Here is a 53,769-nt window from a genome sequence, read left to right as displayed (position 1 = left end):
CCAACAAACTGTGCTCTGGCTGATGGCTCTCGCTGATTCGTCCTGCATGCACCTCGCCGAGACTATGGAAGCCACTTTGCGAGAACCCCTTTCGAAACCCGAAACGCCAGACGGAGCCAGGACGTCCGATGCTCGCTGGCAGACTATTGAAGGTAAATTTTGGCGCAGCGGTCCTCTGAGGGCCCGGATTCTGGGACTTTCGCGTGGGCTAAAGGGTAGAAGCGGCGGACTCCAAGGGCTGGCCGCCTCATTAGACCGCGACGTACGTCTTAGCGATCACGAAACCGCAGCACTGAACGACTTCGAACGTCGAGCGCTGCGCGAGGCCGTCCTTAATGTATCTCTTCGTTTTTTCCGGTTGCTTAACCCAACTGAACTCTATGTCGAAGTGCACAAGCGCTCCGATTTGTCATCGCTGCTGGCCAAGAACTTCCCAGATCAGGTTTCGGTCGTGGCTAAAGCTACAGCCCAAACAGCGCTCCGCCTTGAGGAGCGAATCGTGACCGATAGCGACGTGGTAACGGCGCTGTGCCTCAATGCGCTCGCTTGTGATGGGTTCGAACGTGATATCAAGGACATTCCCTACGTGCGGACATTCTCAGACCGCATAGCCGTGTTCATTGATGAGTACCAAGATTTTACCGAACAGCAGGTTTTCCTGATGGGCTATCGTGCCAAGCGGAAGTATCGCCAGATCACGGTCGCGGGCGACCTTGGCCAGCAGCTGCATATTGGCGGACTCCAACAGGTATCGCACGCATTGCCCTATGTAGCGGAGCCAATCCGGCAAATAATGCTCGACACGAACTTTAGGCAATCACGACCACTCGCGCGGCTCTCAAACTGCTTTCGTGCGTTCACGACCGGCGAAGTCGAACCGTTGGGAGAGCAACCGGTTGGCGCACCAATGCATACTTTCCAGGATCAAGCCGAATTGGCCAACTTTGCAGCGGCAAGGATCAACGCATTGCCAGGGACCGCCAGCGTTGTGGTGATCAGCCCCAATGCGGAAACGACGCAAACTTGGTTTGAGCTGATGGCACCAAGCCTGGAAAGCTCCTTCCGTAATCCGATAGTTTCAGATCGTGCAAGGCTAACAGAGCGATTGAAAACGCATTTCACGACCCCGCTTCAGGCAAAGGGACTTGAGTTTGACGTCACAGTGGTGCCGGACATCTCTGAGTTTGATGACGAGGATCTTCTACAATTGAATGGGCTCTATGTCGCGGTTAGTCGCCCCCGTCACGCGATCACGCTAGGCTGCCGCGACTCGAAGCTCGCGCATAAGGTTGTGAAGCAGCTTTGCCAGCGCGGCGATCTAGTTCCCGCGTCGCTAAGCGCCGATCAGGCGGCTGCGTAGAGGACCGGGAGCAAACAGCAGCTCCCGGACAACAGAGCCGCGCAATGGGCGGCAACTGACGGAGGGCGAACGTGCTAGACTTTCCCAGAGATCGGCACGTTCTCATCGCCTCCACGTCACTTCGCGGCAGCAGGTCGCTGGCCCTAGAATTGGCCTTTTGCTCGATCGTGAAAAGAGCGGTGGGGCCCCAAATCCGGGGGGGTACTTTCGAATAAAAAATCGTGGTTACGGGGTGGTTCCTTGCGGGCAGAGCTCTTTCGAACGAGAGTGCCTTGGGGGCGAAGAAAGCCTATAATTTCAGATGCAAGTGCTGGTGCCGCAAGAGGGACTCGAACCCCCGACCCCGTCATTACGAATGACGTGCTCTACCAACTGAGCTATTGCGGCGAACCCTGCCGGGGCCCGGCGATGCCGGCCCCGATACGCGCGCTCCTGATATCGGGCATGGCCCGAATTGGCAAGGTGGAGCCGGCTTCGAAATGCGCCTCACGCGCCCCAGCGGGACCAGAATCCGCGCCAGCCGCCGGCCTGGGCCTTTGCATGGGCCTTGGGCGTGCCGATTTGTTCCGTAAATTCATCGCTCGGACCCTCGTCGTCGATGCCGGGATCATCCGGGGCACGGATGATCGGAATGACGGCGGGGATCGGCGCCAGCGCAGGCTTGCCGAGGTCGGCGCGGGTCCGGAACACCGGCGTCGCCGCCGGCGGCGATGATTMGGCGGTCTCGGGGGCCGGTTTCATCGGGCCGACGGGCGTGACCTCCGGCTCGTCCTTGACTTCCGGGGGGGCATTGTCCTGCGCGGCTGGGACCGACGCTACCACGACCGGTTCCGCCGGAGTTTCGCTGGCTGCCGTTACCCGCTTCGGCGGCGGGGCCGCGAGCATGGCTTCCTCAAAGGCCGAGGACTCGATCGTGGTGCTTCTGTCGGAGGGCAGGCTTGCGACCGGCGTCTGCCACTGGAAGGCGTCGAGCCGGCCCGTGACCGGCGAAACCGGACGCCAGCGATCGCTGACATAACCGTCCGCGGTCCAGGCCGGGTCGTGGCGGGCGCGGACCGCACGCAAGGTCCAGGCGCGGGCACGGCCGCCGTCGCCATGCTCGGTGCGCTCGATCTCGGCCATCAGCAGTGCGACGCGCTGGGTCGGATCGTTGACGTAGGGCGCGAGCGCGGCGCGCGCACGGGCGAACTCGGAGGCATCGATCGCGGCGCGCGCGAGCGCGAGCTGGCCCTCGATATGACCCGGTTTGCCGGCAGGCGTTTTGGCCGCGAGCGTCTCGACCCGCTGCAAGCGCTGCCGTGCGGAATCGCCGAGCTTCACATGCGCGTAGGCGTCCGCGAGATCGGGATGCGGATTGGCGAGCCAGGCGACCTCGACCAGCTTCATGGCGCGGCGCACCTGATGCGCCTCGCTCTCGAATTTCGCGGCGAGCACCGCGGCCGGCACCAGCGTGGGCGCGAGCTTGATCGCCTCCATCACGCTCTCGCGCGCGACGTCGCGGTCCATGGTCTCCAATTCCAGCGCGCGCGCCGTGAGCAGCACGCCGCGCTGCCTCCGATAGGCGGCCTTGTCGATCAGGCCGGCGGACAGGTTCGAATCGAGGATCGCAAGCGCGCCGCTCCAATCGCCGCGCGCGCAGCGGAAGCCGAGCACCGCATGCGACGCCCAGGTCGACGACGGCGACAGCTTGATCGCTTCCTCCGCGATCATCACTGCGCCGACCGCATCGTCGGCACGCTGCGCCTCGATGAACAGGCCGCGCAGGCCGAGCAGCCGCGTATCCGCGCGCTCGGCCATGGCGCGGAAGGCGCGCTGGGCCTCGTCGCGATTGCCTTCGAGCTGCGCCGACTGTGCGTGCAACAGAAGCGCGAGCGGATCGTCGGGCGCATGGCGCCGCGCCGCTTCGGCGTGCCGACGGGCAAGCGCGGTGTCGCCATGGCCGATCGCGAGCAGGCCGTGGGTGATGGCATGGCGGCCGCGGGCGTGGCGCTTGTCGTGGCGACGGCGGCGCAGCCGCCCCGGCGTGCGCCAGATCACGGTCAGGATGCTCCAGACCAACACGACCGCCGCGGCAAAGATGCCGAGCCCGAGCACGAACCTGGGAAACGTCGTTGTGGCGCGGACACCGCCCCAGGTCAGAACCAGATCGCCGGGCTGGTCGGCGACCCAGGCCCCGCCAGCCGCCGCCAGCGCGATCAGGACAAGAAAGAGGACGATGCGAAGCATGGCGATCCCTATACGCGCAGATTGTTGCGCGAATCTTATTGAGCAGGCTTGGCGAGATCCGCCATGGCGTCGTCGGCGAATTTGCGCGACGCCGCCAGCGCGGCATCGCGCGCATTGGCCTTGTCGAGCCAGGCTTGCGCGGGGGCGAGATCCGCCTCGGGCAGGTTCTTCAATTCGCGCCGCGCCTCGACGAAATCGTTGCGGAGCGCCGCCGCGGTCACCCGCGCGACGATGGCGCCGCGATCGTTGCCGACCCCGTCGGTACGCTCGATGCGGACCAGCTTCGATGCCCCGGCCTGAAGCCGCTCGACGATACCGCCGCCGCTGGCGGGCGGCTCCGCCGGCGGCGCCAATTTCGGCACGATGTTGTTGAGGAGCTCGCGGCTGAGCGCGACCGGCGTCGGGATGCCCGACGATGCGAAGACTTCGAGCGGCTTCAGCGCCTCGGGCTTGGCCGCAAGCGAGCGCGCCGCGGCGAGCTGCGACTCGTAGGGATCGCCGTGACGAACGGCGACGTCGAGCAGGGCGGCCGCGACCACGTTGCGCAGCGGCTTGTCATCCATCGGCTTCGCACCGGCGATCTTCTCGCCCTGCTGCGCGAGCGCGGCGCGATCGGTCTTGCTGGCACGCTCGAGCTGGGAGATGCGCTCGTTGAGGGCCGCGAGGTCGGATGAGGCCGCCGCGGCGGCCGGCGCGGATTTCGCATCGTTCAGGGCGCTTGCGGTCTTGTCGGACTGCGCGCGCAGACCGGCGATGTCGCTGCGCAAGGCACCGACGGATTTTTCCAGCGCATCGATCCGCGACACCATCGCCGGATCGGCTGCGGGCTTGCCGGCCTTGGCCTCAACGGCGGCAACGCGTCCGCTCAGCGCATCGACCGTCGCGCTCGTCACTTGCGGCGCAGCCGGCGGCGCCTGCACCGCGGGCCAACCCAGCATCCAGCCGACCGCGATCACCAGCGCCGCGGCCACCGCGCCGGAGATTGGCGCAATGACCCAGGACGACACTGATGACGACACTGGCGACGACACCGGTGCGGACGCAACGCCAGCCTGCGCCTCGGCGCGCTCGGGCTCGGCTTCAGCCTTCTCGGATTTTGCATGTTCAGGCTCGGCGTGCTCGGGCGCCGGCTGCGCCTCCGGCTCGCCCGCCACGTCCTGCGGCTGGGTGGAGACTTCGGTCGCCTCGAGCTCGATGGTGGGCGGGGTGCGCTTGGCACGGCCGGACTCGGGGGCCAATCCTGCGTCTTCAGGCTTGTCATCGGCCATCGTGACGGTTCCTCAAACTTACATGCCCTTCACGGATCTTTGGGCGGACCCGATTTCGCCGGATTCGGCCCGTCCTCTTACGCCAAACGGGTCCGCAAAGCACGCTCCAAGGCATCAAATAAGGCATTTTCATCCGGCGTGGCGGCCACCAGAACCTGCGACGCACCGGCCTCGCGCAACACGCCGGCGATCGTCTCGGACAGGCAGCATTGCGGGATCGCCAGCGCGGAGATTTCAACGCCTTCGCCCCGCGCCGCCTCCAGGAAGGCCCGCGCGCTGCGCCGGGAGTAGTGCAGCACCGCCCCGATCCCATGGGCGGCAAACCCCTCGCAGACCTCGCGCGGCAGATGCTTGACCGGAGCCATGCGATAGGTGGTCTGCGTGACCACATTGAAGCCTTCGGCCCCGAGCTCCCCGCCGAGATCGCGCGACAGGTCCGCGCCCGCCAGATAGAGCAGCGTACTTTTTTTCTTCACGACCTTGTCACGAGCGCTCTGCACCACCTTGTCACGCAAAGCCGCGGCATCGCCGCCGGCGACGATCACCTCGGCAAAGCCCGCGTCGCGCGCGGCAGTCGCGGTATGCTCGCCGACCGCAAACAGCGGCAGCTGCAACAGCTCGCGATTCTGCAATTGCGGCGCGACGGCGCGGATCGCGTTGGCCGAGGTGACGATGATGCCGCTGTAATCGGCTTCGCTTTCATCATGGAAAACGACCGGTTCGAACTTGAGCACCGGCGCCAACAGCACCTCATGACCCCGCGCACGCAGACCTGCCGCCGTCGCCTCGTTGTCGGGATGCGGTCGTGTGACAAGAATGGACATGCTTTGTGTTCCCAGGGCCGCGTGGCGGCGACGCTTTCACGAGGACGGCCCGCGCGCGGCAATTGCGCAAGGTGACCCCGGAATGCTACCGGACGTACCAGAACTCTGCTTTATGGATGAGCGCAAGGGCACAGATTGGACAACGATTCGCCAATGCTGGTACTGGGCATCGAAACCACCTGCGACGAGACCGCCGCGGCCGTGATCGAGCGCGCGCCCGACGGCAGCGGCAAGATCCTGTCCAATATCGTGCGATCGCAGGTCGAGGAGCATGCCCGTTTCGGCGGCGTCGTGCCGGAGATCGCCGCGCGCGCCCATGTCGACCTGCTCGACGGCATCATCGACCGCGCCATGCGCGAGGCCGGCATCGGCTTCGCGCAGCTCAACGGCGTTGCGGCAGCCGCAGGTCCCGGGCTGATCGGCGGCGTCATTGTCGGGCTCACCACCGCGAAGGCGATCGCGATGGTGCACGACACGCCGCTGGTTGCGGTGAACCATCTCGAAGCCCATGCGCTGACGCCGCGCCTGACCGACGCAATCGAATTTCCCTATTGCCTGTTCCTCGCCTCGGGCGGTCACACCCAGATCGTCGCGGTCACCGGCGTGGGTGAGTATGTGCGGCTTGGCACCACCGTCGACGACGCGATCGGCGAGGCCTTTGACAAGGTCGCAAAGATGCTCGGCCTGCCCTATCCGGGTGGGCCGCAGGTCGAGCGCGCGGCGGCCAGCGGCGATGCCGCGCGCTTTGCCTTTCCGCGGCCGATGCAGGGACGCCCGGACGCCAATTTCTCGCTGTCGGGACTGAAGACGGCAGTGCGCAACGAGGCGAGCCGGATCACCGAGATCACGCCGCAGGACATCAACGACCTCTGCGCGAGCTTCCAGGCCGCCGTGCTGGACTCGACGGCCGACCGGCTGAGCGTCGGCCTCAGGCTGTTCCGCGAGCAGTTCGGCGCGCCGCGTGCGCTGGTCGCAGCGGGCGGCGTCGCGGCCAATCAGGCGATCCGCGGCGCGCTCGATGACGTCGCAAGACGGGCCGGGACGCAGCTGATCATGCCGCCGCCGGCGCTCTGCACCGACAATGGCGCGATGATCGCCTGGGCCGGCGCCGAACGCCTCGCGCTCGGCATGACCGACACGATGGAAGCCCGGCCCCGCGCGCGCTGGCTGCTCGATGCCAACGCCACGGCGCCGGCCGGCTACGGCAACACGCGGGCGGGATTCTAGCGATGGCCGCGTTCCAATCCGTCGCGGTGATCGGGGCAGGTGCCTGGGGTACGGCGCTGGCGACGGTGGCGGCGCGGGCCGGGAGGAACGTGACACTCTGGGCGCGCAATGCGGAGCATGCCACCCGCATCGGCTCGACCCGCGACAATCCGCGGCTGCCCGGCGTGCGGCTGGCGCCGGAGATCGTCGTCACGAACGAACTGGCCCTCGCCGCGCGCGCAGACATGCTGCTGATCGCAACGCCGGCGCAGCATCTGCGCGGTGCGGTCAACATGCTGGCCTCGCATCTGACAAAACCGACGCCGGTCGTGGCCTGCGCCAAGGGCATCGAGCACGGCACGCACAAATTCATGACAGAGGTGATTGCAGAGGCCGCGCCCCACGCCCAGCCCGCGATCCTGTCGGGCCCGAGCTTTGCCGACGATGTCGCGCGCGGACTGCCGACGGCGGTCACGCTGGCTGCGAAGGACGAGGCGCTGGCAAGCCATTTGGTGCAGGCGTTGGGCTCGCCGACATTCCGGCCCTATCACTCCACCGACATCCGCGGCGTCGAGATCGGCGGCGCGGCCAAGAACGTGCTGGCGATCGCAGTCGGCATCGCGATCGGACGCAAGCTCGGCGCCTCCGCCCAGGCTGCGCTCACCACCCGCGGCTTTGCCGAGCTGACACGCCTGGGCCGTGGGCTCGGCGCACGCAGCGAGACGCTCGCGGGCCTTTCCGGCCTTGGCGATCTGATCCTGACCTGTTCGAGCCCGCAGTCGCGCAATTTTGCGCTTGGCCTCGCACTCGGCCGCGGCGAGCAGCCGCCCGCCGGCAAGCTCGCCGAGGGCGAGTTCACCGCACCGGTGCTGATCGAACTCGCAGCTTCGCAAAACATCGAGATGCCGGTATCCGAAGCGGTCGCGGCGATCCTGAGCGGCAGGAGCACGATCGACGCCGCGATCTCGGGACTGTTGACGCGCCCCTTCAAGGCAGAGGAATGACATCTTCCGTCATGCCCGCGCTTGTCGCGGGCATCCACGTCTTGATATTGAACACGGAAGCAGAGACGTGGATGGCCGGGTCTTCTGGTGCGAAGACGCGCTTCGCGCTCTGGCCCGGCATAACGAACGGATAGGGCGCGCGATGAACTACTGGCTGGTGAAATCCGAACCGTCGGTGTGGTCCTGGGACCAGCAGGTGGCCAAGGGCGCCAAGGGCGAGGCCTGGACCGGCGTGCGCAACTTCACCGCGCGCCAGAACCTCGTCGCCATGAAGAAGGGCGACAAGGCGTTCTTCTATCATTCCAACGAGGGCAAGGAGATCGTCGGCATCGCGGAAGTCGTCAGGGAGGCCTATCCCGACCCGACCGACAAGACCGAAAAATTCGTCTGCGTCGATATCAAGGCCGACAAGCCGTTGAAGACGCCGGTGACGATGGCCGCGGTCAAGGCCGAGAAGAAGCTGGCCTCCATGGCGCTGGTGAAATATTCGCGCCTGTCGGTGCAGCCGGTGACGGCGGAAGAGTGGAAGCTCGTCTGCAAGATGGGCGGGATGTAGTTGCTGCCGTAGCCCGGATGAGCGAAGCGATATCCGGGATTAGCGCGTACGGAAAGACTGTCCCGGATTACGCGGAGCCTGTCATCGGGCGGCGCTTTGCGCCGACCCGTTGGCTCCATCCGGGCTACCGTATCCAGCTCAACTCTCCGGCAGCGCAAAGACCTCGCATGGCGCGGCAATGCCGCGGAGCGGATGAGATCCGAGCGCGATCATGGGCATGTCCGTCTCGGCGGCGAGCGGGCCCGACACCAGCACGGTCTGGCCAAGCGGCTTGCACAATCCTTCGAGCCGGCTGGCGAGATTGACGGCGGGACCGATCGCGGTGAAATCGAGCCGGTTGGCGGCGCCGATATTGCCCCACAGCATCTCGCCGAGATGGAGCGCGACGCCGAATGCGAGCGGCGGCAGGCCCTGGCCGTGGCGCTCGTCATTGAGATGCGCCATTCCTGCCCTGGCCGCGCCTGCCGCGCGCAGGGCGGCGTCACACGCCCGACGCGGCGACGCATCGCCCACCGGAAAGATCGCGAGCACGCCGTCGCCGATGAATTTCAGCACCTCGCCGCCGAAGGCATGAACCGCGCCGGCGATGCGATCGAACCAGGCATCGAGCGCCGCGATGACATCGGTGGGCGAATTGGTTTCGGACAAGGTCGTGAAATTGCGCAAGTCCGCATAGAGCAGCGCGGCCTGAATGGTCTCGCCGAGATCGCGCCGCAACGGCGCCGCCAGCACCCGCTCGGCGCTGCGCTTGCCCAGATAGGCATCCAGCGTCGCGCGTAACGTGGCACGCGCCGCGAGCACGGCGAGCGGCGTCGCGGCAAAGCGCGCGGCCTGGCGCAGTTGCTCGATCTCGTCTGCGGTGAACGGACGCGGCCCGATCCAGCCAAGCAACGGTCCATCGGACCGCCCGACGCTGTCTTCGTGGACCTCGCCGCGTGCGCTGTTCCGCAGCCAGCGGCGGCCGGCATCGTTGGGCGGGTCGGGCGCCAGTCCGCCCGGCGCAAAGCCCAGCGCTTCGATCACCTGGCCGCCCTCGGCGCGCCACAGCCAGGTCCGCTTCGCGATCAGGGGATGCGGCACCTCTAGCGTCAGGCTCCCTGCCGCAAGCGGCACGCCGTCGGCGACCAGATGGGCGCCGAGTTCCGCGAGCAGGCGGTCGGCCCCCGGGACATCGGAGGCGGTGTCGACAAGCCAGGCGAGGGTCGGGGAGAGCTGCATGGTCCAATGATGGCGAAGGCAGGCCGGCTTTGTCACGGGCAATCCTTGACGGGCCAGCGCGGCGCCGCCATGTCCCAATGTCAGCCCAGGGATGATCGCCGATGACCGAACCGTTCGTAGTGCGACGCGAAACCCAGATCGCGGCCCCGCGTGCCACCGTCTTCGCCTATCTCACCGACCCCGAGAAGATCCTGAGCTGGATGGGATCCGACGCGACCACGGAACCGCATCCCGGTGGGCTCTATCTGCTGAAGGGTATCGGCCCGCGCGGCGGCGTCGGCCGCGGCACCTTCCGCGAGGTCGTGCCGGTGCATCGCCTGGCCTACACGTTCGGCTGGGAGGGCGGCCAGGAAGTGCCGCCCGGCTCGAGCCTGATCGAGATCGATCTGATCGAACGCGACGGCGGCACGCTGCTGCGCATGACCCATAGCGGGCTGCCGACCGAAGCACAGGCGGCCGCGCATGCGAAGGGGTGGGCGCACTATCTGGAACGGCTCACGATGTCGGCTGCGGGCAGGGATCCCGGTCCCGACAAGGGTTTGCCCGACGAGGCGTAGGGTGGGCAAAGCGAAGCGTGCCCACGCTGCCTGTCATCGATTTCGTGAAGACTGGTGGGCACGGCGCAGCGCGCCTTTGCCCACCCTAGGACTACGGCATCGTGACCGTTACACCGCCGCCGTCGCCACCACCTGCGCCAGGAGCTGCTCGCGCCTGGCCTGCGAGCGCTGGCCCTTCATGGTCGCGGCGAAGCGTTCGAGGATGCCGTCCTCGAAGGCGGTGACGATGGTGTCGTGGACGTAGCTCTTGCGGCAGATCGCCGGCGTGTTGGAGAGCTGGTCGGCAGCGGCGCGGATCGCATCCAGCACCTGTTTCTTGCGGCCGCGCTGGCTGGTTGCCGGCGTGATCCGCGACAATGATTCCACGACCACCGCGGACGCCATCAGCGTGCGAAAATCCTTCAGCGAGATCTTGATGCCGGCGATCTCGCGCAGGAACGCATTCACCTGCGTGGTGCTGACCGCGCGCACGATGCCGGAGGCATCGCGATACTGGAACATGCGCTTGCCGGGAACGCCGCGCAGAATGCCGATCGCACGCACCAGCTTGGCCGCGTCGCACTCCTTCCGCACCGCCTTACCGCCCTTCGCCTTGAAGGTCAGCACGAAGCTATCGTCTTCCAGCGTGACGTTGGATTTCAGCATCGTGGTCGCGCCGCGGGTGCCGTTGAGGCGGGCATAGGATTCGTTGCCGGGGCGGATCGCGGTCCGTGCGATCAGCTCGATCACGGCCGAGAGCGCGAACTCCCGCGTCGGCTCGTCGCCCGACAGGAACATCGAGACCTTGCGCCGGATTTTTGGCAGCGCGCCGACGAGCTTTTCCAACCGGTGCGCCTTGCGCTGCTCGCGGACCTTTTCCCAATCGGCATGATAGCGGTATTGCAGCCGGCCCGCGGCATCGCGGCCGACCGCCTGGAGATGCGAGCTCGGATCGGCCGAATAGCGCACCTCGCGATAGGCCGGCGGCACCGCCATGGAATGCAGCCGGCGGATGGTGCGGGCGTCGCGGATATGTGCCCCGTTGGGACGGACGAAGGAATAGCCCTTGCCGCGCTTGATGCGCCGAATCTTCAGCTCGTTCTGGTCGCCGAGCCGCAGGCCCAGTTCCTTCGCGAGCGCCTCGACCGAGGTGGCGGGGGTCGTATCGAAGGCCTTTTTCGGGCTGGGACGCCTAAAAGTGGCCGGTTTCGGCCATTGTCCGAGGGCTTTGGCCAGTGCAACAGCAGAAGGATCGGCTGAAGCGGGCCGCATTGTCCCGAGATTCTGCTGATCCATCATAGTGTTATGCCTTAGCCCTGCCTGTTATCGGTCAATGCGATTGTTCTGATTTTTGTTCCAAGGGGCCTCGTTGGGCCCCGGGTTGGCCATTTAGGGTGTTCCGAACCGTATTGCGAGTCCCGAATCAGTGAGGAGAGGTTTCTAAATACCTCCTACGGACGCATGGGGCCTGCGCCGGCCTGTTTCGGCGGCTTGGGTAAAGAGCCGAAAGGCAGGTTCCGGCCTGTTTCAGATCTGCGACAGTCGCCCCTCACCCCTTGATCCTTCGCATGGCCGGCGGCCCACCGAAGGTCCAGCTTGTGCTCCTTGTCGGGTCCGGTTAGCCCGACGCATAATCAGTTCAACGATCAGGTCAGCTCGCCAGTCGCTTGGGTTCGGCTTGCCGTATGTGGAGGGAAACATGTCCGAGAAGATCTACGACGTCCCCGTGGAGTGGGCTAAGCGCGCCTGGATCGACCAGGCCAAATACAAGGAGATGTACGCCCGCTCGATCTCGGACCCGAACGGCTTCTGGGCTGAGCAGGCCAAGCGCATCGACTGGATGAAGGCGCCCACCAAGATCGAGAACGTCTCGTTTGCGCCCGGCAACATCTCGATCAAATGGTTCGAGGACGGCGTCCTCAACGTCGCCTGGAACTGCATCGACCGGCATCTGCACAAGCGCGCCAACCAGACCGCGATCATCTGGGAGGGCGACGATCCCTCGCAATCCCGGCACATCACCTACAAGGAGCTGCACGACGAGGTCTGCCGGATGGCCAACATCCTGCGCACCCGCAACGTCAAGAAGGGCGACCGCGTCACCATCTACCTGCCGATGATTCCGGAAGCGGCCTATGCGATGCTGGCCTGCGCGCGGATCGGCGCCATCCACTCCGTGGTGTTCGCCGGCTTCTCGCCGGACAGCCTGGCCCAGCGCATCAACGACTGCCAATCCAAGGTCATCATCACCGCGGATGAAGGCCTGCGCGGCGGCAAGAAGGTGCCGCTGAAGGCCAATGTCGACGCGGCGCTCACCAAGGCTGACGGCGTCGACTGGGTCATCGTGGTCAAGCGCACCGGCGGCACGGTCGAGATGAATCCGTCGCGCGACCTCTGGTACCACGACGCGGCCAAGATGGTGACGACCGAGTGCCCGGCCGAGCACATGCACGCGGAAGATCCGCTGTTCATCCTCTATACGTCGGGCTCGACCGGCCAGCCCAAGGGCGTGCTGCACACCTCGGGCGGCTATCTCGTGTTCGCCGCGATGACGCACCAATACGTCTTCGACTATCACGACGGCGACATCTACTGGTGCACCGCCGACGTCGGCTGGGTCACCGGCCACAGCTACATTCTCTACGGGCCGCTGGCCAACGGCGCGACCACGCTGATGTTCGAGGGCGTGCCGAACTACCCGGATAATTCCAGGTTCTGGAACGTCATCGACAAGCACAAGGTCAACATCTTCTACACCGCGCCGACCGCGATCCGCGCCTTGATGCAGTCGGGCGACGCGCCCGTGAAGAAGACCTCGCGTGCGAGCTTGCGCCTGCTCGGCTCGGTCGGCGAGCCCATCAATCCCGAAGCCTGGGAGTGGTACCATCGCGTCGTCGGCGACGACCGCTGCCCGATCGTCGACACCTGGTGGCAGACCGAGACCGGCGGCATCCTGATCACGCCGCTGCCGGGCGCGACCAAATTGAAGCCGGGCTCGGCGACACAGCCGTTCTTCGGCGTGGCGCCCGAAATCGTCGATGCCGACGGCAAGGTGCTGGACGGCGAGACCACGGGCAATCTCTGCCTGACGCGGTCATGGCCGGGCCAGATGCGCACGGTCTATGGCGATCACGCCCGTTTCGAGCAGACCTATTTCTCGACCTACAAGGGCAAGTATTTTACCGGCGACGGCTGCCGGCGCGATGCCGACGGCTATTACTGGATCACCGGCCGCGTCGACGACGTCATCAACGTCTCCGGCCACCGCATGGGCACGGCCGAGGTCGAGAGCGCGCTGGTCGCGCATGAGAAGGTCTCGGAAGCCGCCGTCGTCGGTTTCCCCCACGACATCAAGGGCCAGGGCATTTACGCCTATGTGACCCTGATGGCCGGCGTCGAGCCGACCGAGGATCTGCGCAAGGAGCTGGTCACCTGGGTGCGCAAGGAGATCGGCCCGATCGCCTCGCCCGACCAGATCCAGTTCGCGCCGGGCCTGCCGAAAACCCGCTCCGGCAAGATCATGCGCCGCATCCTGCGCAAGATCGCCGAGGACGAGCCGGGCAGCCTGGGCGACACCTCGACCTTGGCCGATCCCGCCGTGGTCGACGACCTCGTCAAGAACCGGCAGAACAAGAAGCAGACCTCGGCGTAAGCTCACAACACATCGTCATTCCGGTTCGGTCCGCAGGACCGAACTCCGGCGCGCCGTTGCGCGCCTGAGAATCTCGAGATTCCGGGTCGCGCTGTCGCGCGCCCGGAATGACGGCCGTTCACATCGTCACGCACTTGTCAGGGCGCGTTCGGCCGCGCCCGCATCTTTCCCCCCGAGTGTTGTTTTCTTGTCATTTACTTTATTTCGAACATTTCCTTTGTTCCCCCTGCTGGCTGGCCCTCGGCGGCCGCGCGTGGAAACCATCCGGTTAACAGGTGCGGTTAAGAATGTCTGGGCGAGGCAGCGATTGCCGAGTTCTGCGTAGATTTGGACGACCCGTTCGGGGCAAGGGGAAGCATTGATGGCGATGAGGATTGCTGTGGCGCTGGCCGCCACCATCGGGGCAGGCATCTTGATGTCGACGGCTGCGCAGGCGCGGCCGGAAATGGTGGGAACACGCCTGGCCGATTATTCGCCGGGCACCATCGTGGTCAAAACCAACGAGCGGCGGCTCTATCTCATCCTCGATAACGGCCACGCCGTGCGTTATCCGGTCGGCGTCGGCAAGTCCGGCAAGCAATGGGCCGGCACCACCCGCATCGACGGCAAGTACCTTAATCCGGCCTGGTCGCCTCCGGCCGAAGTGAGGCGCGACAAGCCGCAGCTTCCCGACGTCATTCCGGGCGGATCGCCGCGCAATCCGATGGGCGTCGCCGCGATGACGCTGGCCGGCGGTGAATATGCGATCCACGGTACCAACGTGCCGGGCTCGGTCGGCGGCTTCGTGTCCTACGGCTGCATCCGCATGCTCAACGACGACATCACCGATCTCTACAGCCGCGTCTCCGTCGGCACGACGGTGGTCGTGGCGCGCTGATCGCGCCGATCGGAGCCGGACGGCGAAGGCCGCGTCTTGCGACGCGGCTCTTTTGTTACCAGAAGCGCCAGCTCCGCGCGCACCAACCGTCGCGATGGCCGCCATTGTAACTGCGCGCATAGCCGCCTGCGAGCAGCGCTGCCGAGACGCTGGCGGTCCCCCTGGTGGCGACGTCGGCGAGAATGCGTCCGTATTTGTCCGGGCCGAGATTGGAAATCGTGACACCGCCCTGTCCGAGCAGATTACGAAGCGCGTCGGCTGCGGCTTGAGCCTTGTCCAGTTCTTCCTGGCAGGATGCCTTCATCTCGGGTGCATCGATGCCGCGCAGGCGAACGCGCGCGACGAGGTCGYGGCCATCGCGTTGATGCACGCGCGCGAGGAAGGTATCGCCGTCGATGGTGCGGATGACGTCGACCGTTTTGCGGATGTCCGGATTGGCCTGCTGCAAGATGATTTCGGCATCTTGCGGCCGACCATCGGCTATCTGCGGAATGGGCCAGTTCGTCCCGTGGCGGAAAGCAAGCACGACCGCCACCGCGACGCCGACCACGAACATCCACGGCAACAATCCGGAGAAGCGCCGGCCGAACGGCGCGCCGCTGTAGGAAGGCCGATATGGATGGCTCGGATCGAAGCGCGACATCCGCGCACGCTAGGGCTGAGTCGGGCGCGGCGGCAAGAGAGCCTTACAAGGCGACCTTACAGGCCAGCGTCTCAAAAGTCCGAGGCGATGCCTTTGCGCTCCCAATCGCCGTAACGGGTGGGCTCGGGTCCTTTGGGTCCCTGCAACTCCTTCGGCGCCGCCTCGGCCTGGGCAGCCGCGGCCTGCCGTCGCGCCTCGGCTTCGGCCAGCGCACGCTGGGCGGCTGGGGAAAGCGGCTTGCGATCGGGAACGGAGGGCTGGTCACTCATCGTCTGGGTTCCTAGCGCAAGATCGGAACGCGCGCGACGTCCAATAAAACATTGCTGAAATGATCGTCACGGGATGTAAACGCCAGAGGTCATTCTTACATTTGGCATATTCGCGTGCCACAGCTGGGGTTGTTAAGGCATGCGCCCCTTCGGCGGAACTGCCGCTCGCTCAGAACCTTAAGCCGCATGCCATCTCAACGTTTCGCACCTCCGTCCGAAGTGCCCGGTCTCGCGGCACGGCGGATCGCCGCCGATATCGTCGACGGTGTGCTGCACAAGCGCCGTACGCTCGACGATCAGCTCGACGGCGCCGGCGCTCATCCCGGACTCAAGACGCTGGCCGACCGCGACCGCGCGCTGATGCGGCGCTTGGTGGCGACCATCCTGCGCCGGCTCGGCACGCTCGGCCACGTGCTCTCTCGCCTGCTCGACAAGGGCATTCCATCCGACGCACCGCGTGCGCAGAGCGCGCTTCTGATCGGCGCCGCACAGATCCTCTGGATGGACGTGCCCGATCACGCCGCAGTCGATCTCTCCGTTCGCCTCGTGCAATCCGACCGGCGCGCCGCGCGCTATGCCGGCCTCGTCAACGCCGTGCTGCGCCGCTGCGCGCGCGAGGGCAAGGCGCTGGTGGAGGAGGTTGCCGCGCAGTCGCTGGACCTGCCGCCCTGGTTGCTCGCGCGCTGGAGCGCGCATTACGGCGAGACCGTCGCACGGGACATGGCGCTCGCGCTCGGCCACGACCCTTCGCTCGATCTGACCGTGAAGTCGGACGCCGAGCAATGGGCGAGCCGGCTGCATGGCGAGGTGCTGCCGACCGGATCGGTGCGCACGGTTCTGCACGGCGCGGTGACCATGCTGCCCGGCTTCGCCGAGGGACAATGGTGGGTGCAGGACGCGGCCGCCGCGCTGCCGGCCCGGCTGTTCGGCGACATCGCCGGCAAATCCATCGCCGATCTCTGCGCGGCCCCCGGCGGCAAGACCGCCCAACTGGTGCAGGCCGGCGCGCATGTCACGGCGATCGACCGCTCGCCCGCCCGGGTGGCGCGGCTGCGCGAAAATCTGGCACGGCTGTCGCTCCAGGCCGAGACGGTCGTCGCCGACGCCGTGGAATGGCCCGGCCCGGCGGACGGCTTCGACGGTATCCTGATCGATGCGCCCTGCACCTCGACCGGCACGATTCGCCGTCACCCCGACGTGGCATGGCTGCGGCAGGAGTCCGACGTCGCGGCCTTGACCACGCTCCAGCAGCGCCTTCTGCGAAAATCCGTCTCGCTGCTCAAGCCCGGCGGAACACTGGTCTACTGCACCTGTTCGCTGGAGCCCGAAGAGGGCGAGCAGGCCATCGCCGCGCTGCTGGCCGCGGAGCCTGCGCTGCGGCGCGTGCCGATCGAAGCGTCCGAGGTCTCCGGGCTCTCCGAGATCATCACCGCCGATGGCGACCTGCGCACCCTGCCCAGCCATCTGCCGAACGCCGATCCAAAGCTTGGCGGGCTCGACGGATTTTACGCCGCCAGGCTCGTTAAATCCTGATTTTGCACCGGTTTTTGCGGTCACGACGCTGATTCGCCCCCTTTCAAGGTGGTGTCAGGCGTCCGATTTTGGGATTAAAAGGATTCGTCGGAATCCTCTCCCCCTTACAAGGCAAGGCGTGTCGGTCGCTCAACGCAGACGAATCTCGACGCTGGTCATGAACCGCTTCGCGCGGAACATGCTCGCGCGCGCGAGCGGCGGCTCCGTGGCCCTGTCGCGGGTCTGGCCGGGCCGCACCGACCGGCTGATCATCGCGCCGCATGACCTGCGCACGGCAGACGCGACCCGCGCCGCCGAGATCTATGCCGGCCGTTTCGTCTTCGCCGGCAAGATCGTCAATTGTCATGGCCGCTCGATCTTCGATCTCGAGCCGCCGTCGGAGGATTGGGAAGTCGCGCTGCTCGGCTTCGGCTGGCTGCGCCATTTGCGCGCCGCCGACACCGCGCTGACGCGGGCGAATGCGCGCGCGCTGGTCGAGGACTGGATCGCCAACCCCGCCAACAAGCGCCGCCCCGTCGCGCGGCGCGCCGATGTGCTGGCGCGGCGCGTCATCTCGCTGCTGTCGCAGGCACCGCTGGTGCTCAACGACACCGACAACAAATTCTACCGCCGCTATCTGCGCGCGCTGGCGCGCGAGATCCGCTTCCTCCGCTACACCATGCTCAACATCCCGGACGGGGTGCCGAAGCTCCAGGTGCTGATCGCGCTGTGCTACACGGCACTCTGCCTCGCCAACCAGGCCAGCCACATCCGCAGCGCCTCGAAAAAACTCTCGGATGAATTGCAGCGGCAGATCCTGCCCGACGGCGGCCACATCTCGCGCAACCCGGGCGCGCTGATCGAGCTGTTGATCGACCTGTTGCCGCTGCGGCAGACCTTTGCCGCGCGCAACATCGCGCCGCCACCCGCACTGCTCAACGCGATCGATCGCATGATGCCGATGCTGCGCTTCTTCCGGCACGGCGACGGCAATTTCGCGCTGTTCAACGGCATGAGCGCGACGCCCTCGGACCTGCTCGCCACGCTGCTCGCCTATGACGACACCCACGGCGCGCCGATGGCGAACATGCCGCATACCGGCTTCCAGCGTCTCGACGCCGGCCAGACCACGCTGATCATCGACACCGGCCCCCCGCCGCCGGCGGGCGTGAGCCATGACGCCCATGCCGGCTGCCTGTCGTTCGAACTGTCCTCCGGCATCAGCCGCATCGTCACCAATTGCGGTATGCCGACGACGGGGCGCGACAATTGGCGGCCGTTCGCGCGCGGCACGGCGGCGCATTCGACGCTGACCTATCACGACACGTCGTCGTGCCAGTTCGTGGAGATGTCGGCGATGAAGCGGCTGCTGCATGGCGCACCCGTCATCAGCGGGCCGGTCGAGGTCGAGAGCTACCGCGAGATCGTGCAGAACGGCACGCTGCTCACGACCTCGCATGACGGCTACATGGCCAAGTTCGGTGCGATCCACCGCCGCGTGCTGATGATCGCCAATGACGGCGCGCGGATCGACGGCGAGGACACGCTGTCGCCGCCGCAGGGTGGACGTTTCAAGGGCGGCGACGCCGATTTCGCGGTGCGCTTCCATCTACATCCGGCGGTGAAGGCGAGCCGGCTGTCGGATGCCCGCGGCGTCATGCTGGTGCTGCCCAACCGCGACGTCTGGACCTTCGAGGCGCTCGACGACAAGGTCGACCTCGAGGACAGCGTGTTCCTGGCCGGCAATGACGGGCCCCGCCGCACCGCGCAGATCGTGATCCGCCAGGACGCCCGCCAGGCGCCCTCGATCCGCTGGAGCTTTGTCCGCTCCACCGCCTCGCCTTCCGTCACCAACGCCCGCCGCAACGCCCGGCGCGAGCCGGAACTTCCGCTGTAGTCACGCGTGATTCAGCCCGATCTAGCCGTTGAGAAAAGCGCCGAAAGCTGCTATCGAGCGCTCGCTCGCGCGACTGGCGACCTTGGATGGAGCACCATCGGGAAGCGCGGGACATATCCGCCGCGCGCCTGGGCATAGACACTCCTTAAGACAGAGGATCTTGCTCATGACTGACCATCCCCGCCGCGTCACCCGCGCCCTGCTTTCCGTTTCCGACAAGACCGGCCTGATCGAATTCGCCCAGGCGCTGGCCGCGCAAGGCGTCGAGCTGGTCTCGACCGGCGGCACCGCCAAGGCCATCGCCGCGGCCGGCCTCAAGGTGAAAGACGTCTCCGAGCTGACCGGTTTTCCCGAGATGATGGATGGCCGCGTCAAGACGCTGCATCCGAAGGTGCATGGCGGCCTGCTCGCGATCCGCGACAACAAGGACCATGCGGACGCGATGAAGGCGCACGGCATCGCGCCGATCGACCTGCTGGTCGTCAACCTCTATCCGTTCGAGGCAACCGTCGAGAAGGGCGCAGGTTTCGAAGATTGCATCGAGAATATCGACATCGGCGGCCCCGCGATGATCCGCGCCGCCGCGAAGAATCATGATGACGTCGCCGTCGTGGTCGAGGCGCAGGATTATCAGGCCGTGCTCGACGCGCTCGCCGCCAACAAGGGCGCGACCACGCTCGGCTTGCGCCGGCGGCTTGCGGCAAAGGCCTATGCGCGCACCGCGGCCTATGACGCCGCGATCTCGAACTGGTTCAACCGCCAGCTCGAGATCGACGCGCCGGACTTCCGCGCCTTCGGCGGCAAGCTGATCCAGTCGCTGCGCTACGGCGAGAACCCGCACCAGACCGCGGCGTTCTACGCGACGCCCGACAAGCGCCCGGGCGTCTCGACCGCGCGGCAGTTGCAGGGCAAGGAGCTGTCCTACAACAACATCAACGACACCGACGCGGCCTATGAATGCATCGGCGAGTTCGACACCAAGCGCACCGCGGCCTGCGTCATCGTCAAGCACGCCAATCCCTGCGGCGTCGCTGAAGGCTCGAACCTTGTCGACGCCTATCGCAAGGCGCTGGCCTGCGATTCCACCTCGGCGTTCGGCGGCATCATCGCAATGAACCGCGCGCTCGACGCCGACACCGCGCGCGAGATCACAAAGATCTTCACCGAGGTGATCATCGCGCCCGATGCGAGCGAAGAGGCGATCGCGATCATCGGCGCCCGCAAGAACCTTCGTCTGTTGCTCGCGGGCAGCCTGCCCGATCCGCGGGCGCCGGGCCTGACCGCCAAGACGGTCGCGGGCGGCCTGCTCGTGCAAAGCCGCGACAACGCCGTGGTCGACGACATGATTTTCAAGGTCGTGACCAAGCGTGCGCCCAGCGATGCGGAAATGCGCGACCTGAAATTTGCCTTCCGGGTCGCAAAACACGTCAAGTCCAACACCATCATCTACGCCAAGGATCTCGCCACCGTCGGCATCGGCGCCGGCCAGATGAGCCGGGTGGATTCAGCCCGGATCGCGGCGCGCAAGGCGCAGGATGCGGCCAATGAACTGAAGCTCGCCGAGCCGCTGACCAAGGGCTCGGTGGTGGCGTCGGATGCGTTCTTCCCGTTCGCCGACGGCATGCTCGCCTGCATCGAAGCCGGCGCCACCGCCGTGGTGCAGCCCGGCGGCTCCATGCGCGACGACGAGGTGATCAAGGCCGCCGACGAGCACGGCATCGCCATGGTGTTCACGGGGACGCGGCACTTCCGGCATTAAGCTTTTGGTGCACTAAACTCTCAGCGGGTCGTCCCGGCGCAGGCCGGGACGACAGCGGTGTGCTTGGCGATAGCGGTCCCGGATTGCGCTTCGCTTCATCCGGGCTACGAAGCTAATCGCGCACCCGCATCAACAGCCCCAGCCCCGCGACGAAGAACACCACCAGCACGGCCATGCCGGCCTTCTGGCTCGCGGTCACGGCCGTGATCACGCCGATCAGCAGTGGGCCGATGAAGGAGGTCACCTTTCCGGTCAGCGCGAACAGACCAAAATACTGCGCGATGCGGTCCTTCGGCGCGAGACGGATCAGCAGCGTGCGCGAGGCGGCCTGGAGCGGGCCGCCGGCGGCACCGATCAGGCAACCCAGCACGAGATAGGCCCGCTCGGCCGCGCCGGCGAATAAGGGACCGCCCGGTACGGGAGGGGTGACCTTGATGAAGAAAATCGAGTCCTTGTCGACCAGAAGGATGGCTGCCACCGACAGCAGCAGGATCAGCAGGCTGCCAGCGATCACGCGCTTCGGCCCGAGGGAATCGTCGAGCTTGCCGCCGAGCCACGCACCGAACGTGCCGGCGATCGCCAGCATGATGCCGAATGTGCCGATCTGGAGCGTGTGCCAGCCGAACGTGCCGGCGGCATAGATGCCGCCGAAGGCGAACAGCGACACCAGCCCGTCGGTGTAGATCATGTTGGCGAGCAGAAACGCCGCGAGCGATTTCTGCTTCGGCAATTCACCGAGCGATCGCTTCAGATCCGACAAGCCTTCGCGCAACGCCTCGCGCACCGGGCGTTTGGCCGGATAGTCCGGCGTGAACAGGAACATCGGCGTCACGAAGATGATGAACCACAAGCCCGTCAGCGGTCCGGTGATACGATCGCCCTGATGGGTCGCGGGATCGAGCCCGAACAGCGGCGTGAAGCCGAGCAGCGTACGCCCGGTCTCGGGATTTGCAGCGAGAAAGCCGAGCACGATGATCAGGCTGACGATGCCGCCGATATAGCCGGTGGCCCAGCCGGTGCCCGAGAGCCGCCCGATCCGCTCCGGCGGCACCAGAGTCGGCATCATTGCATTGTTGAAGACGGTCGCGAACTCCGCACCGACGCTCGCCAGCGCAAAGGCGGTGAGCAGCGGCGGAATGATGCTGGGGTCGCCGGGCTTGCCGATCCACATCGCACTGGAGCCGAGCACCAGGATAGCGCCGAATGTCGCGATCCACGGCTTGCGCCGGCCCGACGCGTCGGCAATGGCGCCAAGCACCGGCGACAGCAGCGCGATGACGAGGCCGGCTGCGGCCGCGGCAAATCCCCATAACGACTGCCCCGTGGCGGGATCTGGCGCGATGCTGGTCGCGAAATAGGGCGCGAACACGAAGGTCGTGATCAGCGTGAAATAGGGCTGGGCGGCCCAGTCAAAGAAGATCCAGCTGATGACGGCGGCGCGCGGCGGATAGGTCCGCTCCGTGCCGGCCAGGCGCGCGTCCGAGGCGATCGTCGTCATCATTGATGTCCCATCACAAACAGTTTTGTCTCTCTTAGCGCAAACCGTATAGCATTATAGCGACGCGTGTGAATTGGCCGGAGGCCACGACGGAAGTTTGATGATGTCGTCATTCTCGACACGGCGGACGTTTTTCGCGTTCATAGCCACTTTGGCGTTCGGTCTCGGGCCCGCCACCGCACAGGATGCGCGCCGGGCGTATGTTCCACCGGCGCTCGACACGGTCCAAGCCGTTGCCGCCGAGCACGGCATGGTGGTGGCTCAGGAGAAGATATCCGCGCAGGTCGGCGCCGATATCCTGCGGCGCGGCGGCAATGCCGTCGATGCCGCGGTCGCGACCGGCTTTGCCATGGCCGTGACCTATCCGCGCGCCGGCAATATCGGCGGCGGCGGTTTCATGGTGATCCATTCTGCCGACCGCAACGAGGACATCACGATCGACTACCGCGAGACGGCGCCGGCAGCGACGACGGCGCAAATCTTCCTGGGCCCTGACGGCAAGCCCGACGCCGCGAAGTCGCGCGATTCCGCGCTCGGCGTTGGCGTGCCCGGCACGGTCGCGGGCCTCACGCTGGCCTTGGAAAAATATGGCTCGGGCCAGTTCACGCTGGCGCAGCTGCTCGAGCCCGCGATCACGCTCGCGCGCGACGGCTTCATCGTCAGCGACGACATGGCCGACACCTTGCCGGGCTGGCATCGGCGCCTCGCGCGCTGGCCGTCCACGGCCAAGATCTTCTCGCGGCCCGATGGCACGCCGCTCGGCGAGGGCGACCGGCTCGTGCAGAGCGATCTTGCCGAAACGCTGGCGGCCGTCGCGGCGCAAGGCCCGCGCGGTTTCTACGACGGCGCGGTTGCGGACAAGCTCGCCAAGGCCGTGACCGATGCCGGCGGCATCATGACGTCAGCCGATCTGAAAGCCTACCAGGCGGTGATACGTGCGCCGGTGCGCGGCACCTATCGCGGCTACGACATCGTCTCGATGCCGTTGCCTTCGTCCGGCGGGGTCGTGTTGGTGGAAACCCTCAACATCCTCGAAGGCTTTCAACTCGCCGACCTGAAGCAGGGATCGCCGGCCTCGCTGCATCTCCTCATCGAAGCCATGAAACGCGCCTATGCCGACCGCGCGCGCTATCTCGGCGACCCCGCCTTCGTCAACGCGCCGATCGACACCCTTACCGCCAAGGACTACGCCGCCAAGCTGCGCGCCGGCATCTCCACCGACCGTGCCACACCGTCGAGCAAACTCGTCTCCGCCGCCACCTCGCCGCGCGAGGGCAGCAACACCACGCACTTCTCCGTGGTCGACGGCAGAGGCAATGCCGTCAGCAACACCTATACGCTGAACTTCAGCTATGGCGTCGGCCTCGTCGCCGACGGCACCGGCGTGCTGCTCAACAACGAGCTCGACGATTTCACCGCGGCGGTCGGCGCTTCCAACGCCTATGGGCTCGTCGGCTTCGAGCCCAATCTGCCGGGACCGGGCAAGCGACCGCTGTCCTCGATGTCGCCGACCATCGTGCTGAAGGACGGCAAGCCGGTTCTGGTCACAGGCTCGCCCGGCGGCAGCCGCATCATCTCGAGCGTGCTCCAGGTGATCGTCAACGTGCTCGACTACAGGATGGACGTTGCCGCCGCCGTCGCCGCGCCGCGGCTGCATCACCAATGGCTGCCGGACGAGGTGCGCGTCGAGCGCGGCTTCCCCGATGCCGTCCTGTTCGAGCTCAAGGCAATGGACCATCTGATCGTCGAGCCGATGGGACAAACCTCCGCCAATTCGATTCTCGTGACCGCCAACGGTCCGCTCGGGGCGCCCGATCCGCGCACCCGGGGCGCCGAAGCAGCGGGACAGTAACTCGTCTGCCGCATGGCGCGAAGGCTCGCGCCGGCTTGCGCCGGCCGCCGCGCGTGCTACCACCGCCCAGCCAAAAACTGCCGGGGAAACGCACATGACCACGACCGATCCGACCGGGCGCATCGAACGCGCCGAGATCGAAGACACCAGCCTTCTCGCCTTCTATCGCGACATGAACGCGCCGGAGCGACGGACGTTCTGGGCCTGCGCTGCGGGCTGGGCGCTCGATGGCATGGACTTCATGATCTATCCGCTGGTGATCGGCACCATCATCGCATTGTGGAAAGTCGACGCCGCCTCGGCGGGCCTAGCCGGTACCGTGACGCTGCTTGCCTCCGCCATCGGCGGCTGGCTCGGCGGCTATCTCTCCGACCATATCGGCCGGGTCAGGACGCTCCAGATCACCATCATCTGGTTCTCGTTCTTCTCGCTGGTCTGCGCGGTCGTGCAGAATTTCGAACAGCTCCTGATCGCGCGCGCGGTGCTCGGCCTCGGCTTCGGCGGCGAATGGGCGGCCGGCGCGGTGCTGATGGGCGAGGCGATCCGGCCGCAATATCGCGGGCGCGCGGTCGGCTCGGTGCAATCGGGCTGGGCGGTCGGCTGGGGTCTCGCGGTGCTGTCGCAGGCGATCCTGTTCTCGTTGATGCCGGCGGAGACGGCGTGGCGATGGATGTTCGTGATCGGCGCGCTGCCGGCGCTCCTGGTATTCTACATCCGCCGCTCCGTCACCGAGCCGGAGATCGCGGCTGCGGCCCGCGCCAAGCAGGCTGCGAGCGGCGATCGCCCGGCGCTCTGGGAGATCTTCTCGGGCCCGATCCTGAAGACCACGATCCTGGCGTCGCTGATGGCGACCGGCTGCCAGGGCGGCTACTACGCGATCACGTTCTGGGTGCCGCAGTTTCTGACCAAGGAGCGGCATCTCTCGATCGTCGGCTCGACCGGTTATCTCTCGACGCTGATCATCGGCTCCTTCATCGGCTATCTCGTCGGCGCCTGGCTTGCCGACCGCATCGGACGGCGCAATCTGTTCCTGACCTTCTCGCTCGGCGCCGTCGCGGTGGTGCTGCTTTACACGCAGCTGCCGCTGACCAATGAGATCCTCTGGGTGCTTGGCTTCCCGCTCGGCTTCTTCGCCTCGGGCTATTTTTCGGGGATCGGCGCGTTCCTGACCGAGCTCTATCCGACGCGGCTGCGCGGGTCGGGCCAGGGTTTTTGCTACAATTTCGGCCGCGGCATCGGCGCGCTGTTTCCGTTCCTGGTCGGCGCGCTGTCGGCGACGACGACGCTCGCCAATGCGATCGCGATGTTCGCGGTGGTCGCCTACACGGTGTTCTTCATCGCCGCATTCGCGCTGCCGGAGACGCGCGGCCGCGTGCTGCACGCGGACTAAGTCTTTGGCTGTCATCCCGGGGCGATGCGAAGCATCGAACCCGGGATCTCACTCTACAATCTCGAGATTCCGGGTTCACGCTTCGCGTGCCCCGGAATGACGGTGAGGAAGCCTACCGCCCCACCTGATACGGCCCGCCTTTTTCGAGAGCGCGGCTGTACGCCGGACGCGCGTGGATGCGTTCGAGGAACGCCATCGCCTTGGGGTGACCCTGCTCGAGCCCGCCGCGCGCCTGGGCGGCCTCGAGCGGAAAGCTCATCTGGATGTCGGCGGCGGTGAAGTCGCTGCCGGCGAACCATTCGCTCTTTCCCAGCTCGCCTTCCCAATAATCCATGTGCTGCTTGAGCTGCGGATTGACCAGCGCCGTCAGCGCCTGGTTCGAGACCTTGCGCACCAGCGGCCGCAGCAACGCCGGCGCGCGCTTCGGCATCAGCGTGAACAGCAGTTTCAGCAGCAGCGGCTGCATCGCCGAGCCTTCGGCATAGTGCAGCCAGTAGGTGAAGCGCAGCCGCTCGGGCGTGTTCGGCGGCGGGATCAGCCGGCCATTGCCGTAGGTCGCGATGAGATATTCGATGATCGCGCCGGACTCGGCGATGGTGTTGCCGTTGTCGGTGATGACGGGCGACTTGCCGAGCGGATGGATGGCGCGCAGCTCCTTCGGCGCGCGCATGTCGGGCTGGCGCTGATAGCGCACGATCTCGTAGGGCACGCCCAGCTCCTCGAGCAGCCACAGCACGCGCTGCGAGCGTGAATTGTTGAGGTGGTGAACGATCAGCATCGCGTGGTCCCCGGCTTGGCGTGGTCGATTGGCCGCGCGTTCGTGCCAGCCCGGGACCGCAATGTCGAGCCATCCGGACGGATATTTTCACCCGGGTATATTGACGTCACTAATTTACCCGGGTATTAATTGGCCAAAGTCATCAAAAAATATGGCAATGATCCCGATGCAAAGGACTTTCACCGCCTTCCAAGGCCCGCGCCGCCTGGCGTCCGGGTCGGCCGGAGAGGTCGCGCTGGTCGTGAAGCGGATCGCACCACCGCCGGACGAGCCCATCATCATCTTCGAGGACTCTACGGGCCGATCGATCGACTTCGATCTGCGCGGCGGGGATCGCGAGGTGCTGGCACGGGTGGCGAAGCTTGTGCCGCCCCCGGTCGAGGAGACCGCACCACCGAACGAGCCGCGCGGCCGCGGCCGGCCGAAGCTCGGCGTGGTCGCCCGCGAGGTGACGCTGCTGCCGCGGCACTGGGAGTGGCTCAACGCCCAGCCCGGCGGTGCGTCGGTCGCGCTGCGAAAGCTCGTCGACGAGGCCCGGCGCGCGAGCGGCGACAAGGACCGCGAGCGGCAGGCGCGCGATGCGGCCTACCACTTCATGTCGACCATGGCGGGCAACCTGCCGCAATTCGAGGAAGCTTCGCGGACGCTGTTCGCCGATGACCGGCGGCGCTTCACCGGACTGATCGCCGACTGGCCCACCGACATCCGCGACCACATCGTCAAGCTCGCCTACAGCGACCGCGCCTAGGCGCACCGCTTTCCATCAACCATCAACGGCCGAGCCGCGCACCTTGCGCGACAACGGCTTCGCACGCCCTGATGAAAGGCCAATCCATGTCCGCCGCAAAGCCGCTCTGGACCACCTTCCTCCATTTCCTCGCACCGCTGATGCTGAGCAACGCGCTGCAATCGTTGTTCGGCACCGTCAGCAACGTCTATCTCGGCCAGATGATCGGCGTCGACGCACTCGCGGCGGTCTCGGCGTTCTTCCCGGTGATGTTCTTCCTGTTCGCCTTCGTCATGGGCCTGAGCACCGGCGCCACCGTGCTGATCGGGCAGGCGTTTGGCGCCGGTGAACATGGCCGGATCAAAATCGTTGTCGGCGCGACGCTCGCGGTCGGCCTGCTGCTCTCGATCTCGATTGCACTGGTTGGCGGCCTGTTCAGCCGGCCATTGATGATGGCGCTCGCGACGCCCGCAGACATTCTCGATCAGGCCTCCGCTTATGCGCGCATCATGCTGCTGACGATGCCGCTCGGCTTCGTCTTCCTGCTGATGACGGCGATGATCCGCGGTGTCGGCGATGGGCTGACGCCTCTGCTGGCGCTGGCGTTGTCGACCGCGATCGGCCTGATCCTGACGCCGATGCTGATCCGCGGCGCGTTCGGATTGCCGGCGGCCGGCATCGCGAGCCCGGCATGGGCGGCCGCGATCGCCAACGCGCTGACGCTGATTGCGCTCGCCGTCTATCTGCGGCGAAAGCAGCATGCGGTTGCTCCTGATGCCGCGCTGCTGCGTCATCTGCGGCTCAACGGATCCGTGCTCGGCAAGATTCTCGGCATCGGACTGCCGAGCGCGATCGGCATGGTGGTGATGGCGATCGCGGAGCTCGTGCTGCTCGGGCTCGTCAACGGCTTTGGCTCCGACGCCACCGCCGCCTATGGCGCCGTCAACCAGGTGATGGGCTACACGCAGTTCACGGCGATGTCGATTTCGATTGCGGTCTCGATCCTCGGCGCTCAGGCGGTCGGCGGCGGCGACAGGGCGCGGCTCGACGGCATCGTACGGACCGGTCTGCTGTTCAACGTCATCCTGACCGGTGGCCTCGTGGCATTGATCTATCTGGCACCCCGCGCCGTGCTCGGCATCTTCATCACCGATGGCGCGGTGCTCGATCTCGCCAAGGACTTGCTCCACATCGCCTTGTGGAGCTCGGTTCCGTTCGGCCTGGCCACCGTGTTTTCGGGCGCCATGCGTGCCGCCGGTTTCGCCTTGACGCCGATGCTGCTGGCGATCTTCGCCATCGTCGCGATCGAGCTGCCGGCCGCGATCATCCTGAGCCGCACGATTGGCCTGAAGGGCGTATGGGCCGCCTATCCGATCGTGTTCTGCGCCATGTTCATTTTGCAGATGGGCTATTACCTCCTGGTGTGGCGCAAGCGCGCGATCCGGCGCCTGATCTGACCGGATCATCAAGGTATTATGACCATCATTAAACGGTAGACCTGCGGCGCGCCCTGCGCCACAATGTCAAAAAGCGACGCCAGGGAGGACGAATTTGACCCGCGCAGCCCCGCAATTCCTGTTCGATTTCGGCAGCCCGAACGCCTATCTCAGCCATCTGGCGATCCCGGCGATCGAGCAGCGGATCGGCGTGAAATTCGAATATGTGCCGATCCTGCTCGGCGGCATCTTCAAGTCGACCAACAACAAGTCGCCGGCCGAAACGCTCGCCGGCGTCAAGAACAAGCGCGAATTCCAGGCGGTCGAGACCGAGCGCTTTCTCAAGCGCTTCCAGGTTCCGCCCTATGTCATGAACCCCTTCTTCCCCGTCAACACGCTGAACCTGATGCGCACGGCGATCGCCGCCCAGGCCGAGGGCGTGTTCGAAAAATATGTCGAGGCCGCCTTCCACCATATGTGGCGCGAGCCGAAGAAGATGGACGATCCGGAAGTGGCAGCGAAGGCGCTGGCGTCCTCCGGCCTCGATGCCCAGAAACTGTTCGCCCGCGCCCAGGAGCCGGAGGTAAAAGGCAAACTGATCAAGAACACCGAGGAGGCGGTGGCCCGCGGCGCGTTCGGCTCGCCGACCTTCTTCGTCGGCAACGAGATGTTCTTCGGCAAGGAGCAGTTGCGCGAGGTCGAGGAGATGGTGTCGGGAATGTGATTCCCGCATCGCGGGGAAAGCTCGCAATCTCCCCGAGGTCGTCCTGGCGAAGGCCAGGACCCATAACCACCGAAGGTTATTGAAGCGGTGGGCTGGATCTCCAATTTGCCCGACAATGAACAATTGGGGTAATGGGTCCTGGCTTTCGCCAGGACGACAGCAAAGAAGAAACAACAAGGACAATCCCATGCGTATCCTCGTGGTCGGCGCCGGCGCCATCGGCGGCTATTTTGGTGGCAGGCTGTTGCAGGCCGGCCGCGACGTCACCTTCCTGGTCCGGGCGCGGCGCGCCAGCGAGCTCGCCAGCGCCGGCCTCGTCATCAAGAGCCCGAACGGCGACGTCACGCTGAAGGATCCGCCGCGGGTCGAGGCGGACAAGCTGTCCGAAAAATTCGACGTCGTGCTCTTGAGCTGCAAGGCGTTCGACCTCGACGACGCCATCAAATCCTTCGCGGCGGCGGTGGGGCCGAATACGGCGATCATTCCGATGCTCAACGGCATGAAGCATCTCGACACGTTGGATGCCAAATTCGGCAAGGAGCGCGTGCTCGGCGGCCTCTGCGCCATCGCAGCGACCTTGAACGAAAAGCGCGAGGTGGTGCAGCTGCAGCCGATGCAGTCGATCAATTACGGCGAGCGCGACGGCATACTGTCGGACCGGGTCAAGTCGATCGACGAGGCCTTCAAGAGCGGCATCAATGGTGCCACCGCCAGCCAGAACATCATGCAGGACATGTGGGAGAAGTGGGTGTTCCTGTCTTCGCTCGCGGCCTCCACCAGCCTGATGCGCAGCTCCGTCGGCAACATCCTCGCTGCGCCCGGCGGCAGGGATTTCCTGCTCGGCATGCTTGATGAAACCAGCGCGGTCGCCACGGCGTCGGGCTACACGCCAGGCGGCCCGTTCTTCGAGCGGGTCAAGGGCAATTTGACCACCGAGGGGTCGCCGATGACGGCGTCGATGTTCCGCGACATCAAGGCGGGCCTTCCGGTCGAGGCCGATCACGTCATCGGCGATCTCATCGCGCGCGGCGACGCCGCCAAGGTGCCGGTGCCGAAGCTGCGCATCGCCTATACGCATCTGAAGGCGTATGAGAAGCAGCGGGCGGGGTAGCCAGCTCCACACTCCGCTGTCGTCCCGGACAAGCGTAAGCGCAGATCCGGGACCCATAGCCACAAGCCTACATTGTGCGCGAAGTCGTCACTCCGAGTCCCCGTAACCACACCCTCCTGTGGTTATGGGTCCCGGCCTTCGCCGGGACGACGGCGGAGTTTGGTGATGCCTCCTGCCTCCGCTACTGCAAATGCGCCAGATAGTGCGCGAGCGCGGTGATCTCTTCCTCGCTCAGGGAGTAGGCGACGTCGGCCATCGCGGCGCCGGCACCGCCGACGCGCTGGCTCGTCTTGTAGTCGTTCAGCGCTTTCACGAGATATTCCTCGCGCTGGCCGGCGAGCCGCGCCACCGCCTTGGTGCCGGCGTAAGTGTCGGTGTGGCATGAGGCGCAGCGGCGGCCGGCGGCGGCTTGCGCGCCCTTCCTGGACAGGTCGGGGTCATTGTCCTCCGCAGCCTTCGGCGGCGTCAGCGAGGCGAAATAGGCGCCGAGATTGCGGATGTCCTCGTTGTTGATCTCTTCGACGATCGGCTGCATCTGCTCGTTCTTGCGGGAGCCAGCGCGGAAGAACACGAGCTGCCATTGCAGGAATTGATCGGGCTGGCCGGCGAGCGAGGGAATGTTCTCCATCTGCGAGACGCCGTTGTCGCCGTGGCAGCCGGCGCAGATTTCTGCTTTGGCCTTGCCGGCGGCGACATCGGCGGCCTCTGCCGGAAGGAAGCCGAGCGTGAGGAGCGCAACCGCGCTGATTGCGTGCGAGATGGACTGCCGGCACATGATGGGGATTCCGCTCTAACGATTTCGTCATTCCACATTGCGCAATTGCGCATCGGAGAATCCATAACCCCGTTTCGTGGCTATGGGTTCCGGAGTTGCGCGCAAGCGGCGCCCAATCCGGAACGACAGCGTGCGAACTTGAAATGGGAGAGGCTGCGGCGCCTCTGGGCCACCGCAGCCTCCATATCGTCGTGCGCTACTTCTTGCTGTAGCTGATGCGGTAGATCGCGCCGGCCCAGTCGTCGGCGACGAGGATCGAGCCATCCTTGGCGAGGATGATGTCGTTGGGACGGCCGAGATAGCCCTGGTCGCCCTCGATCCAGCCGGAGGCGAACACCTCCTGCTTGGCGTTCTTGCCGTCGGGCCCGACGATCACGCGCTTGATGCGGGCGCCCTGGTATTTGTGCCGATTCCAGGAGCCATGCTCGGCGATCAGGATGTTGTTCTTGTACTCGGCGGGGAATTGATCGCCGGTATAGAACTTCATGCCGAGCGGAGCGACATGCGCGCCGAGATTCAGCACGGGCGGCGTGAACTCGGAGCATTTGTGGCCCATCGCGAACTTCGGATCAGGCAGGTCGCCCTGGTGGCAATAGGGATAGCCGAAGTGCTCGCCGATCTTCGAGATCATGTTCAGCTTGTCGCTGGGAAGATCGTCGCTGACCCAGTCGCGCGCGTTCTCGGTGAACCAGAACTTTCCGGTGCGCGGATCGACGTCGCCGCCGACCGAATTGCGGACGCCGAGCGCATAGATTTCGGCGTTGCCGGTCTTGGGATCGACGCGGCGGATCTGCGAGACGCTGGTCGGGGGAACGCCGACGTTGAAGGGCGGTCCGAACGGCAAATAGAACCAGCCTTCCTTGTCGACCGCGATGTACTTCCAGCCATGCGCGGCATAGGACGGCATGTCGTCATAGACGACCTTGCCGTCGCCGAGCTTGTCCAGATTGGCTTCCGCGTTGTCGTAGCGGATCAGCTTGTCGACCGCGATGACGTAGAGCGCGCCGTCCTTGAAGGCGAGACCGGTGGGCATGTTCAGCCCCTTGAGGATGGTCTTGACCTCTTTCTTCCCGTTGTTGTCCTTGATGGCATAGACGTTGCCGAGGCCGAACGAGCCGACGAACAGCGTGCCCTTGTCACCCCAGGCCATCTGCCGCGCCGCGAGCACGCCGGGCGCATAGACTTCGATCTTGAAGCCGGCCGGCAGCTTGATCTTCTTCATCATCGCCGCGAGCTCGGCCTCCGACGCGCCAGTGGGCGGTCCCGACGGCGGCGCCAGTCCCTTCTGCGCCTCGGTCTCGTCGCCGAGGAACCAGTCATCCGGCGGATGGGTCCAGAATTCCTTGGTGCCGGATTCGTATTTCTTCAGCGGCTTGTTCTTGTCCGGCTGCTGTGCGTTGCCGGCGCTTGTCCCCGCAAGAAGGGCAACCGCTGCAAGCGCCAGGACAGATTGAAAGACGGATCGATGGAATTTCATCGCGTCACTCCCCTAAGGCAGCCATCAGGGCTGCACGTTATTTTGTTTTGCTAGTCGAGAGGCGAGGTTCGGCGTCTGTCGAGAGGACAGACGCAAAAAGGTTAGCACATCTGCGAGCGGTGAGAAGCGCGTCGCATGCAGTGCGGTTGCGCTCAGTAAAAATTGAGACGGAATTTCTCGCGAGGCGAATGCAACGGCGGCAACGATCTCGCTGCAACGCGGAATCAAAATGGCGCGCGGCTAATTTCCAGGCAGCACGAATGTCGTGCTGTCGCAAAAATCGCGAAAACAACCCCATGCACAGTAGAACGCCTCAGGCCAGCTTGCTCCCGGCAAAACCGCGCAGACACCTGACACGTCGAGCGAAACGGCAAAAGCGGCGATTACGAGGCGACGGGGTAAGGCCCGTCGTCGAATACCGCGTCATGATAGCCCTTCGAGCCTACATCGCGCGCCAGCGCGCTGCGAAAGTCCCGTTCGGCGCGGAGACTGTCCAGGACATGGGCAAAATCGAATTCGGGCCGCCATCCCAACTCGCGCCGCGCACGATCGTTGACATAGACGCGGTCGAGCTGCGGGAACAGGCGCCAGCCGCGCGCGGCGTAGAGCTCCGCGCAATCCGGATAGAGCTCGCGCACGACACTGGCCGCGTCGCGCGCAAGCGCGGCGAGATGGCCCGGCTCGAAGGGACTCGTGGCGGAGACGATGTAGCGACCGAAGCCGACCTTCGGCGCGCGCTCGACGGCAAGAAGATGGGCGCTCACCGCGTCCGCTATATCCAGACGGCGATAGAGCAGCTCGTTGGCCTGCGCGTTCTCCAGCGCGTAGGCAGCCCGCATCGTGGGATCGTCGTCGTCCTCCGGAAAGAAGCGCGAGGTTCGCAAGATCATGACCGGCAGACCATGTTCGCGAAAGAACAGCTCGCACAGATTCTCCGCCATCAGCTTGGTCGTGCCGTAGATGTTCTTCGGCACCGACGGCAGATCCTCGGTGACCCACACGGCGGCCTGTCCCGCCTCCGGCCGCAGCTGCGAGCCGAATGCGCTGGTGGTGCTGGTGAAGACGAAGCTCTTCACCCCGGCAGCCGCGGCCGCCTCAAGCAGGTTGAGCGTGCCGGTGACGTTGGTGTCGACAAAATCCTGCTTGCCGTGGGTCGCCACATGCGGCTTGTGCAGCGTCGCAGTGTGGATGATGGCGCTGACGCCTTCCATCTGGCGCCGCACGAAGCTTGGGTCGACGATCGAGCCAGCGGCAGCGGTGAAGGGCGATGGCTTCAGATCGACACCGCGCACGGGCGAACCGCGCCCGCGAAGCGTGCGGAGAATAGCCTCCCCGAGGTGGCCGGCGCTGCCGGTGACCAGGATTGTCATTGCTCCTCCGGGATTGATCTTCCGCGATGCGCGAGACGAAACTGAACTGCTCCAGCCTGCCTCGCGTCACCTCCCATCCGGCAACCGTTTGGGCCCGGAAGGGCTTGCCGTCAATCACAGGCCGAGGCGGCGCGCATCGTCGGCGAGAAACGCCTGGCCACTGCGATGCTTTACGCTCGGCAGATCGGCGATTCGCGAGCGCCACGCCATGAGTGCGGAGGAGTTGTCGGGAGGTGTAAGGCCGGCGGCGTCGGCGAACAGCAGACCGGCAAATACGGTAATGTCCGCCATCGAGAACGAGTCTCCGGCGACGTAGGGCTGCCGCTCCAACACGCTGTTGAAATAGCTCATCCCGGCGCGCGCGCGATCGCCTTGCCGCCGTCCCCACTCGGCGCGGCCGTGCCAATCGAGGCTCTTGAAGGCCTGAAGCTTGGGGCCGAGGCCGGGTGTCGCATGATGGAAGTACTCGCCGACCGGATCGATCAGTTCGGCCTCCGCGCGCCGCTGCATCATATGGATCAGCCCTCTCTGTTTCGGCGTCGTGCCCGTCAGCCTCGGGCGGCCGTCCAGATGATCGAGATATTCGGTGATGGCCGTGGATTCCGAGATGAAGGTGCCGTCGTCGAGTTCAAGCACGGGCAGGACGCCGGATGGGTTCTTCTGCAGGAACGCAGGGCTCTTGTGCTCGGCCCCGATGAGGTCGACCGAGACAAACTCGACCTTGGAGTCGATCTGCTTTTCCGCAAGCACGATGCGGATGCGGGTGGGATTTGGAAAGCCTGGACGATCATAGATTCTCATTTGGCACCTTTTTAACTGTCTATCGATAGATAGGCACGCGTGGTACCCGTACCCCCTTCTCATCCCAGCCGTCAACGGCTATCTATCGATCGATAGGTAACGAAATCGATGGCAAAGACCAAAACCGACATGCGAGAGGCCGTCCTGGCGGCTGCCCGGGCGACCGTGCAGGCACGCGGGTACACCGCGCTGAGCTTTCGCGAGCTGGCCAAGGAGGTGGGGATCAAGAGTGCCAGCGTGCACTATCACTTCCCGACCAAGGGCGATCTCGGAGTGGCGTTGGCCCGGCGCTACACCGAGGAGGGGGCCGCCTATCTGGAGGAGATTCTCGCGACAGCACCCGATCCGCATGCGTGCTTCGACCGCTACGTCGAGATCTTTCGTGCCGCGCTGGCCAACGGCAATCGCATGTGCCTGAGCGGCGTCATGAGCGCCGAGCTCGACGATCTTCCGGAAGAGGTGAGGCGCGAGATTGATCGTTTTCCGCGCATGAATATCGGGTGGATCGCGCGTGTGCTCGCAACCATCAAGCCATCCTCCAGCGAAGAGGAGAGGAACGAGCGCGCGATGGCGATCTATGCCGCGATCGCGGGCGCGCAGCTGATTGCGCGCGGTCGCAACGACATCTCGATCTACGATCGTACCATCGAGGCCTACCGCATCTCGGGATTGATTCCCTGATCCGCAGCGCTTGCTCAAGGCAAGCCGAAGCGAATTGCGCTTACGGGATTTTGGATGCTTGGGGAAAAATTGGAGCGGGCGAAGGGGCTCGAACCCTCGACCCCGACCTTGGCAAGGTCGTGCTCTACCACTGAGCTACACCCGCATCCTGTGTCGGCCGCGTGACGCGCCCGGCAACGGCTGTCGTATGCCAAAAGCGGACGGCGAATGCAACAGCTACCGGCGGGATAGATTCGCTTCCAGCGCCCCATATGGACCCCGATCCCGGCCAAATCGGCCGAAAATGCCCTTGAACCGCCGAATCGGTTGCCATGGATTGAAATTCGGCCGTCCCGGCCCAATTTTAGGGGCCGACAGCGAAGCATATGAATTGGCGACGTGCTAAAGACCCGCCATTCCAGACATCAGACGAGGGGATCCCGTGACGATCATCGACCAGGGTAACGGAGCGGCTGGCCCGGCTGCGGCCGATCTGATCAAGGACACCACCACCCAGACCTTCGTGAAGGACGTCATCGAGGAATCGAAGCGCCAGCCGGTTCTGATCGACTTCTGGGCGGAGTGGTGCGGCCCCTGCAAGCAGCTCACGCCCGTGCTGGAAAAGGCGGTCAAGGCCGCCAAGGGCAAGGTCAAGCTGGTCAAGATGAACATCGACCAGCACCCAGCGATCCCGGGCCAGATGGGCATCCAGTCGATTCCGGCCGTGATCGCCTTCGTCAACGGCCAGCCCGCCGACGGCTTCATGGGCGCGGTGCCGGAGAGCCAGCTCAACGCCTTCATCGAAAAGCTGACCAAGGGCGTGACCGCGCCGGGCGAGGTCAACATCGCCGAGATCCTGCAGGAGGCCGAGGCCGTGCTCGCCGAGGGCGACGCTGCGGCGGCGGCGCAGATCTATGCCGAGGTGCTCCAGCACGATTCGACCAACATCGCAGCGCTGGCCGGGCTCGCGAAGTGCTACGCCGTCTCGGGTGCGATGGAGCAGGCCAAGCAGACGCTGGCCATGGTGCCGGAATCCAAGCGCAACGACCCCGCGGTCAAGGCCGTGCAGACCGCGATCGACCTCGCCGAGCAGGCGCAATCGCTCGGGCCCGTCGCCGAGCTGGAACAGAAAGTCGCCGCAAACCCGCTCGATCATCAGGCGCGATTTGACCTTGCGACCGCGCTCAACGCGCAGGGCAACCGGGTGGCGGCGACCGAGCAGCTGCTCGCGATCGTCAAGCGCGACCGCAAATGGAACGACGACGGCGCCCGCAAGCAGCTCGTGCAGTTCTTCGAGGCCTGGGGCAGCACGGACGAAGCGACGATCGAGGGACGCAAGCGCTTGTCGACGATCCTGTTTTCGTAGGCGTGATGATTGCTGGAGCGTGGTTATTGCCGGAGCATGATCTTGTCGGAAAACCGCTGCACTCTTTGCGCTAACGCGGCCCTTCGGGTCCGGATCATGCTCTAGCGACGTCAGCGGGGACCAGATGCCGATCAACATCGAATATCGCGGGCCCGCCGACCTTCCGGAGATCATTCCGGTGTTTCCGCTGCCGGGCGCGCTACTGTTGCCGCGCGGCCAGATGCCGCTCAACATCTTCGAGCCGCGCTACCTCGCGATGGTCGACGATTGCTTGCGCGACGGCCATCGCCTGATCGGCATGATCCAGCCGGACATCGCGCATTCGCCGAAGAACTCCGACAAGCCGGCGCTGTTTCGCGTCGGCTGTGTCGGCCGCATCACACAGCTCGCCGAATCCGGTGACGGCCGCTACATCCTCGAGCTCACCGGGGTCGCGCGGTTCAAGGTGGTCGAGGAGCTCGAGGTGCTCACCGCCTACCGGCAGTGCAAGGTCGACTTCTTCACCTTCGCCGACGATTTTACCGCGCGCGTGGGCGAGGACGAAGTCAACCGCGAGGCGCTGCTGGTGGCGCTGGCGGATTTCCTGAAGGCCAACAACCTCAAGGTCGACTGGGAAGGCGTCGAGAGCGCCCCCAATGAGGCGCTGGTCAACGCACTGGCGATGATGTCGCCTTACGGCCCGGCCGAGAAGCAGGCCATGCTGGAGGCGCCGGACCTGAAGACCCGCGCCGAGATTTTGATCGCGGTCACCGAGATGGATCTCGCCAAGAAGCGCACCAGCGGCGATCCGCCGTTGCAGTGACGGCCTGAATGCTCACGCGGCGCAGACGACCGCTCCGGGACCCCGCCGCAGCATTTTGGCGATGCCGGATGCAGGCATCGGCCGGCTGAAATAATAGCCTTGGGTTTCGATGCAGCCCTCTTCACGGAGGATGTCCAGCTGCGCCTTCGTTTCGACGCCTTCGGCGGTCGTCGTCTTGCCGAGGCTGACTGCGAAACGAACAACTGCTCGCGCGAGATGGTGCGCCTCCGCGCTCGCGCTGGACAGGTCGTTGACGAAACTGCGGTCGATCTTGATCTTGTCGAATGAAAATCGTTGCAGAAAGCTCAGCGACGAATAGCCGGTGCCGAAATCGTCCAGGGCGATTCGCACGCCGAGCTCGTGCAGTTGACCGAGCACTGCGAACACCGCTTCGCTGTCGTGCATGATCACCGTCTCGGTCACCTCGAGCTCGAGCCTGTGCGGCGCAACGCCCGAGCTCGCCAGCGCGCTGATGATGACCGGGACAAGCTCCTTGCTCCTGAATTGAGCGGGCGACAGGTTGACCGCGATCCTGATATCGGCGGGCCATTTGGCGGCTTCCGCACAGGCGGCCCTCAAGACCCATTCTCCCAGCGGCACGATCAGGCCGGTCTCCTCCGCAAGCGGGATGAATTCGCCGGGCATGACCAGGCCTCGCTGCGGGTGATGCCAGCGCAGCAAGGCCTCGAAGCCGCTGGTCCTGCCGGTCGCGGCATCGACGAATGGCTGGTAGTGGAGCTCGAATTGAAGGCCGGCAAGCGCATCCCGCATGTCGCGCTCCAGATTGCGTCGCGCATGCATGAGCTTGTCGAGTTCCGGCTCGAAGAAACGGAATGCACCGCGTCCGCCACTCTTGGCCGAGTAGAGGGCGAGATCAGCGCTCTTCATGATCACGTCGGAATCGTTGCCATCGCGCGGCGCGATGGCAATGCCGATGCTGGTGCCCACCGTGACCTGGTGATCGCCGAGATCGAAGGGTTCGCAGAGCGCCTTTCTGATTTTCTCGGCGAGGGTCGCGGCCTCCACGGCCGGGTTGGTCACGTAGTCGATCACCGCGAACTCGTCGCCGCCCAGCCGGGCGATCAACGCGGTTTCCGTGGTGCATTCGCGCAGCCGCGCGGCGACGGCGCGCAGCAGGGAGTCACCGGCCGGATGTCCAAGCGTGTCGTTGACTTCCTTGAAGCGATCGAGATCGAGCATGAGCACGGCCAGATCAACACCGCCATTGCGCGTAACCGCAATGGCGTGTTCCATCCGCTCCCTGAGCAGCACGCGATTTGGCAGATCGGTCAACGCATCGTGCTGCGCCATATGAGTGATCTTGGCCTCGGACCGGCGTTGCTCGGTGACATCGAGATGCGTGGCCACCCACCCGCCGCCGGCCATTGGCTGTCGCGTCACGCAGATCAGCCGTCCATCGGCGAACTCGTCGATCCTGCTCGAGACTGCATCGAACGGCAACGCGGCCAATTTCGAGATGAATTGCCCGGCAGCGCCCTCGCTGGAGTCGCCCTTGAGGAGGCCATTCACAATACGATGCCTGATGATGTCCGCGTGCGGCGTCCCCGTTCTCAGCAGTTCCGGCGGCAGCCGATAGAGTTGGGCATAACGCTCGTTGCTGACGACAAGTCGCTTCTCCGCATCGAACATGCACAGGGCCTCGACCATGTTGTTGATGGCCGTGTCCAGCCTGATCTTCTGGTCGTGGATTTCCTTTTGCGAATCTTCCACCTGTTGCCTGGCGAGCGAAAGCTCGCGGATGATTTCCTCGAACCGGCTGGTTCGGGTCGCAAGCCGGCGATCCGCCAGCACGCCGACAAGGCTCATCCCGAGCACCGACAGAGCCACACCCGCAATTGCCACGGCGAGGAAGGCCGGCGAAAGCGACAAGGCATCGCTGTTCAGCGTCGGGTCTGGAACGATCTGCACGGCCCCCATGGCCGTGAAATGATGCGACACGATGGCGAGCGTCAGCAGCAGCGCCGCGACGAAGGTCCCCCATTTGTCCTTGCGGCCCAGGGCGACCGCGAGTGCAGCGTAGCCCAGGACCATGCCGAGGATGATCGAGACCAACACCAGCTGCGGCGACCAGGTGACACGGCCAGGCACTTCGAGGGCCCACATGCCGAGATAGTGCATGCTCGCAATACCGGCGCCGATGATGCCGCCGCCCGCAGCCGCGCGCCACCGGCCGGAGTTGCTGACGGCAACGCCGAAACCGCCTGACGTCAGGATCATCGCCGCGGCGAGCGACAGCGCTGTCAGAACGATGCCGTAACCCGTCGAGACGCCGGGTTCGTAGGCCAGCATTGCGACAAAATGCGTTGCCCAGATTCCATAGCCGATGGCGGCGCCGGCGATCGCAATCCAGATCAGCCGCGCCCAGGCGCGCGACGCGCTCGCGCGATGAAAGATGCTGACGGCCACAATGCTTGCAGCGAAGCAAACCAGACCGGCCAGCATGACAAGCCGCCAATCATGCTCTGCCGTGAGGCAGGTAAAAACGCGGAACATCGAAATCGCCTCCCTCGTCAATATCCGCAAGGATCGATCCGATAGGCTTTCTTCGCGTTAATTTTCCGCAATGCCCGGTTGCATGCCTATCGTGAGGTAAACCCAGCTCGGCAATGGCGCCGTTTAGCGGTAAGCCTGTGCGGGCGAGGACTTTGAGTCCCGTGAAACTACGCGGTTGAGCGAGCCCGCGGTTCCATCGGTTCGAACCAAACCAGCCCTGCTCAGGTGGAACTACGGATGCGCTTGCGTCCCGTGATCATCGCGCGGATCAGGTTCTCGCGCTGGAGCATTCCCATCAGCACGACACCGACGACGTGCAGCACGACCAGGACGATGACGGCGTCCGATGCAAAAGCATGGGTGTCCTCGATCCACCAGACGCCGAAGAAGGTGACGGTCACCGACATTGCGCCCGTGATCGCCGAGACGGCGAGCGACAGCAGCAGGGCCACCAGCATCACGGTGCCGGCGGGATTGAGCCCGATATACCGGCCGGTCATGCCACGGCGCAGATTCCAGACATAATGCGGTGCGGCGCGAAGCCTGACGCCGACCATCCGAAAGCGCGAATAACGGCTTCCCCAAAAACCCCAGACCAGCCGAAAGGCCAACAGGCCGATCACCGCATAGCCGACGATGCGGTGAAGTCCGTTATAGACGGTGGGCGTGAACCACGCGGCCAGGACCGATATGGCGAGAGCCCAGTGCCAGAGGCGCAGCGGGAGGTCCCAGACCTCGACCGTCCGCGAAGCGATTCGATTCGCGGGGGGCCTAATCGGCTCCCCGCCCGCTTCCGGCACCGGCTCGTCCATAAGCGTCAGTTCACTTTGTACCGTTCACGTTGCGCAGCTTACTTTGCAATCGTGTGCTTCAGGCTGAGATCTTCCGGGCTGTAGAACAGCTCGTAGAGCTTGCCTTCCTTGACGCCGTAGACCTCATAGCAGGAGCCTTCGATCTTGGAGCGCCGCACCTCGTAGCCCAGCGCCTTCGCCTTGGCTTCGGCTTCGCTGGCCGGCTTCCACGACGCCTTGTCGAGCTTGGTGCAATCCTTGAAACCGTCGGCCATGGCCGCCGATCCCGCGCCAATCCCGATCGTCAGTGCAATGGCAACAACACGAATAACCTTCACGAACGTCTCCTTCTCTGTCGTGCGCGCAACGGCTTGCGCGAAGCGCGACCGAAGGAAGCAAAGCAGATGGTGAAGTCAATCCGGTTCGAGGCTGATTCGCTTTAGAGTTATTCTAACGGTCGCAAAAAGATCAGTGCTCTCCGCACGCAGCGCACATTTGCGCGGCCGCTGCGGCCTTACGTCTCACGGGCTTGGATCGGCCGCTGTCTTTGCCTCAAAGCTCCGCTGCGACGCGCAACCTTTTCGGTTCGACTTCAGTAGCCGGCGACCGCCATTGCCACGACGGCACTGAGCGCCATCCAGCCGAAATGCCGGCCGCGCGTGGCCCATGCGTTGGCGACAGCCGAGAAGYCGAATACGCAGGCCATGGTGACGACGATCCAGCGGCGCGCCGGCTCCGATTCCATCCAGGGCGCCGCGATCAGCAGCACGCCGCCGCCGATCCAGGCGACGGTCGAGGCCTGCCAGACCAGCCGGATCAGGGTGCGCAGCCGTTCCGGCTCGATGCGGGCGCGAGGAAACACCTTGGTCTCGCCGAGAATGCCATGAATGAGGGCCACGGCAATGGCCACGACGCCGGCGCACTGGAGCAAGAGATCACGCATCGGCAGAGCTCCCTGAAGCTTCGTCCATACAGTTCTGTATGGTGACATAGGCGCTGGCCCCGCGCCTGTCAATACACTAGTGTATGGCACGATTCTGGAACCGGTCATGACCGAACAACTCTCCGCCGACGACTGGATCAAAGAGGGCCTGAAGGCGCTGACCAAAAACGGTTTCACCGCGCTGAAGGCCGAACCGCTCGCGAAGGCCATGGGCGTCTCGCGCGGCAGCTTCTATTGGCACTTTGCCGATCTCGGCGCGTTCCACGCCGCCATCCTGAAGCGCTGGCGCGAGATCGCGGCCGAGCAGATCATCGCCGACGTCGAGGCCGACAGCGGCGAGCCGCTGGCGGCGCTGCTGCGCAGGACCTTTGGCGCGCGGCTCGACCTGGAACGTGCGGTGCGCAACTGGGCGGCGTTCGATGCGGCCGCGCAAGCCGCGGTTCGCGCGATCGACCGCCGCAGGCTCGACTATATCGAGACGCTGCTGGAGAAGCGCGGACTGACGCCCGCGATGGCGCAGGCCCGCGCGCAGATCCTGTACTGGACCTTTCTCGGCTTCGCCTTGTCCGGCACACCGGTGCCGGCGGCACGGCTCCAGGGGCTGCTCGACGAGATCCTGCGGATGGTCTCTGCCTAGCCGCAGCAATGGGCGGCCGCGATTTTCTGTGCTACAGGCAGCCCGATTGCCGGAGACCAAGATGAACGCGCCCACCGAACGCCCCGAAAACAGCGTCGATCCCAAACTGCTGGAGATCCTGGTCTGCCCGCTGACCAAGGGCCCGCTGGAATTCGATTCCGCGAAGCAGGAGCTGATCTCGCGCTCCGCCAAGCTCGCCTATCCCATTCGCGACGGCATCCCGATCATGCTGCCGGAAGAGGCGCGGAAGATCGATTGAGGAACTTGTAGCCCGGATGGAGCGCAGCGTAATCCGGGATTCTTCGAACTGGGGCGGGGTCCCGGATTGCGCTGCGCTCCATCCGGGCTACGACGTTGCTGCGCGATGGTCGCTCCACACCCTCGGTGTCGTCCTGGCGAAGGCCAGGAACCATAACCACGAATTGCGTTGTCGCACGAGCTGGTAACTCCGAGTCCTCGCAAAACTATTGCTGCGGCGTATGGGTCCCGAATCTGCGCGCGCTTGGGGCGCGCTTGTCCGGGACGACGAGCGGAGAATGGGGCGACAGCGAGAACTAAAGCGCCTCGCCCTTCAGCAATCGCGGCACCTCGCCTGTGAGGCCGGCGGCCTGGCGGATGAACAGATTCTTCAGCGGCGGGGCTCGGTCGACGATGCCGAGGCCGATGTCGCGCATGGTGCGCAGCAGCGTCGACTGGTTGGAGAACAGGAAGTTCAGCGAGTTGGTGGCAAGGCCCATCGCCATGGTGTCGAAGCGGCGCCAGCGCTGGTAGCGCTCGAGCACGCCGGCCTCGCCGATATCCATGCCGAGCCGGGCGGCATCGACGACGACCTCGGCCAATGCGGCGACATCCTTCAGCCCCATGTTGAGGCCCTGTCCGGCGATCGGATGGATGACATGCGCGGAATCGCCGACCAGCGCCAGGCGCTCTCCAATGAAGGAGCGCGCCACGAAATAGGACAGCGGGAATGCGCGCGGCTTGTCGAGCGCTTTCACCTCGCCGAGATGCAGGCCGAAACGCTGCTCGAGCTCGCCGTGGAATTCCTCCTCGCTGAGCGCAATGATGCGCGCGGCTTCAGTGCGGCCCTCGGTCCACACCAGCGACGATCGCTTGCCGGACAGCGGCAGGATCGCGAACGGACCTGCCGGCAGGAAGTGCTCTTCGGCGCGGCCCTCGTGGTCGCGCTCATGGCCGACGGTAACGACGATGCCGGATTGATCGTATTCCCAGCCATGGGTGGCGATGCCCGCGCGTTCGCGCAGCTTCGACTTGGCGCCATCGGCGGCGATCAGGAGGCTTGCTGCAATGACGCTGCCATCACCCAGCGTCACGTCGATGCCATCGGCGCGCGTATCGTAGGACGTCACCACGGTGGCGCGGAGATCGATGCCCTCGGCCTCGGCGCGTGCCACCAGCGCATCGATCAGGCGGCGGTTCTCGACCATGTGTGCGAAGGGCTCGCCAGGCGCGACGTCGCCGGCAAAGTTCAAAAACACCGGACGCGTGGCGTCCTCCAGCTTGGAATCGGTGACGACCATGTCGAGGATCGGCTGCGCCTCACCCTTGACGTCGTCCCAGGCGCCGATCGCCTCGAACAGGCGGCGGCAGGCGGCCACGATCGCGGTGGCGCGCGGGTCGCGGCTCGGCCGCATGCTGAGCGCCGGGTCGGCAACGATGACGGGAATCTCGGGGCCGAGCCCCTGGCGCAGCGCCAGGGCCAGCGCCAGGCCGGCAAACGCGCCCCCGCCAATGACAATGCTACCCTGTACCGACATATTCTTCTGCCCAAATTCCCGGCTAACTCTTGGACTTGCTAGCAGACTTGAGGTGGGCGAAACAGTGCGGTGAAACAAGGGCGGAACGGCTCCGTTCCGTCATTCCCGGGCACGCGGAAGCGCGAACCCGGAATCCAGAGATTATCGCTCGGGATTCCGGGTTCATCGCTGGCGCGATGCCCCGGAATGACGAGATTTTCGAAAGCACCACCATGTCCAAGAGCCTGATCGACCTGATCTCGATCCTCGACCTCGAGCAGCTCGAGGTGAATTTGTTCCGCGGCAACAGCCCGAAGACGAGCTGGCAGCGCGTGTTCGGCGGGCAGGTGATCGGGCAGGCCATGGTCGCGGCCTGCCGCACGGTCGAGGGCCGGCTGCCGCACTCATTGCATTGCTATTTCATCCTGCCGGGCGATCCGCAGATTCCGATCATCTACCAGGTCGAGCGCCTGCGCGACGGCAAGAGCTATTCGACACGCCGCGTCACCGCGATCCAGCACGGCAACGCGATCTTCTCCATCATGGTGTCGTTCCACGCCGAGGAGGAGGGCGCCTTCGACCACCAGGACAAGATGCCCGACGTGCCGCCGCCGGAAAAACTCACCGCGGAGGAGGTGGCCAAGCAGCCGATGTTCCGCGAGATGCCGGAATTCATCCGCCGCTACTATGAGTCCGATCGTCCGATCGAGCTGCGCCCGGTCGAGCTCGGCCGCTATTTCGGCGAGAAGATCGAGGACGGCCGCATTCACGTCTGGATCAGGACCGCGGCAAAGCTGCCGGACGATCCGGCGCTGCATTTGTGCGCGCTGGCCTATGCGTCCGACTTCTCGCTGCTGGATGCGGTGATGGCACGCTACGGCCGCACGCTGTTCGACAAGCGCATGATGCCGGCGAGCCTCGACCACGCGATGTGGTTTCACCGCCCGTTCCGCGCCGACGAATGGCTGCTCTACGTGCAGGATTCGCCGAGCGCGCAAGGCGGCCGCGGCTTGACCCGCGGCCTGATCTTCAAGCCCGACGGCACGCTGGTCGCCTCCGTCGCGCAGGAAGGCTCCGTGYGCGAGCGGAAGAGCTGATTGCTCAAGCGCGATTTCATCGCGCCTGGGATTACTGGAGCATGATCTCTTCGGAAAACTGCTTCACACTTTTCCGGATCATGCTCAGACCGACCCGCGCGGAGCGAGCTCGGTCTGCGACGCAAACCAGTTCATGATCCAGCGATACACCCACGGGATCGGGATGATGAGGCTGAACAGGATTGCAGCCACGATTCCACGCCAGAGAATCTCGAGACCACTGCCCCTGAAGACGATCTCGCGCCGAGTGCCCTCGATGTTGCGGCAGAACCAGCGCATCTGGGCTGCGGCGACCCAGGCCCAGCCGACGATCGTGATGATGGAGATCGCGAACAGCAGGTTCCAGCCGATATAGGCCCAGACCGAGCCCGTGAAGCTGAGACCAAGCGGCTGCCCGTTGGAGGCGAGGCTCGCGACCATCCATTTGGCCAGAAGCCAGTAGAGAACGATCTGGACGATGAACAGCAGGTTGCTCAGCAACTGGATGCCGGTGAAGGCGATGGCGATCGCCAGGACGATGAAGCCGAAAAACCAGGGCACCAGCGTCATCGCATTGCCGGTGAAGCTGAGGTTGGGCCGCCCCGGAACCTTGACGCAGGACACGATCCATTTGGTGTACCAGACGAACACCCATGGCACCGGGATGATGAAGCACATGCCGATCAGCATGACGATGCTGCGCCAGGTGAACTCGAGGATGCCGAAGTCGATCGCCAGCGATCCGCCACCGCCGGCACCGGCGTAGCCACCGCCGCCCATCATCGGCGGGCCGCCGGCCGGGACCATCGGGGGCGCACCGCCGCCGCCGATCAGACCGGGGATTTCGGCGGCCTTCTGCCAGCCCGCCATGCCTTCGGACCACACCAGCGTGTCCGGGCGCACGATCCCTTGCGCGACCAGGTCGCGGAATTGCCCTTCAGGATAGGGCCCCTGCTGCTTGCCCTCGGATGCATAGAACCAACTCGCCATGACGCGCCCCCCTAAACATACTTTTGTACCGGCCGGGACGCTTGGGTTCACCGCATCCATGCCAAAAATGCATTGTGGAGGATGAACGGCTGCCCTGTACAGAGGCGGCCGTTCACATGGCCAAACGTTTTTCCGCTTCAACCTGCAACATTTTTATGCCATTTGCCCGGAAAGATGCCAGATTGACGCTGCGCCGGGGACATACGGCGCGGCGCATCCCGGGGAATAGGCCTGACCATGAAACTCGTCGTCGCGATCATCAAACCCTTCAAGCTCGATGAAGTCCGCCAGGCGCTGACGGCGATCGGCGTGCACGGCATGACCGTGACCGAGGTGAAGGGCTATGGCCGTCAGAAGGGCCACACCGAGATCTATCGCGGCGCCGAATATGTCGTGAACTTCCTGCCCAAGCTGCGGATCGAGATCGCGGTCGCCTCCGATGTCGCCGAGAAGGCGGTCGCCGTGATCACCGCGACGGCGCGCACCGGGCAGATCGGCGACGGCAAGATCTTCGTCACGCCGATCGACCACGCGCTGCGCATCCGCACCGGCGAAACCGACAGCGACGCGCTCTAGGTAAGACCGTCTTCGATCGCACCGGGCAACGACGCCACAGCGTGCGACGCAATCAATGTGCTTGGGGGAAACGACATGGCGGATGTGTTGCGCCGCGCGGCTATGGCTGCGCCGATTGGACTTGCGTCCGTCATAGCATCGCCGGCGCACGCCGCGGGCTCCGAGATCAGCACCGCCGACACCGCCTGGATGATCGTCGCCACCGCGCTGGTGCTGATGATGACGATTCCGGGATTGGCGCTGTTCTACTCCGGCATGGTGCGCAAGAAGAACGTGCTTGCGACCATGGCGCAGAGCCTTGCCGCGGTGACGCTGATCTCGATTCTCTGGGTCGCGTTCGGCTATTCGCTGTGCTTCGTCGGCGACGGCCCGTGGATCGGCACGCTCGACCGCTGGTTCCTCGCGGGCATGACGATGGACAGCGTCAATCCGGCCGCAAAGACGATCCCGGAATCGCTGTTCATGCTGTACCAGATGACGTTTGCCATCATCACGGTGGCGCTGGTCGCGGGTTCGGTCGCCGATCGCATGCGGTTCTCCGCCTATCTCCTGTTCTCCGTCGCCTGGTTCATCTTCGTCTACATCCCGCTGGCGCATTGGGTGTGGGGCGGTGGCTTCCTCGCCAGCATGGGCGTGCTGGATTTTGCCGGCGGCCTGGTCGTGCATCTGTCGGCCGGCACCGGCGGCCTGGTCGCCGCGAAGGTGATGGGGCGCCGTCATGGCTACGGCACCGAAAATCTCTCGCCGTTCGATCTCTCGCTCGCGGTGATGGGCACGGGACTGTTGTGGGTCGGCTGGTTCGGGTTCAACGGCGGTTCGGCGGGCGCGGCCAATTCGCGCGCGGTGATGGCGATCATCGCGACGCATCTTGCGGCCTGCTCCGGCGCACTGACCTGGGGCGCGATCGAATGGTCGACGCGGCGCAAGCCCTCCGTGCTCGGCATGATCTCGGGCGCGGTCGCAGGCCTCGGCACCATCACGCCGGCTTCGGGCTTTGTGGCGCCGTGGCACGGCATCGTCATCGGCGTGATCGCCGGCCTCGTCTGCTACTGGGCCTGCACCTGGCTGAAGCACCGTTTCGACTATGACGATTCGCTCGACGTGTTCGGCGTCCACGGCATCGGCGGGCTGACCGGCACCCTGCTCGCCGGCGTGTTCGCCACCAGCGCGATCGGCGGAACGGCCGGCCTGATCGAGGGCCACCCGCAGCAATTGCTGTTGCAGCTCTACGGGGTCGCCGTCACCTTCGTCTGGTCGGCCGGGGTGAGCTACATCCTGCTCAAGCTGGTCGGGTTGTTCGTGCCCTTGCGCGTATCCCGTGAGCACGAGCTCGAGGGGCTCGATATTTCGCAGCACGGCGAGGCGTTGCAGTAGCGCAGCCGGCCGCGGGCGGGTCGCTCGCAACACCGGACCGCCTCGGCTCGCTTCCGGCTTGCGCAAGACATAAGTATATGCTTATGTGTTGCCATGATCGAAGCCGACATCTTCAAGGCGCTGGCCGACCCGACGCGCCGAAAGGTCTTTGAAAAGCTCGCTGGCGGAAGCTTGAATGCCAGCGCTTTGCGCGACGGATTGGAGATCAGCCAGCCGGCGATGTCGCAGCATCTCGCGGTGCTGCGTGCGGCAGGCCTCGTGCGCGAACAGCGGCAGGGCCGCTTTGTGAACTACGAGGTCGATCCGGACGGGATCGCCACCATCGGGACATGGCTTGCGCGCTACCGCGCCTACTGGCCGCAGCGCATCGAAGCGCTCTCCGATCTCTTGAAGGACATGGATCAATAAGGACTGGGAACCGATGAGCGACGCCGCGAAGCCTGATCGCCCCGACGAAGCCCTGGTGCTTGAACATGATTTCGATGCGCCGCCAGCAAAGGTCTGGCGCGCCGTGACCATTCCGGCCTTGCGCGAGCGCTGGTTGCCGGATTGCGACCTTGCGGGCGCCGAGCCGGAATCAACGATCGCAGGCGAAGAGGTGCGCTACCGACTTCGCGATTCAGAGCCACCGTTTCGCGAGAGCCACGTCATCTTCCGGATCGAACCGAACGAGGACGGCGGCACCCGCTTCCGCATCATTCAGCAGGCCTGCGACGACCTCGCGAAACTGCCGCAGCCGGCCAACACCAATTGCTGCCTGATGATGGCGGCCTAACAGCAAAAGACTTCATCACCTGCAGAAATGGAGGTCGCCGATGCGCGACATGCTTCAGCTCGTCCCTATGGTCGTCGAACAGTCCGCCCGCGGCGAGCGATCCTTCGACATCTATTCGCGGCTCCTGCGCGAGCGCATCATCTTCCTGAACGGGGAGGTCAATGATGCGATGTCCGGACTGGTTTGCGCGCAACTGCTGTTCCTCGAAGCGGAGAATCCGAACAGGCCGATCAATCTCTACATCAACTCCTATGGCGGCGTGGTCACCAGTGGCCTCGCGATGTACGACACCATGCAATTCATCAAGGCGCCGGTTCATACGCTGTGCATGGGCACCGCGCGCTCCATGGGCTCGTTCCTGCTGATGGCCGGCGAGCCCGGTCACCGCGCCGCCCTGCCCAATGCGAGCCTCCACGTGCATCAGCCGCTCGGCGGCTTCCAGGGCCAGGCGTCCGACATCCTGATCCATGCCACCGAAATGCAGGAAACCAAGCGGCGCATCATCCGGCTCTATGCGCAGCATTGCGGGCGCCCCGAGGAGGAGGTGGAACGGACTCTGGACCGCGACCACTTCATGACCGCGCAGCAAGGGGTTGAATGGGGACTGATCGACAGGGTCTTTGCGGAACGCGACGCAGCCTGACGGTCCGGCTTTCGGCGGCGCCGCTGGGCCTGATCGAGGCCCACCCGCAACAGGCGCTGATCCGCCTCCACGGGGTCGCCGTCACCTTCGTCTGGTCGGCAGCCGCAGGCTTTCATCCTGCTCAATCGGGCCGCCCTGTTCATGTCCCTGCGCGTATCCCGTGAGCACCAGCGTGAGGGGCTGGATATTTCGCGGCACGGCCAAGCCCTGCAATGGGCGGTTCCCTTACTTAATTACCTTCCTGCTGCCCGACGCGTGAGCAACATTGTGTCGGCAGCCTGTCTTGCTCGTATTTTGAGCAGATGTGACCACGTTTTGAGCGCGACGTAATAGCGCACTGCGGCGCAATACGCGCGAAACGCGAAAACACCCGCTTTCATAGTCCGTTAGGCAACGCCGCCGATCTGGCACGGCATTTGATTCTAGGGGGCGTGGCTGTGCCCGCGTAGTGAACTTCTCCCTCGTGGCGAACCAGTCGAGAAACGCCCGGCCACGTCCGGACCGGGCCCAAGCGGGGATAGGACCCATGAAAATTGTTATGGCGATTATCAAGCCATTCAAGCTGGAAGAAGTCCGTGACGCCCTGACCGCCATCGGCGTTCACGGTCTTACGGTGACGGAAGTCAAGGGATATGGCCGCCAGAAAGGCCATACGGAAATCTATCGCGGCGCCGAATATGCCGTGAGCTTCCTGCCCAAGATCAAGATCGAGGTCGCTGTCGCCTCCGACCAGGTCGACAAGACCATCGACGCCATCACGTCCGCCGCGAAAACCGGACAGATCGGTGACGGCAAGATCTTCGTCATCAACCTCGACCATGCGGTTCGCATCCGCACCGGCGAGGCCGATGCCGCGGCCCTTTGATTTCGCGCTCAACCTTATCCAATCAGGAGTAAATAAAATGACGTTTAAGCGTCCCTATGGCGCGGGATTGGCGGCTCTCGCAGTCGGCCTGTTCGCTGCGACCGCAGCCTACGCCGAGCCAACGGTCAACAAGGGAGACAACGCCTGGATGCTGACATCGACAGTGCTCGTGCTGTTGATGACGATCCCGGGTCTCGCGCTGTTCTACGGCGGCCTCGTCCGCTCCAAGAACATGCTCTCGGTGCTGATGCAGGTGTTCTACACCGTCTGCGTCGTCACCGTGATCTGGGCCGTGTACGGCTACAGCCTCGCCTTCACCGGCGGCTCCGACTTCATCGGCGGCTTCTCCAAGGCCTTCATGATGGGCGTCACCACCGACTCGAAGGCGGCGACCTTCTCGGTCGACGCCAACATCTCGGAGCTCATCTATATGTGCTTCCAGATGACCTTCGCGGCGATCACGCCCGCCCTCATCGTCGGCGCCTTCGCCGAGCGCATGAAGTTCTCGGCGATCGCGCTGTTCATTCCGCTCTGGGTGACGCTGATCTACTTCCCGATCGCGCACATGGTTTGGTACTGGCCCGGCCCGGACATGATCCAGGATGCGGCCAAGGCGCTCGCTGCTGCCACTGACGCGGCGGCGAAGACCGCGGCGCAGGCCAAGCTCGACGAGGTCAACGCCGACGCCGGCTGGATCTTCAAGAAGGGCGCGATCGACTTCGCAGGCGGCACCGTGGTGCACATCAACGCCGGCATCGCAGGTCTCGTCGGCGCTCTCCTGATCGGCAAGCGCACCGGCTACGGCAAGGAGCTGATGGCTCCGCACTCGCTGACCATGTCGATGATCGGCGCCTCGCTGCTCTGGGTCGGCTGGTTCGGCTTCAACGCCGGCTCCAACCTCGAAGCCAACGGCGGCGCAGCCCTCGCCATGACCAACTCCTTCGTCGCCACCGCAGCCGCCGCGCTGTCGTGGATGTTCGCGGAGTGGATCGTGAAGGGGCATCCCTCCGTGCTCGGCGTCATCTCCGGCGCTGTCGCGGGCCTCGTGGCGGTCACCCCTGCGGCCGGCTTCGCCGGCGTGATGGGTGCGATCGTTCTCGGCCTCGTGGTCGGCGTGGTCTGCCTGTTCTTCTGCACCGTGGTGAAGAACGCGATCGGCTACGATGACTCCCTCGACGTGTTCGGCGTGCACTGCATCGGCGGCATCATCGGCGCCCTCGGCACCGGCATCCTGGTCAACCCCGCTCTCGGCGGCGCGGGCATCGTGGACTACACCGCGATCCCGCCGAAGGTTGCCGATTACGACTTCGCGGCGCAGATGATTTCCCAGCTCTGGGGCGTCTGCACCACGCTGGTGTGGTCGGGCATCGGTTCGGCGATCCTCTACAAGGTCGTCGACGTGATCGTTGGCCTCCGCGCCAATGTCGAGACCGAGCGTGAAGGCCTCGACATCACCGAGCACACCGAGCGCGCCTACAACATGTAAGTCTCCTCCCGGGGCGCGATCCTCTCGGGGATCGCGCCCAGAACTACGGTTTGGGCACATACCCGGCAATGCCCCGACCGTTGAGGGGCTCCAGCGCAAGCTGGAGCCCCTTTCTTTTTGTTCTTTTTGGCCCGCCGCATCGTCGCAGCGGCGGAACCGGCGCAGAGCCAAATTGCATTGTTTCGATACCGGCGCGTATCATGCTCCCATTGGGAGCCCGATCTTATGCGTTTGCTGCATTGCCTGGCCCTGTGTTTCCTGTCGCTTGCCCTGTCGGCCCTCGAGGCCAAGGCTGACAAGCGCGTCGCGCTGGTGATCGGCAACGGCGCCTACAGGAACGTTCCCACACTCGCCAATCCGACCAATGATGCGGCTGACGTCGGCGCGGCCCTGAAGCGATCGGGATTCGATCCTCTCGTCGCAACCGATCTCGATCAGGCCGCCATGCAGGAGACCGTTCTTCGCTTCGCGCGCGAGGCCCGCGGCGCCGACGTGGCCCTGTTCTATTACAGCGGCCACGCCCTCCAGTTCGCAGGTGTCAACTATCTGGTGCCTGTCGATGCCGTCGTGCGCGACGAGGTCGATCTGCGGCGCCTGGTACGCGCCGACGAGATCCTCGCGGACCTGCAGCAGGCCAAGAACCTGCGGATTCTCGTGCTCGACGCCTGCCGCGACAATCCATTCGCCGACGAGCTGCGGCGAAACGTTGGACAGGGTCGCGGCGTAACCGTCGCACGCGGACTGGCCAAGATGGAGAGCCCGGAGGGCACCATCATCTCCTACGCGACTCAGGCCGGGCGCACGGCCGACGACGGCAACGGCCGCAACAGTCCCTATACGAGCGCGTTCCTTGAGCACATTCGTGACAGGGACAATATCAATACGGTGTTTCAGATCATCAGCGCCGGCGTCTACCAGCGGACCAAAGGCTCGCAGGTCCCCGAGCTTTCACTGTCATTCTTCGGCGAGTTCTACCTGAACGGCAAGCCCGAGACTGCGGCGCTATCCCCAGCAATGCCCCAGGGCGATCCTTGTGCCGATGCCGGAGATCATTGGCGAAGCGCGGAAGCTCTGGGAACGCTTGCCGCATTCAAGGACCACCTCGTGCGCTTCCCGACCTGTACGTTCGCGGACCTCGCGAAATCTCGCATCGCGGCGCTGACAAAACCCGCAGACGACGTGAAGCGCACCACCGCCTTCGACGGAACCTGGATCGGCAAGGAAACCTGCGAGAGCAGACCTCCGTTTGCCGAGGGCTATTACCAGTACGCCCTGCGCGTCAAGGATGGGGTGCTTCAAGGCACCTTTGGCGACGAGGGCAAACCCGGTTCAACCGTTTATGGCGGAATGATCGAGACCGACGGCAGCGCCAGCATCACTGTCAAAGGTATTATTGGCGAGAACGACCCGCTACGTCGGCCCGCCGGCAGCTCCTATCAGTACAAGCTTGCTCTCGCGCTGAAGGATTCGAGCGGGACCGGCGTTCGCACCGAAACTGCACGGCCATGCCGGATGGAATTGACGAAGCTGGCGCCGCAGAGCCCGGGGGCAAATCCGGGTCAAGCCGATCCGAAGCGGGCCACGAAGCGCGACGAGAAAACGGCGGTGCTGCCGCCAGATCAGGGCGGAGGGCAATCTCGGCAGACTGGCAGCGGAATGACCTGTTCGTTCATGCGGGACAGGTGCGCCACGGCCTGCGTCAGTCTGGGCGGCGCCGCGAATTGCGCTTCAACCGCTTGCCCACGGCTGCAAGCCGAGTGCATGAGCACTG

At 65.0% G+C, this 53,769-nt stretch carries 49 protein-coding genes, 2 tRNA genes and 1 riboswitch (1 of these 52 only partly in view); of the genes, 30 read left to right on the top strand and 21 right to left on the bottom strand.

The window, feature by feature from the left end; genetic code table 11:
- Positions 1 to 1,360, top strand: a 1,360-nt coding sequence (locus ACXJMY_RS22500) for a hypothetical protein (RefSeq protein ID WP_456621531.1), incomplete at its 5' end; no start/stop codon positions are given.
- Positions 1,361 to 1,671: 311 nt separating this feature from the next.
- Here the strand turns inward: ACXJMY_RS22500 and ACXJMY_RS22495 are convergent.
- The 4 genes from ACXJMY_RS22495 to ACXJMY_RS22480 all read right to left on the bottom strand — a co-directional run bounded on the left by ACXJMY_RS22495 (position 1,672) and on the right by ACXJMY_RS22480 (position 5,678).
- Positions 1,672 to 1,747 (bottom strand) — tRNA-Thr (locus ACXJMY_RS22495).
- 99 nt (positions 1,748 to 1,846) lie between these two features.
- The gene (locus ACXJMY_RS22490; RefSeq protein WP_456621530.1) at positions 1,847 to 3,586 is read right to left on the bottom strand and encodes a heme biosynthesis HemY N-terminal domain-containing protein; all 1,740 of its coding nucleotides are present in this window, start codon (positions 3,584 to 3,586) and stop codon (positions 1,847 to 1,849) included.
- Positions 3,587 to 3,621: 35 nt separating this feature from the next.
- Positions 3,622 to 4,854, bottom strand: a complete 1,233-nt coding sequence (locus tag ACXJMY_RS22485; RefSeq protein WP_456621529.1) for a COG4223 family protein — start codon at positions 4,852 to 4,854, stop codon at positions 3,622 to 3,624.
- A 77-nt stretch (positions 4,855 to 4,931) separates the two neighbouring features.
- Positions 4,932 to 5,678 carry a uroporphyrinogen-III synthase gene (locus ACXJMY_RS22480; RefSeq protein WP_456621528.1) on the bottom strand — a complete coding sequence of 249 codons (747 nt, stop codon included), beginning with the start codon at positions 5,676 to 5,678 and terminating at the stop codon, positions 4,932 to 4,934.
- Positions 5,679 to 5,831: 153 nt separating this feature from the next.
- Here ACXJMY_RS22480 and tsaD point away from each other — a divergent pair, with 153 nt between their 5' ends.
- The 3 genes from tsaD to ACXJMY_RS22465 all read left to right on the top strand — a co-directional run bounded on the left by tsaD (position 5,832) and on the right by ACXJMY_RS22465 (position 8,444).
- Positions 5,832 to 6,905 carry a tRNA (adenosine(37)-N6)-threonylcarbamoyltransferase complex transferase subunit TsaD gene (tsaD, locus tag ACXJMY_RS22475; protein ID WP_456621527.1) on the top strand — a complete coding sequence of 358 codons (1,074 nt, stop codon included), beginning with the start codon at positions 5,832 to 5,834 and terminating at the stop codon, positions 6,903 to 6,905.
- Positions 6,906 to 6,907: 2 nt separating this feature from the next.
- Positions 6,908 to 7,888 (top strand): NAD(P)H-dependent glycerol-3-phosphate dehydrogenase, encoded by a 981-nt coding sequence (locus ACXJMY_RS22470; protein WP_456621526.1) that lies wholly within the window; start codon positions 6,908 to 6,910, stop codon positions 7,886 to 7,888.
- Between the two features lie 142 nt (positions 7,889 to 8,030).
- A complete protein-coding gene (locus ACXJMY_RS22465) occupies positions 8,031 to 8,444 on the top strand; it encodes an EVE domain-containing protein (RefSeq protein WP_456621525.1) in 414 nt (137 codons plus the stop codon).
- 138 nt (positions 8,445 to 8,582) lie between these two features.
- On the opposite strand, the gene ACXJMY_RS22460 is transcribed toward ACXJMY_RS22465, so the two are convergent.
- Entirely contained in the window at positions 8,583 to 9,662 is a 1,080-nt protein-coding gene (locus tag ACXJMY_RS22460) for an adenylate/guanylate cyclase domain-containing protein (protein WP_456621536.1), read from the bottom strand.
- 101 nt (positions 9,663 to 9,763) lie between these two features.
- Here ACXJMY_RS22460 and ACXJMY_RS22455 point away from each other — a divergent pair, with 101 nt between their 5' ends.
- Positions 9,764 to 10,219, top strand: a complete 456-nt coding sequence (locus ACXJMY_RS22455) for an SRPBCC family protein (protein ID WP_456621524.1) — start codon at positions 9,764 to 9,766, stop codon at positions 10,217 to 10,219.
- A gap of 108 nt (positions 10,220 to 10,327) precedes the next feature.
- On the opposite strand, the gene ACXJMY_RS22450 is transcribed toward ACXJMY_RS22455, so the two are convergent.
- Complete coding sequence (locus tag ACXJMY_RS22450) at positions 10,328 to 11,497, bottom strand: DNA topoisomerase IB (protein WP_456621523.1); 1,170 nt, start codon at positions 11,495 to 11,497, stop codon at positions 10,328 to 10,330.
- 400 nt (positions 11,498 to 11,897) lie between these two features.
- Between ACXJMY_RS22450 and acs the strand changes: the two genes are divergently transcribed.
- Together acs and ACXJMY_RS22440 are read left to right on the top strand one after the other, a co-directional pair.
- Complete coding sequence (gene acs, locus ACXJMY_RS22445) at positions 11,898 to 13,850, top strand: acetate--CoA ligase (protein ID WP_456621522.1); 1,953 nt, start codon at positions 11,898 to 11,900, stop codon at positions 13,848 to 13,850.
- Between the two features lie 361 nt (positions 13,851 to 14,211).
- A complete protein-coding gene (locus ACXJMY_RS22440) occupies positions 14,212 to 14,727 on the top strand; it encodes a L,D-transpeptidase (RefSeq protein ID WP_456621521.1) in 516 nt (171 codons plus the stop codon).
- Positions 14,728 to 14,782: 55 nt separating this feature from the next.
- Here ACXJMY_RS22440 and ACXJMY_RS22435 read toward each other — a convergent pair whose 3' ends face one another.
- Together ACXJMY_RS22435 and ACXJMY_RS22430 are read right to left on the bottom strand one after the other, a co-directional pair.
- Complete coding sequence (locus ACXJMY_RS22435) at positions 14,783 to 15,370, bottom strand: thermonuclease family protein (protein WP_456621520.1); 588 nt, start codon at positions 15,368 to 15,370, stop codon at positions 14,783 to 14,785.
- Between the two features lie 71 nt (positions 15,371 to 15,441).
- Entirely contained in the window at positions 15,442 to 15,639 is a 198-nt protein-coding gene (locus tag ACXJMY_RS22430; protein ID WP_456621519.1) for a DUF1674 domain-containing protein, read from the bottom strand.
- A 186-nt stretch (positions 15,640 to 15,825) separates the two neighbouring features.
- Between ACXJMY_RS22430 and ACXJMY_RS22425 the strand changes: the two genes are divergently transcribed.
- From ACXJMY_RS22425 to purH, 3 genes are all read left to right on the top strand, one after another.
- Positions 15,826 to 17,172 (top strand): RsmB/NOP family class I SAM-dependent RNA methyltransferase, encoded by a 1,347-nt coding sequence (locus tag ACXJMY_RS22425; protein ID WP_456621518.1) that lies wholly within the window; start codon positions 15,826 to 15,828, stop codon positions 17,170 to 17,172.
- A 157-nt stretch (positions 17,173 to 17,329) separates the two neighbouring features.
- Positions 17,330 to 19,048, top strand: a complete 1,719-nt coding sequence (locus ACXJMY_RS22420; protein WP_456621517.1) for a heparinase II/III family protein — start codon at positions 17,330 to 17,332, stop codon at positions 19,046 to 19,048.
- 59 nt (positions 19,049 to 19,107) lie between these two features.
- A riboswitch (ZMP/ZTP riboswitch) is annotated at positions 19,108 to 19,189 on the top strand.
- A 25-nt stretch (positions 19,190 to 19,214) separates the two neighbouring features.
- On the top strand, positions 19,215 to 20,807 hold the full coding sequence (gene purH / locus ACXJMY_RS22415) for a bifunctional phosphoribosylaminoimidazolecarboxamide formyltransferase/IMP cyclohydrolase (RefSeq protein ID WP_456621516.1): 1,593 nt from the start codon (positions 19,215 to 19,217) through the stop codon (positions 20,805 to 20,807).
- 112 nt (positions 20,808 to 20,919) lie between these two features.
- Here the strand turns inward: purH and ACXJMY_RS22410 are convergent, their stop codons facing one another.
- A complete protein-coding gene (locus ACXJMY_RS22410; protein ID WP_456621515.1) occupies positions 20,920 to 22,305 on the bottom strand; it encodes an MFS transporter in 1,386 nt (461 codons plus the stop codon).
- A 100-nt stretch (positions 22,306 to 22,405) separates the two neighbouring features.
- On the opposite strand from ACXJMY_RS22410, the gene ggt reads away from it, so the two are divergent.
- A complete protein-coding gene (gene ggt / locus ACXJMY_RS22405; RefSeq protein ID WP_456621514.1) occupies positions 22,406 to 24,157 on the top strand; it encodes a gamma-glutamyltransferase in 1,752 nt (583 codons plus the stop codon).
- A gap of 94 nt (positions 24,158 to 24,251) precedes the next feature.
- Positions 24,252 to 25,547, top strand: a complete 1,296-nt coding sequence (locus tag ACXJMY_RS22400; RefSeq protein WP_456621513.1) for an MFS transporter — start codon at positions 24,252 to 24,254, stop codon at positions 25,545 to 25,547.
- 112 nt (positions 25,548 to 25,659) lie between these two features.
- On the opposite strand, the gene ACXJMY_RS22395 is transcribed toward ACXJMY_RS22400, so the two are convergent.
- Positions 25,660 to 26,325 (bottom strand): glutathione S-transferase family protein, encoded by a 666-nt coding sequence (locus ACXJMY_RS22395; protein WP_456621512.1) that lies wholly within the window; start codon positions 26,323 to 26,325, stop codon positions 25,660 to 25,662.
- A 151-nt stretch (positions 26,326 to 26,476) separates the two neighbouring features.
- On the opposite strand from ACXJMY_RS22395, the gene ACXJMY_RS22390 reads away from it, so the two are divergent.
- The 4 genes from ACXJMY_RS22390 (at position 26,477) to panE (ending at position 30,323) form a co-directional block, all read left to right on the top strand.
- Positions 26,477 to 27,073, top strand: a complete 597-nt coding sequence (locus tag ACXJMY_RS22390; RefSeq protein WP_456621511.1) for a DUF2239 family protein — start codon at positions 26,477 to 26,479, stop codon at positions 27,071 to 27,073.
- Between the two features lie 86 nt (positions 27,074 to 27,159).
- Entirely contained in the window at positions 27,160 to 28,509 is a 1,350-nt protein-coding gene (locus ACXJMY_RS22385; RefSeq protein ID WP_456621510.1) for an MATE family efflux transporter, read from the top strand.
- A 94-nt stretch (positions 28,510 to 28,603) separates the two neighbouring features.
- Complete coding sequence (locus ACXJMY_RS22380; RefSeq protein WP_456621509.1) at positions 28,604 to 29,212, top strand: 2-hydroxychromene-2-carboxylate isomerase; 609 nt, start codon at positions 28,604 to 28,606, stop codon at positions 29,210 to 29,212.
- Between the two features lie 187 nt (positions 29,213 to 29,399).
- On the top strand, positions 29,400 to 30,323 hold the full coding sequence (gene panE, locus ACXJMY_RS22375) for a 2-dehydropantoate 2-reductase (RefSeq protein WP_456621508.1): 924 nt from the start codon (positions 29,400 to 29,402) through the stop codon (positions 30,321 to 30,323).
- Positions 30,324 to 30,504: 181 nt separating this feature from the next.
- Here panE and ACXJMY_RS22370 read toward each other — a convergent pair whose 3' ends face one another.
- The 4 genes from ACXJMY_RS22370 to ACXJMY_RS22355 form a co-directional block, all read right to left on the bottom strand.
- Complete coding sequence (locus tag ACXJMY_RS22370) at positions 30,505 to 31,098, bottom strand: c-type cytochrome (protein WP_456621507.1); 594 nt, start codon at positions 31,096 to 31,098, stop codon at positions 30,505 to 30,507.
- 196 nt (positions 31,099 to 31,294) lie between these two features.
- Entirely contained in the window at positions 31,295 to 32,575 is a 1,281-nt protein-coding gene (locus ACXJMY_RS22365; RefSeq protein ID WP_456621506.1) for a PQQ-dependent sugar dehydrogenase, read from the bottom strand.
- A gap of 383 nt (positions 32,576 to 32,958) precedes the next feature.
- A complete protein-coding gene (locus ACXJMY_RS22360; protein WP_456621505.1) occupies positions 32,959 to 33,945 on the bottom strand; it encodes an NAD-dependent epimerase/dehydratase family protein in 987 nt (328 codons plus the stop codon).
- A gap of 114 nt (positions 33,946 to 34,059) precedes the next feature.
- Positions 34,060 to 34,746, bottom strand: coding sequence for a glutathione S-transferase family protein (locus ACXJMY_RS22355; protein ID WP_456621504.1), 687 nt, complete (start codon positions 34,744 to 34,746; stop codon positions 34,060 to 34,062).
- 108 nt (positions 34,747 to 34,854) lie between these two features.
- Between ACXJMY_RS22355 and ACXJMY_RS22350 the strand changes: the two genes are divergently transcribed.
- Positions 34,855 to 35,427, top strand: coding sequence for a TetR/AcrR family transcriptional regulator (locus tag ACXJMY_RS22350; protein WP_456621503.1), 573 nt, complete (start codon positions 34,855 to 34,857; stop codon positions 35,425 to 35,427).
- Between the two features lie 70 nt (positions 35,428 to 35,497).
- Here ACXJMY_RS22350 and ACXJMY_RS22345 read toward each other — a convergent pair.
- Positions 35,498 to 35,572, bottom strand: a tRNA-Gly gene (locus ACXJMY_RS22345).
- A 276-nt stretch (positions 35,573 to 35,848) separates the two neighbouring features.
- On the opposite strand from ACXJMY_RS22345, the gene trxA reads away from it, so the two are divergent.
- Both trxA and ACXJMY_RS22335 read left to right on the top strand, forming a co-directional pair.
- A complete protein-coding gene (gene trxA / locus ACXJMY_RS22340; RefSeq protein WP_456621502.1) occupies positions 35,849 to 36,772 on the top strand; it encodes a thioredoxin in 924 nt (307 codons plus the stop codon).
- Between the two features lie 124 nt (positions 36,773 to 36,896).
- Positions 36,897 to 37,574, top strand: a complete 678-nt coding sequence (locus ACXJMY_RS22335; RefSeq protein ID WP_456621501.1) for an LON peptidase substrate-binding domain-containing protein — start codon at positions 36,897 to 36,899, stop codon at positions 37,572 to 37,574.
- Between the two features lie 12 nt (positions 37,575 to 37,586).
- On the opposite strand, the gene ACXJMY_RS22330 is transcribed toward ACXJMY_RS22335, so the two are convergent.
- From ACXJMY_RS22330 to ACXJMY_RS22315, 4 genes are all read right to left on the bottom strand, one after another.
- The gene (locus tag ACXJMY_RS22330; protein ID WP_456621500.1) at positions 37,587 to 40,088 is read right to left on the bottom strand and encodes an EAL domain-containing protein; all 2,502 of its coding nucleotides are present in this window, start codon (positions 40,086 to 40,088) and stop codon (positions 37,587 to 37,589) included.
- Between the two features lie 221 nt (positions 40,089 to 40,309).
- The gene (locus ACXJMY_RS22325; RefSeq protein ID WP_456621499.1) at positions 40,310 to 40,900 is read right to left on the bottom strand and encodes a cytochrome b/b6 domain-containing protein; all 591 of its coding nucleotides are present in this window, start codon (positions 40,898 to 40,900) and stop codon (positions 40,310 to 40,312) included.
- 38 nt (positions 40,901 to 40,938) lie between these two features.
- A complete protein-coding gene (locus ACXJMY_RS22320) occupies positions 40,939 to 41,217 on the bottom strand; it encodes a PepSY domain-containing protein (protein WP_247352511.1) in 279 nt (92 codons plus the stop codon).
- Between the two features lie 254 nt (positions 41,218 to 41,471).
- Complete coding sequence (locus tag ACXJMY_RS22315; protein ID WP_456621498.1) at positions 41,472 to 41,822, bottom strand: hypothetical protein; 351 nt, start codon at positions 41,820 to 41,822, stop codon at positions 41,472 to 41,474.
- 106 nt (positions 41,823 to 41,928) lie between these two features.
- Here ACXJMY_RS22315 and ACXJMY_RS22310 point away from each other — a divergent pair, with 106 nt between their 5' ends.
- A complete protein-coding gene (locus tag ACXJMY_RS22310) occupies positions 41,929 to 42,459 on the top strand; it encodes a TetR/AcrR family transcriptional regulator (protein WP_456621497.1) in 531 nt (176 codons plus the stop codon).
- Positions 42,460 to 42,520: 61 nt separating this feature from the next.
- Positions 42,521 to 42,718: a Trm112 family protein gene (locus tag ACXJMY_RS22305; protein ID WP_092232493.1), complete on the top strand. Its 198-nt coding sequence runs from the start codon at positions 42,521 to 42,523 to the stop codon at positions 42,716 to 42,718.
- Positions 42,719 to 43,013: 295 nt separating this feature from the next.
- Here ACXJMY_RS22305 and ACXJMY_RS22300 read toward each other — a convergent pair whose 3' ends face one another.
- Complete coding sequence (locus ACXJMY_RS22300; protein ID WP_456621496.1) at positions 43,014 to 44,234, bottom strand: ubiquinone biosynthesis hydroxylase; 1,221 nt, start codon at positions 44,232 to 44,234, stop codon at positions 43,014 to 43,016.
- Positions 44,235 to 44,446: 212 nt separating this feature from the next.
- On the opposite strand from ACXJMY_RS22300, the gene tesB reads away from it, so the two are divergent.
- Positions 44,447 to 45,310, top strand: a complete 864-nt coding sequence (gene tesB, locus ACXJMY_RS22295; protein WP_456621495.1) for an acyl-CoA thioesterase II — start codon at positions 44,447 to 44,449, stop codon at positions 45,308 to 45,310.
- A gap of 84 nt (positions 45,311 to 45,394) precedes the next feature.
- Here the strand turns inward: tesB and ACXJMY_RS22290 are convergent, their stop codons facing one another.
- The gene (locus ACXJMY_RS22290; protein ID WP_456621494.1) at positions 45,395 to 46,279 is read right to left on the bottom strand and encodes a GYF domain-containing protein; all 885 of its coding nucleotides are present in this window, start codon (positions 46,277 to 46,279) and stop codon (positions 45,395 to 45,397) included.
- 237 nt (positions 46,280 to 46,516) lie between these two features.
- Here ACXJMY_RS22290 and ACXJMY_RS22285 point away from each other — a divergent pair, with 237 nt between their 5' ends.
- The 8 genes from ACXJMY_RS22285 to ACXJMY_RS22250 all read left to right on the top strand — a co-directional run.
- Complete coding sequence (locus ACXJMY_RS22285; RefSeq protein ID WP_057752475.1) at positions 46,517 to 46,855, top strand: P-II family nitrogen regulator; 339 nt, start codon at positions 46,517 to 46,519, stop codon at positions 46,853 to 46,855.
- A 75-nt stretch (positions 46,856 to 46,930) separates the two neighbouring features.
- Positions 46,931 to 48,229, top strand: a complete 1,299-nt coding sequence (locus ACXJMY_RS22280; RefSeq protein ID WP_456621493.1) for an ammonium transporter — start codon at positions 46,931 to 46,933, stop codon at positions 48,227 to 48,229.
- A gap of 93 nt (positions 48,230 to 48,322) precedes the next feature.
- Positions 48,323 to 48,637 (top strand): ArsR/SmtB family transcription factor, encoded by a 315-nt coding sequence (locus ACXJMY_RS22275; protein WP_456621492.1) that lies wholly within the window; start codon positions 48,323 to 48,325, stop codon positions 48,635 to 48,637.
- A gap of 13 nt (positions 48,638 to 48,650) precedes the next feature.
- Complete coding sequence (locus ACXJMY_RS22270; protein WP_456621491.1) at positions 48,651 to 49,004, top strand: SRPBCC family protein; 354 nt, start codon at positions 48,651 to 48,653, stop codon at positions 49,002 to 49,004.
- A 40-nt stretch (positions 49,005 to 49,044) separates the two neighbouring features.
- Positions 49,045 to 49,647 carry an ATP-dependent Clp protease proteolytic subunit gene (locus ACXJMY_RS22265; protein ID WP_456621490.1) on the top strand — a complete coding sequence of 201 codons (603 nt, stop codon included), beginning with the start codon at positions 49,045 to 49,047 and terminating at the stop codon, positions 49,645 to 49,647.
- A 526-nt stretch (positions 49,648 to 50,173) separates the two neighbouring features.
- Positions 50,174 to 50,512 carry a P-II family nitrogen regulator gene (locus tag ACXJMY_RS22260; protein ID WP_008142813.1) on the top strand — a complete coding sequence of 113 codons (339 nt, stop codon included), beginning with the start codon at positions 50,174 to 50,176 and terminating at the stop codon, positions 50,510 to 50,512.
- Positions 50,513 to 50,549: 37 nt separating this feature from the next.
- Positions 50,550 to 51,998 (top strand): ammonium transporter, encoded by a 1,449-nt coding sequence (locus ACXJMY_RS22255; RefSeq protein WP_456621489.1) that lies wholly within the window; start codon positions 50,550 to 50,552, stop codon positions 51,996 to 51,998.
- A gap of 225 nt (positions 51,999 to 52,223) precedes the next feature.
- Positions 52,224 to 53,769 carry the 5' portion of a caspase family protein gene (locus ACXJMY_RS22250; RefSeq protein WP_456621488.1) on the top strand. The gene runs 50 nt beyond the window's last position, so 1,546 of the gene's 1,596 nt are visible here — the first part of the coding sequence; its start codon is at positions 52,224 to 52,226; the stop codon falls past the right edge of the window.

Source organism: Bradyrhizobium sp. P5_C12 (assembly GCF_054049735.1).
The sequence above is the reverse complement of the archived record's forward strand: the minus strand, read 5'-3'. Positions and strand labels throughout refer to the sequence as shown.

Excerpts from the sequence above, each read along its gene's own strand:
- ggt (WP_456621514.1), top strand. The coding sequence starts at position 22,406 with ATGATGTCGTCATTCTCGACACGGCGGACGTTTTTCGCGTTCATAGCC.
- ACXJMY_RS22310 (WP_456621497.1), top strand. The coding sequence starts at position 41,929 with ATGACCGAACAACTCTCCGCCGACGACTGGATCAAAGAGGGCCTGAAG.
- acs (WP_456621522.1), top strand. The coding sequence starts at position 11,898 with ATGTCCGAGAAGATCTACGACGTCCCCGTGGAGTGGGCTAAGCGCGCC.
- ACXJMY_RS22460 (WP_456621536.1), bottom strand. The coding sequence starts at position 9,662 with ATGCAGCTCTCCCCGACCCTCGCCTGGCTTGTCGACACCGCCTCCGAT.
- ACXJMY_RS22330 (WP_456621500.1), bottom strand. The coding sequence starts at position 40,088 with ATGTTCCGCGTTTTTACCTGCCTCACGGCAGAGCATGATTGGCGGCTT.
- ACXJMY_RS22305 (WP_092232493.1), top strand. The coding sequence starts at position 42,521 with ATGAACGCGCCCACCGAACGCCCCGAAAACAGCGTCGATCCCAAACTG.
- ACXJMY_RS22360 (WP_456621505.1), bottom strand. The coding sequence starts at position 33,945 with ATGACAATCCTGGTCACCGGCAGCGCCGGCCACCTCGGGGAGGCTATT.
- ACXJMY_RS22400 (WP_456621513.1), top strand. The coding sequence starts at position 24,252 with ATGACCACGACCGATCCGACCGGGCGCATCGAACGCGCCGAGATCGAA.
- ACXJMY_RS22470 (WP_456621526.1), top strand. The coding sequence starts at position 6,908 with ATGGCCGCGTTCCAATCCGTCGCGGTGATCGGGGCAGGTGCCTGGGGT.
- ACXJMY_RS22280 (WP_456621493.1), top strand. The coding sequence starts at position 46,931 with ATGGCGGATGTGTTGCGCCGCGCGGCTATGGCTGCGCCGATTGGACTT.
- purH (WP_456621516.1), top strand. The coding sequence starts at position 19,215 with ATGACTGACCATCCCCGCCGCGTCACCCGCGCCCTGCTTTCCGTTTCC.
- panE (WP_456621508.1), top strand. The coding sequence starts at position 29,400 with ATGCGTATCCTCGTGGTCGGCGCCGGCGCCATCGGCGGCTATTTTGGT.
- ACXJMY_RS22365 (WP_456621506.1), bottom strand. The coding sequence starts at position 32,575 with ATGAAATTCCATCGATCCGTCTTTCAATCTGTCCTGGCGCTTGCAGCG.
- ACXJMY_RS22325 (WP_456621499.1), bottom strand. The coding sequence starts at position 40,900 with ATGGACGAGCCGGTGCCGGAAGCGGGCGGGGAGCCGATTAGGCCCCCC.
- ACXJMY_RS22265 (WP_456621490.1), top strand. The coding sequence starts at position 49,045 with ATGCGCGACATGCTTCAGCTCGTCCCTATGGTCGTCGAACAGTCCGCC.
- ACXJMY_RS22395 (WP_456621512.1), bottom strand. The coding sequence starts at position 26,325 with ATGCTGATCGTTCACCACCTCAACAATTCACGCTCGCAGCGCGTGCTG.
- ACXJMY_RS22290 (WP_456621494.1), bottom strand. The coding sequence starts at position 46,279 with ATGGCGAGTTGGTTCTATGCATCCGAGGGCAAGCAGCAGGGGCCCTAT.
- ACXJMY_RS22275 (WP_456621492.1), top strand. The coding sequence starts at position 48,323 with ATGATCGAAGCCGACATCTTCAAGGCGCTGGCCGACCCGACGCGCCGA.
- ACXJMY_RS22285 (WP_057752475.1), top strand. The coding sequence starts at position 46,517 with ATGAAACTCGTCGTCGCGATCATCAAACCCTTCAAGCTCGATGAAGTC.
- ACXJMY_RS22300 (WP_456621496.1), bottom strand. The coding sequence starts at position 44,234 with ATGTCGGTACAGGGTAGCATTGTCATTGGCGGGGGCGCGTTTGCCGGC.
- ACXJMY_RS22270 (WP_456621491.1), top strand. The coding sequence starts at position 48,651 with ATGAGCGACGCCGCGAAGCCTGATCGCCCCGACGAAGCCCTGGTGCTT.
- ACXJMY_RS22450 (WP_456621523.1), bottom strand. The coding sequence starts at position 11,497 with ATGATGGATCAGCAGAATCTCGGGACAATGCGGCCCGCTTCAGCCGAT.
- tsaD (WP_456621527.1), top strand. The coding sequence starts at position 5,832 with ATGCTGGTACTGGGCATCGAAACCACCTGCGACGAGACCGCCGCGGCC.
- ACXJMY_RS22480 (WP_456621528.1), bottom strand. The coding sequence starts at position 5,678 with ATGTCCATTCTTGTCACACGACCGCATCCCGACAACGAGGCGACGGCG.
- ACXJMY_RS22370 (WP_456621507.1), bottom strand. The coding sequence starts at position 31,098 with ATGTGCCGGCAGTCCATCTCGCACGCAATCAGCGCGGTTGCGCTCCTC.
- ACXJMY_RS22425 (WP_456621518.1), top strand. The coding sequence starts at position 15,826 with ATGCCATCTCAACGTTTCGCACCTCCGTCCGAAGTGCCCGGTCTCGCG.
- ACXJMY_RS22485 (WP_456621529.1), bottom strand. The coding sequence starts at position 4,854 with ATGGCCGATGACAAGCCTGAAGACGCAGGATTGGCCCCCGAGTCCGGC.
- ACXJMY_RS22335 (WP_456621501.1), top strand. The coding sequence starts at position 36,897 with ATGCCGATCAACATCGAATATCGCGGGCCCGCCGACCTTCCGGAGATC.
- ACXJMY_RS22355 (WP_456621504.1), bottom strand. The coding sequence starts at position 34,746 with ATGAGAATCTATGATCGTCCAGGCTTTCCAAATCCCACCCGCATCCGC.
- ACXJMY_RS22385 (WP_456621510.1), top strand. The coding sequence starts at position 27,160 with ATGTCCGCCGCAAAGCCGCTCTGGACCACCTTCCTCCATTTCCTCGCA.
- ACXJMY_RS22465 (WP_456621525.1), top strand. The coding sequence starts at position 8,031 with ATGAACTACTGGCTGGTGAAATCCGAACCGTCGGTGTGGTCCTGGGAC.
- ACXJMY_RS22410 (WP_456621515.1), bottom strand. The coding sequence starts at position 22,305 with ATGACGACGATCGCCTCGGACGCGCGCCTGGCCGGCACGGAGCGGACC.
- ACXJMY_RS22390 (WP_456621511.1), top strand. The coding sequence starts at position 26,477 with ATGGCAATGATCCCGATGCAAAGGACTTTCACCGCCTTCCAAGGCCCG.
- ACXJMY_RS22440 (WP_456621521.1), top strand. The coding sequence starts at position 14,212 with ATGGCGATGAGGATTGCTGTGGCGCTGGCCGCCACCATCGGGGCAGGC.
- ACXJMY_RS22455 (WP_456621524.1), top strand. The coding sequence starts at position 9,764 with ATGACCGAACCGTTCGTAGTGCGACGCGAAACCCAGATCGCGGCCCCG.
- ACXJMY_RS22420 (WP_456621517.1), top strand. The coding sequence starts at position 17,330 with ATGAACCGCTTCGCGCGGAACATGCTCGCGCGCGCGAGCGGCGGCTCC.
- ACXJMY_RS22255 (WP_456621489.1), top strand. The coding sequence starts at position 50,550 with ATGACGTTTAAGCGTCCCTATGGCGCGGGATTGGCGGCTCTCGCAGTC.
- ACXJMY_RS22260 (WP_008142813.1), top strand. The coding sequence starts at position 50,174 with ATGAAAATTGTTATGGCGATTATCAAGCCATTCAAGCTGGAAGAAGTC.
- ACXJMY_RS22430 (WP_456621519.1), bottom strand. The coding sequence starts at position 15,639 with ATGAGTGACCAGCCCTCCGTTCCCGATCGCAAGCCGCTTTCCCCAGCC.
- ACXJMY_RS22350 (WP_456621503.1), top strand. The coding sequence starts at position 34,855 with ATGGCAAAGACCAAAACCGACATGCGAGAGGCCGTCCTGGCGGCTGCC.